This is a genomic window from Ardenticatena maritima (assembly GCF_001306175.1).
Lineage (GTDB): Bacteria > Chloroflexota > Anaerolineae > Ardenticatenales > Ardenticatenaceae > Ardenticatena > Ardenticatena maritima.
Genome location: NZ_LGKN01000005.1, coordinates 115,344 through 173,014, shown reverse-complemented (window position 1 = coordinate 173,014; position 57,671 = coordinate 115,344). Strand labels below are relative to the sequence as shown.

The 57,671-nt window shown below is 58.6% G+C and carries 43 protein-coding genes and 6 tRNA genes (2 of these 49 cut by a window edge); 35 read left to right on the top strand and 14 right to left on the bottom strand.

From position 1 onward, the window contains the following. The 4 genes from SE16_RS08675 to SE16_RS08660 form a co-directional block, all read right to left on the bottom strand. Window positions 1-586, bottom strand: the 5' portion of a protein-coding gene (locus SE16_RS08675; RefSeq protein WP_060687480.1) for a hypothetical protein. It extends 449 nt beyond the left edge of the window; only the first 586 of its 1,035 coding nucleotides appear in the window; the start codon lies at window positions 584-586; its stop codon lies beyond the left edge, outside the window. 146 nt (window positions 587-732) lie between these two features. Continuing rightward, the gene (locus tag SE16_RS08670; RefSeq protein ID WP_054492076.1) at window positions 733-1,665 is read right to left on the bottom strand and encodes a hypothetical protein; all 933 of its coding nucleotides are present in this window, start codon (window positions 1,663-1,665) and stop codon (window positions 733-735) included. 14 nt (window positions 1,666-1,679) lie between these two features. After that, entirely contained in the window at window positions 1,680-2,969 is a 1,290-nt protein-coding gene (locus SE16_RS08665; protein ID WP_054492075.1) for a multiheme c-type cytochrome, read from the bottom strand. A 242-nt stretch (window positions 2,970-3,211) separates the two neighbouring features. After that, on the bottom strand, window positions 3,212-5,320 hold the full coding sequence (locus tag SE16_RS08660) for a 4Fe-4S dicluster domain-containing protein (protein ID WP_054492074.1): 2,109 nt from the start codon (window positions 5,318-5,320) through the stop codon (window positions 3,212-3,214). A 222-nt stretch (window positions 5,321-5,542) separates the two neighbouring features. Here SE16_RS08660 and nirK point away from each other — a divergent pair, with 222 nt between their 5' ends. The 7 genes from nirK to SE16_RS08630 all read left to right on the top strand — a co-directional run bounded on the left by nirK (window position 5,543) and on the right by SE16_RS08630 (window position 13,713). Next, complete coding sequence (nirK, locus tag SE16_RS08655; RefSeq protein ID WP_054492073.1) at window positions 5,543-7,066, top strand: copper-containing nitrite reductase; 1,524 nt, start codon at window positions 5,543-5,545, stop codon at window positions 7,064-7,066. A 160-nt stretch (window positions 7,067-7,226) separates the two neighbouring features. Next, window positions 7,227-7,385, top strand: coding sequence for a hypothetical protein (locus SE16_RS16205; RefSeq protein WP_169787345.1), 159 nt, complete (start codon window positions 7,227-7,229; stop codon window positions 7,383-7,385). 21 nt (window positions 7,386-7,406) lie between these two features. After that, window positions 7,407-7,928 carry a cupredoxin domain-containing protein gene (locus tag SE16_RS08650; protein WP_054492072.1) on the top strand — a complete coding sequence of 174 codons (522 nt, stop codon included), beginning with the start codon at window positions 7,407-7,409 and terminating at the stop codon, window positions 7,926-7,928. A gap of 11 nt (window positions 7,929-7,939) precedes the next feature. Next, entirely contained in the window at window positions 7,940-9,661 is a 1,722-nt protein-coding gene (locus tag SE16_RS08645; RefSeq protein ID WP_054492071.1) for a cytochrome c oxidase subunit I, read from the top strand. Window positions 9,662-9,721: 60 nt separating this feature from the next. Then, entirely contained in the window at window positions 9,722-10,594 is an 873-nt protein-coding gene (locus SE16_RS08640; protein ID WP_054492070.1) for a heme o synthase, read from the top strand. Between the two features lie 3 nt (window positions 10,595-10,597). Next, window positions 10,598-11,308 (top strand): sulfite exporter TauE/SafE family protein, encoded by a 711-nt coding sequence (locus SE16_RS08635; protein WP_060687477.1) that lies wholly within the window; start codon window positions 10,598-10,600, stop codon window positions 11,306-11,308. Then, complete coding sequence (locus SE16_RS08630) at window positions 11,302-13,713, top strand: heavy metal translocating P-type ATPase (RefSeq protein WP_054492068.1); 2,412 nt, start codon at window positions 11,302-11,304, stop codon at window positions 13,711-13,713. The genes SE16_RS08635 and SE16_RS08630 overlap by 7 nt, the downstream gene beginning before the upstream one ends. Here the strand turns inward: SE16_RS08630 and menC are convergent. After that, window positions 13,612-14,748 (bottom strand): o-succinylbenzoate synthase, encoded by a 1,137-nt coding sequence (menC, locus tag SE16_RS15420; protein ID WP_082373985.1) that lies wholly within the window; start codon window positions 14,746-14,748, stop codon window positions 13,612-13,614. The two genes, SE16_RS08630 and menC, sit on opposite strands and share 102 nt — an antisense overlap. A 92-nt stretch (window positions 14,749-14,840) precedes the next feature. Between menC and SE16_RS08615 the strand changes: the two genes are divergently transcribed. Next, complete coding sequence (locus SE16_RS08615; RefSeq protein WP_054492065.1) at window positions 14,841-15,446, top strand: tetratricopeptide repeat protein; 606 nt, start codon at window positions 14,841-14,843, stop codon at window positions 15,444-15,446. A 123-nt stretch (window positions 15,447-15,569) separates the two neighbouring features. Continuing rightward, a complete protein-coding gene (locus SE16_RS08610; RefSeq protein ID WP_054492064.1) occupies window positions 15,570-16,484 on the top strand; it encodes a tetratricopeptide repeat protein in 915 nt (304 codons plus the stop codon). A gap of 87 nt (window positions 16,485-16,571) precedes the next feature. On the opposite strand, the gene purN is transcribed toward SE16_RS08610, so the two are convergent. Further along, window positions 16,572-17,219 carry a phosphoribosylglycinamide formyltransferase gene (gene purN / locus SE16_RS08605; protein WP_054492063.1) on the bottom strand — a complete coding sequence of 216 codons (648 nt, stop codon included), beginning with the start codon at window positions 17,217-17,219 and terminating at the stop codon, window positions 16,572-16,574. A 283-nt stretch (window positions 17,220-17,502) separates the two neighbouring features. Beyond that, window positions 17,503-21,897, bottom strand: a complete 4,395-nt coding sequence (gene gltB / locus SE16_RS08600; protein WP_054492062.1) for a glutamate synthase large subunit — start codon at window positions 21,895-21,897, stop codon at window positions 17,503-17,505. A gap of 334 nt (window positions 21,898-22,231) precedes the next feature. Here gltB and SE16_RS08595 point away from each other — a divergent pair. The 12 genes from SE16_RS08595 to SE16_RS08540 all read left to right on the top strand — a co-directional run bounded on the left by SE16_RS08595 (window position 22,232) and on the right by SE16_RS08540 (window position 29,244). Continuing rightward, a tRNA-Lys gene (locus SE16_RS08595) sits at window positions 22,232-22,304 on the top strand. Window positions 22,305-22,803: 499 nt separating this feature from the next. Then, window positions 22,804-22,876 (top strand) — tRNA-Ala (locus tag SE16_RS08590). 26 nt (window positions 22,877-22,902) lie between these two features. Continuing rightward, window positions 22,903-22,976, top strand: a tRNA-Val gene (locus tag SE16_RS08585). A 22-nt stretch (window positions 22,977-22,998) separates the two neighbouring features. After that, window positions 22,999-23,071, top strand: a tRNA-Ile gene (locus SE16_RS08580). Between the two features lie 25 nt (window positions 23,072-23,096). Continuing rightward, a tRNA-His gene (locus tag SE16_RS08575) sits at window positions 23,097-23,168 on the top strand. A 7-nt stretch (window positions 23,169-23,175) separates the two neighbouring features. After that, a tRNA-Pro gene (locus SE16_RS08570) sits at window positions 23,176-23,252 on the top strand. A 102-nt stretch (window positions 23,253-23,354) separates the two neighbouring features. Next, window positions 23,355-23,909 (top strand): dCTP deaminase, encoded by a 555-nt coding sequence (dcd, locus tag SE16_RS08565; RefSeq protein WP_054492061.1) that lies wholly within the window; start codon window positions 23,355-23,357, stop codon window positions 23,907-23,909. 2 nt (window positions 23,910-23,911) lie between these two features. Then, window positions 23,912-24,391 carry an NUDIX hydrolase gene (locus SE16_RS08560; protein ID WP_082373976.1) on the top strand — a complete coding sequence of 160 codons (480 nt, stop codon included), beginning with the start codon at window positions 23,912-23,914 and terminating at the stop codon, window positions 24,389-24,391. A gap of 32 nt (window positions 24,392-24,423) precedes the next feature. Beyond that, window positions 24,424-25,578: a glycosyltransferase family 4 protein gene (locus tag SE16_RS08555; protein ID WP_160316937.1), complete on the top strand. Its 1,155-nt coding sequence runs from the start codon at window positions 24,424-24,426 to the stop codon at window positions 25,576-25,578. Then, window positions 25,575-27,008 (top strand): undecaprenyl-phosphate glucose phosphotransferase, encoded by a 1,434-nt coding sequence (locus tag SE16_RS08550; RefSeq protein WP_054492058.1) that lies wholly within the window; start codon window positions 25,575-25,577, stop codon window positions 27,006-27,008. Before SE16_RS08555 ends, SE16_RS08550 begins: the two co-directional genes overlap by 4 nt. Before the next feature lie 125 nt (window positions 27,009-27,133). Continuing rightward, on the top strand, window positions 27,134-28,558 hold the full coding sequence (locus SE16_RS08545; protein ID WP_054492057.1) for a sensor histidine kinase: 1,425 nt from the start codon (window positions 27,134-27,136) through the stop codon (window positions 28,556-28,558). Beyond that, window positions 28,555-29,244 (top strand): response regulator, encoded by a 690-nt coding sequence (locus tag SE16_RS08540; protein WP_054492056.1) that lies wholly within the window; start codon window positions 28,555-28,557, stop codon window positions 29,242-29,244. Before SE16_RS08545 ends, SE16_RS08540 begins: the two co-directional genes overlap by 4 nt. Here SE16_RS08540 and SE16_RS08535 read toward each other — a convergent pair. The 4 genes from SE16_RS08535 to SE16_RS08520 all read right to left on the bottom strand — a co-directional run bounded on the left by SE16_RS08535 (window position 29,220) and on the right by SE16_RS08520 (window position 32,324). Then, entirely contained in the window at window positions 29,220-29,558 is a 339-nt protein-coding gene (locus SE16_RS08535) for a hypothetical protein (RefSeq protein ID WP_054492055.1), read from the bottom strand. The two genes, SE16_RS08540 and SE16_RS08535, sit on opposite strands and share 25 nt — an antisense overlap. A 10-nt stretch (window positions 29,559-29,568) precedes the next feature. Continuing rightward, complete coding sequence (locus tag SE16_RS08530) at window positions 29,569-30,108, bottom strand: hypothetical protein (RefSeq protein ID WP_054492054.1); 540 nt, start codon at window positions 30,106-30,108, stop codon at window positions 29,569-29,571. Window positions 30,109-30,177: 69 nt separating this feature from the next. Continuing rightward, window positions 30,178-30,774 (bottom strand): DUF981 family protein, encoded by a 597-nt coding sequence (locus tag SE16_RS08525; RefSeq protein ID WP_054492053.1) that lies wholly within the window; start codon window positions 30,772-30,774, stop codon window positions 30,178-30,180. Window positions 30,775-30,947: 173 nt separating this feature from the next. Further along, window positions 30,948-32,324 carry a hypothetical protein gene (locus SE16_RS08520; RefSeq protein ID WP_054492052.1) on the bottom strand — a complete coding sequence of 459 codons (1,377 nt, stop codon included), beginning with the start codon at window positions 32,322-32,324 and terminating at the stop codon, window positions 30,948-30,950. Between the two features lie 224 nt (window positions 32,325-32,548). On the opposite strand from SE16_RS08520, the gene SE16_RS08515 reads away from it, so the two are divergent. From SE16_RS08515 to SE16_RS08465, 11 genes are all read left to right on the top strand, one after another. Continuing rightward, window positions 32,549-33,571 (top strand): LacI family DNA-binding transcriptional regulator, encoded by a 1,023-nt coding sequence (locus SE16_RS08515; RefSeq protein WP_054492051.1) that lies wholly within the window; start codon window positions 32,549-32,551, stop codon window positions 33,569-33,571. Between the two features lie 187 nt (window positions 33,572-33,758). Further along, window positions 33,759-35,261, top strand: a complete 1,503-nt coding sequence (locus tag SE16_RS08510) for an ABC transporter substrate-binding protein (protein ID WP_054492050.1) — start codon at window positions 33,759-33,761, stop codon at window positions 35,259-35,261. Window positions 35,262-35,367: 106 nt separating this feature from the next. Then, complete coding sequence (locus SE16_RS08505; protein WP_054492049.1) at window positions 35,368-36,354, top strand: carbohydrate ABC transporter permease; 987 nt, start codon at window positions 35,368-35,370, stop codon at window positions 36,352-36,354. A gap of 1 nt (window position 36,355) precedes the next feature. Then, a complete protein-coding gene (locus SE16_RS08500; protein ID WP_200907183.1) occupies window positions 36,356-37,453 on the top strand; it encodes a carbohydrate ABC transporter permease in 1,098 nt (365 codons plus the stop codon). Window positions 37,454-37,463: 10 nt separating this feature from the next. Beyond that, complete coding sequence (locus SE16_RS08495) at window positions 37,464-39,383, top strand: glycoside hydrolase family 3 protein (protein WP_054492048.1); 1,920 nt, start codon at window positions 37,464-37,466, stop codon at window positions 39,381-39,383. Next, window positions 39,383-40,258 carry a glycoside hydrolase family 16 protein gene (locus SE16_RS08490; RefSeq protein WP_082373970.1) on the top strand — a complete coding sequence of 292 codons (876 nt, stop codon included), beginning with the start codon at window positions 39,383-39,385 and terminating at the stop codon, window positions 40,256-40,258. The genes SE16_RS08495 and SE16_RS08490 overlap by 1 nt, the downstream gene beginning before the upstream one ends. 25 nt (window positions 40,259-40,283) lie before the next feature. After that, window positions 40,284-41,255 carry an aldo/keto reductase gene (locus SE16_RS08485; protein WP_054492047.1) on the top strand — a complete coding sequence of 324 codons (972 nt, stop codon included), beginning with the start codon at window positions 40,284-40,286 and terminating at the stop codon, window positions 41,253-41,255. A gap of 97 nt (window positions 41,256-41,352) precedes the next feature. Further along, window positions 41,353-44,535 (top strand): cellobiose phosphorylase, encoded by a 3,183-nt coding sequence (locus SE16_RS08480; RefSeq protein ID WP_161804526.1) that lies wholly within the window; start codon window positions 41,353-41,355, stop codon window positions 44,533-44,535. A 19-nt stretch (window positions 44,536-44,554) separates the two neighbouring features. Beyond that, window positions 44,555-47,272: a GH36-type glycosyl hydrolase domain-containing protein gene (locus SE16_RS08475; RefSeq protein ID WP_054492045.1), complete on the top strand. Its 2,718-nt coding sequence runs from the start codon at window positions 44,555-44,557 to the stop codon at window positions 47,270-47,272. A gap of 11 nt (window positions 47,273-47,283) precedes the next feature. Then, window positions 47,284-49,800 carry a beta-glucosidase H gene (locus tag SE16_RS08470; RefSeq protein WP_054492044.1) on the top strand — a complete coding sequence of 839 codons (2,517 nt, stop codon included), beginning with the start codon at window positions 47,284-47,286 and terminating at the stop codon, window positions 49,798-49,800. Between the two features lie 174 nt (window positions 49,801-49,974). After that, entirely contained in the window at window positions 49,975-51,918 is a 1,944-nt protein-coding gene (locus SE16_RS08465; protein ID WP_054492043.1) for a glycosyltransferase family 39 protein, read from the top strand. Window positions 51,919-51,962: 44 nt separating this feature from the next. Here SE16_RS08465 and SE16_RS08460 read toward each other — a convergent pair whose 3' ends face one another. Beyond that, window positions 51,963-52,745 (bottom strand): hypothetical protein, encoded by a 783-nt coding sequence (locus SE16_RS08460; protein WP_054492042.1) that lies wholly within the window; start codon window positions 52,743-52,745, stop codon window positions 51,963-51,965. A gap of 343 nt (window positions 52,746-53,088) precedes the next feature. On the opposite strand from SE16_RS08460, the gene SE16_RS08455 reads away from it, so the two are divergent. Next, the gene (locus SE16_RS08455) at window positions 53,089-54,087 is read left to right on the top strand and encodes a Gfo/Idh/MocA family protein (protein ID WP_054492041.1); all 999 of its coding nucleotides are present in this window, start codon (window positions 53,089-53,091) and stop codon (window positions 54,085-54,087) included. On the opposite strand, the gene SE16_RS16730 is transcribed toward SE16_RS08455, so the two are convergent. Beyond that, window positions 54,020-54,229 (bottom strand): TetR/AcrR family transcriptional regulator C-terminal domain-containing protein, encoded by a 210-nt coding sequence (locus SE16_RS16730; RefSeq protein WP_161804525.1) that lies wholly within the window; start codon window positions 54,227-54,229, stop codon window positions 54,020-54,022. The two genes, SE16_RS08455 and SE16_RS16730, sit on opposite strands and share 68 nt — an antisense overlap. On the opposite strand from SE16_RS16730, the gene SE16_RS08450 reads away from it, so the two are divergent. Beyond that, complete coding sequence (locus tag SE16_RS08450) at window positions 54,132-54,998, top strand: alpha/beta hydrolase (RefSeq protein WP_082382002.1); 867 nt, start codon at window positions 54,132-54,134, stop codon at window positions 54,996-54,998. The genes SE16_RS16730 and SE16_RS08450 overlap by 98 nt on opposite strands. Window positions 54,999-55,168: 170 nt before the next feature. Further along, complete coding sequence (recA, locus tag SE16_RS08445) at window positions 55,169-56,338, top strand: recombinase RecA (RefSeq protein ID WP_082373734.1); 1,170 nt, start codon at window positions 55,169-55,171, stop codon at window positions 56,336-56,338. Between the two features lie 67 nt (window positions 56,339-56,405). Here recA and SE16_RS08440 read toward each other — a convergent pair whose 3' ends face one another. Continuing rightward, window positions 56,406-57,671, bottom strand: the 3' portion of a protein-coding gene (locus SE16_RS08440; RefSeq protein WP_054491599.1) for a peptidylprolyl isomerase. Its footprint extends 393 nt past the window's final position; the window shows 1,266 of its 1,659 coding nt (coding positions 394-1,659); its start codon lies beyond the right edge, outside the window; its stop codon occupies window positions 56,406-56,408.

The following is a 57,671-nucleotide window of genomic DNA, read 5'->3' as shown; positions in this document are numbered from 1 at the left end:
GCCACTCAGGTTCTTCACGTGGGGGATGCTCATCAGGGTGCAGGAAAAAGAAGCGCGTATGTGTTGTTGTGCCCTTTGCGGCACAGGAAAGTCTTTGGGCATACGAACGTGTGGGCGCGTCGGCGGTGGCGTAGGCGTGCAACAGGGATACAAGCACGTGTGGCCAGGTGGCGCGGCATTGTTCCCACTTCCGGGCGAGCCGGTTGTATGCTTGTCTGACCGCCAGGCGGGGGGCGGCAAGGAACGCGACGGTGCGCCAGTCTGGGGGTGGGGGGCGCTCGCCGGTGGTACGCCAGGTGTGCGCACGTGTCCATTCATCTGCGGGGTGGCGGATTGGAATGGCGGATGTTCGGGGCGGGCGATTGGTGAGCAAGGGTAGCGGCGCCCAAAAGGGCGTGTTGGCAAGGGTTGCAGTGTCGAGTGGGGGGGCAATGGTGATGGTGAACGTGTGCGGTGTGCGATGCAAGACGATGTGATGTGGAGGCGGTGCAACGTGGCACAGCAGGCGTGCTATTCCCCACGCTTCAAGTGCTTCTGACAGTGTGGCGGTGTGGCGGGGAACGTACAACGTTGACAGACTGGTCATGCAGGCCTCCGATGCAGGGCTTCTTGTGTCCATGCTACCGGGGGCTGTTCAGAAACGCATCACCAAACTTGGTGAAGGTTTGAGGAAATTTTGGTGAATGCAAAAAAGCCCCCAATTTGGGGGCTTGGTGGATGAAACAGAGCGGGTCAGTTGGTGGTGTGCGGAACGTTTTCGCGTGGGTCGAGCAGGGCAATGAGCCCCAGAATGCCCATGTTGGAGTAGAGCAAGGGCGCCAGGAACGGCGCGCCGCGAATAAACCGTTCGATAACCACCGTGGATTTGCCCACAAGATTGGCTTGGACGTGGAAGTATGTGCCGATTGGGCCAATGATGATGAGCAACAGCATGGCGACAATGTAGGTGTAGAGGTCGCCGCGCGAGGGTGTTTCCGTGCCACCCATTGCCGCGGCGACCACCATGCCGAAAATGCCGATGGCGGTTCCCACCCAGATGGCGGGGTTTTCAAAGCCGGTACGGGCGTGGTCGAGCACACTGCTCACGAGGGCGGCGAGAATCCCCATGCTGACGATGAAGAAATAGGCGCGCGTTTTGCTGTACGGGAGATGGAGACGCCGATTGCCAAAGAGAACCAGTGTGCCGCTATCCGGTGGGTCTTCCAGCCAGACGGCGCTGATACCCAGTAGCCCTACCAGCGTGAAGGCAAGCGGCCCCATCACCGGCGGCGCCCAAATGAGCAGGTCGAGCGTCAGGCGTTGCCACCAGGGACCGGCGGGCAATGCGGCGCGCACCAGGTGAAAATACGCCCCCAAAACGCCTACCACCATGCTTGCCAGCAACACCACATTGGCGATGATGGTCGCCAGTGGACGGTTGCGGATGGCAATCAGCCCCGCCAGAAGGAGCAGGGCGGAGGCGCTGAATCCGAAGACAATCGGAATCCATTCACGCGGAACGATGGTGCCGCTGATGGCGTGGGAGACATACGTATCCACGCCCAGGAAAAACTCGTTGATGGCAATCATCAAGAGCATCAATTGGTCCCGCGTGAGGGGCAAACGCCGCAACCGCTGCAAAGCGGGCGGGAACAGACGGTCGAGTTCGAGCGTGCCGGTCGTCATAGCCCGCTCCTGTCCTATTTTTCACGTTTCGAGGTGGCGGTTTCGCTCAACCCAGCCTCTTGGAGTTTGTCCTGCACCATTTCTTCAAGTTCGGCAAGGTCGGCCAGGATTTCATACGCCCCGTGCCATTGCACGTAGTCAGCCCCTTGCATCCAGACGCCAAATTTGGCTGTGCGTCCCCAGTGGTGCCACAACTCAAAGTAGGTGAAGTCAATGGGTTCATCGAACGGTTCGCTGGTGAGCAGATTGGCTTCTTTGAGGGGCGCGATGATTTCGTTGCTCTGGCGCACCCATTCATTGACCTGTTCCGTGGCGGCGTCAGCCGCTTCGTAGAACTCGGTGATGAATTCCTGGTTGTGGCATTCGCGGCAGACATTTTGCATGCGGGTGCGGTTGTCTTGCCATGCCGGGCGGCGCTCACTAATCGGCGCGAACAAATACCAGGTGAGACGGTCGCCCACGTCGTGGGTGGTGCCGCTCGCGCCAAAGCCGCTCATGTGGCAGGTGGCGCATGTTGGGGCGGGGAAGTCTTTGGTGGTGAGTGTGCCGGGTTCGGCTTCCCAATTCCACGTGTGGCCGCCCGTCATGTAGGCGATACCATGCGGCGATTCCTGGTAAATTTCCCACTGCGGGTGGTCAGGCCCGATGTGACAGGCGTTGCACGTTTCGGGTTTGCGGGCTTGTTCCAGGCTGAACTCGTGGCGCAGGTGGCACTTGGTGCAATCTCCCACCGAGCCGTCTTGGGCAGGTTTGCCAATATCATGGCATCCCCGGCAGGCAAAGCGCGTCACGGCTTCGCCTTCTTTGGCAAAAAGGGCGTTGCGCATGCGGTCGGGCTTGAAGCCGCCTTCAGGGATGGCCTCGTACATTGCCAGCAACTTTTCGTTGAGGTCTTCTGTGCCGGCGTAGGCGACGTAAGCGGGGAGTGAGTGGCGGCTTTGATAAAATTGCGCGACTTCTTGCGAGTGACACCGCTCACACATGGCGGTTGTCGGTTGGGCGAGCACGTAAGTGCCTTCGTGTTCCTTTGCCCCAGGGTAGTCCGCCTTGACTTCGTGGCAGTCGCGGCATGTGACGTTGGCGGCCGCCATGGTGCTCCGCCCGTATTGTTCGACGATACCGGGGGTGCTATCCGTGTGGCACGCAACGCAGTCATCATTGCTCCCCTCTAACACGTTGACGCGTTCTTGGGTGGGGGCGGGGCTACCGCTTCGGGCGACGGTGAGCACAACCAGGGCAAGCGCCAGTGTAATGATGGTGGCGGTCAACCCGAGGATGAGGGTTTTGGGGAGGGATTGCTTCATTGTGTGCTCCTCCTGTTTTGGTTGCGGGTCAACAGAAGTGAACAGCAGAATAGAGAAGTGCTTGTGTAGGTATTCGTAAACGCACTTTATCCTCTCTTTTGAATTTTGACAACTGTATGGAAACGGTGAAGTGAAAAGAGATAGCGCAGGAATTGTGATATTTGTCACTATTCATGAAAAGGGAAGAAAAAAACGCCCGCGCTGTTGGGTGAAGCGCGGGCGTCTCGAAAGGGGGGTGTTGATTACTGGTGTGGAAGCGTGAACACGAATGCCGCGGCTTCCTCGTCAAACGTGAGCGTTACCACCTGCAACGGTTGAATGTCAATGCGTTTTTCGGCTTCGTAGCGCCATGTTTGCTCATCGTCCATCAGCCAAATGTGGACGGTGTGCGCGCCGGGCGTCAGGGAAAGTTGTTCCACGACGATGACTTCGCCATCTTTGTGAATGCCGCTGGGGGCATAGGTCTTGTCCAGGATGGTTTGCCCGTCAATGTCCAGGCGCAAGCGCACAGGGTGCCGCTCACCCCCCAGAATCTGCTCTGCTGAAACGCCAGCGGGAAGTGTTGCTTGAAGAGGCGCTGTGGTGGTGTTGTTGGCTTTGAGCGGCGGTGTATGTTCCAAAACAAGGCGTAGGGTAGCCGTTTCGGGGGCGACGGCGGTTGTGGGGTGTTCAAACACAAAAGTGAACGCGAGCAGAACGAGCAACATGACCAGCGCGGGCACAAATGAACGGAAAGGCGGCAACCAGAGTTTGTTGCGCGTGGCACGATCCAATACGACGCGGGGCAAGCGTTTTTCGGGCGCGGGGAGCGCCGCTTGTTCTTCGATGATACGTTCCAGCATCTCGGTCAGGGTGTGCGGGCGTCCGGGCGCCGTGGTTGTCCAGTAGATGGGGTTTTCGAGCAGGCGTTTGCGCAAACGCAGGTTTTCGCCAAGCCAGAAGGGCCCTTCGCGATAATTGCAATCGTCGGCGGGGCAACTCAGAATCAAGAGGGCTTGCATCCCCAGGTCAAAAAGTGTTCGTGCCCAATCCGGGTTGAACATGCCGGTGCAGGGCAGGACGCATGTGATGACGCTGACTGTGGTGTTGTTGTGTGTAAAAGGTCTCACCTGAACGGGAGGCGGCAACAGCGTATCTGGTGGTGCCGTCAAAGGGGGACGCCATTCGTGTGGCACTGTTCCCAAAACTGCCTGGCGCTGGCATGTGACCACAACGATAGGCGATTCGTGCGCTTGGATTGCCTCTTGGAGGGCTTGCAACACTGTGCGTGTGGGGAGTGGTTGCAAGTCAACGCCGACCGTGGCACATGTCCCCACGCATAAGCCGCACCCTGTGCAAAGTGATTCGGTTACGACAGCCAGAGCCTTGAACCCACTGGCGTCTCCACTGCGGGGTTCCATGTCAATGGCTTCATAGGGGCATTTGAGCGCGCACAACGCGCATCCTGTGCAGAGGTGCTCGGTAATCACCGCTGGCCCTGTGATACGCCCACGCCATAGCCAAGGAAGGGCAATCAGAAACAGCAGACTCACGAGAGAGAGCCCAATGACCATTGACGGGCTTGTCCGCTGGGCGGCTGGGAGAAAACCGAGATACAGCCAGTCAATCGGAACGTTTGAGACAAGGCGGGAAAAGTCCGCCGGGTTGCCTAGGGGAACGGGGCGCACGAGCGCCAGGATGGTCAAGGAGAGCGTCAAGGCAATGCCGAGCCAGCGGGGTTCCAGGAGCGCCGGGCGTGAGAGGCGGATGACGTGAATGAGCAACCAGCCCAGCAACAGGATGCCCATAAAGACATGCAAAAACAGAATGATGACGAAAAATGCAAAATTTTGTTCCACCGCGCCAGGCTGATAGAACGCCAAAGCGACACGTCCACCAAGCAGGTTAATGCTGAATTCGGTCAACCATTGTGCTGTTTCGTCCCATACGAGCCAATAGCCCATGACACCAATAATGAAAATCAGCACGAGAGAAATCCAGCCGCTCACCCAGGCGAGCCAGCGCGCACCCCAAAAGCGGTCGCCTATGAGCATCTTAAAGGCATGTGCCAGTGTGACGATGACGAGCGCATTTGCCGCATAGCGGTGCAGGCTGCGCATCAGATGTCCGAACCATGACGCATTCAAAGCCGCCACTGTTTCGTAGGCGCGTTCGGCGCCGGGGCGGTAAAAGAGCGTCAGATAGCCTCCCGTGAGCGCCAAGATGATGAGCAACATCACGGCAAGCGTTCCCAAGTGGTAAAGCGGGTTGAACGCCGTCCCCGTCAATCGGCTGGTCAACCCTTCTGCCCGCGCCCACACTTTCTCCAAACCGCGTAGCAGCCTTCGTTCGCTGTACCATGTTCCGCGCATATGTACCTCCAATGAAGAGCGATGCTCTTACTCTAGGTGGTTTCGCGGGGGAATTCTTTGCGCTGGCGCAAGCGAGGATTTACCAGGCATATGACAGGTGTCATGCCATTGCCATGACGAAGTGCACAAGTAATTTTCTATTTGCGCTAGCGCAACTTGTTTTTGACCTCAAAAGCCAAAATGGAATTGTGAAATCCAAATGAAAATGTGAGGGAGGGTAAAATGTACCTCAAAAAACTATTCACGTTGGCCGTTTTTCTCCTCTTTGTTGTTGGGTGCAGTGCCACACAGACGAACCCATGGCCTACTGAAGACCAGGCGCAACATACTTCTCAAGAAACGAACCAGCCAACTGAAGAGCATGCCGGGACGGAGAATGTCGCACATGCTGCGGAGACTGAAACTGGCTCGGCGGAACACCAACACGAGGCCACCCAAGAAGGGCAAGATGTGGATTACATCCCCGATATTACCTTTACACTGCAAACCTCTTTGAGCGAGAAAGGTTTGGGTTTCCTCGGTGTTGGGGGCGATATTGATGGTGAATTCAATCCCACCCTGGTTGTCCCGAAGGGGGCGGTGGTGCAAATTACGCTCGTAAATGGCGATGGTATGGAACACGACATTACCGTTCCAGACTTTGATGCGCATAGCGATCATGTGGTAGAGAAAGGCGCAACCACGACGATCGTTTTCAAGGCTGACAAGGTAGGTGAATTTGCATACTTCTGCAGTATTCCCGGCCACCGCCAGGCAGGCATGGAAGGAAAGATTGTGGTGGTTGAGGAAGGTGCAGAAGCAAGCGCTGGTGCAGAAGATGCTACGGGCGAGGATATCGTCCGCGATCCGACCGACTTGCCGCCGCCTGTTGGCGATCGCGAACCCCAAGTGGTGCGTGTTGACCTGGAAACCAAAGAGATTGTTGGGCAACTTGCCGATGGGACAACATACACCTATTGGACGTTCAATGGCAAAGTCCCCGGCCCTATGATTCGTGTCCGTGTGGGCGATACGGTGGAATTGCATCTGAAGAATGATCCCAACAGCAAAATGACGCACTCCATTGACTTGCACGCTGTGACTGGCCCGGGTGGGGGGGCTGTTTATACGCAAACACCTCCGGGTGAAGAAAACGTTTTCACGTTCAAGGCGCTCAATCCTGGCTTGTATGTGTACCACTGCGCAACACCGATGGTGGCGCACCACATTGCCAACGGGATGTATGGTTTGATTCTGGTTGAGCCTGAAGGTGGTTTGCCGCCGGTTGATCGCGAATTTTACGTGATGCAGGGTGAAATCTACACCCAAGGGAAAACGGGTGAAAAAGGGTTCCAGGAGTTCAGTGTTGAAAAACTTCTGGCGGAAGAACCTGAATATCTCGTCTTCAACGGGGCTGCTGGTGGTCTGACTACTGAAGCGCATGCCATGCATGCAAATGTGGGCGAAACTGTACGCATCTTCTTCGGTGTTGGTGGCCCCAACATGACCAGTAGCTTCCACGTCATCGGCGAAATCTTTGATCGAGTTTACAACCAAGCGTCATTGACGAGCCCGGCATTGACCGATGTGCAAACAACATTGGTGCCGCCCGGCGGTGCGACGATGGTGGAATTCAAACTCCAAGTTCCTGGCCGCTACATTTTGGTGGACCACGCATTGAGCCGTCTGGAAAAAGGCCTGGTTGGCTTCTTGTTCGCCGACGGCCCTGATGCGCCGGAAATCTTCAAGGAAGGTCCCGCCGAGTAAGCCTGGCTACCTCTCGGAAGAGGAGAGGGAATATCCCTCTCCTCTTCCACAATTTGCGTTGGCGCAATGAGTTGGCACTTTCATAGCCATATAATGAGCAAGCCGCATTGAACCGCTGCCCTGCTGTTTCCTCTCAGTGACATGATAAAAGGAGGTATGTATGCAAGACCAACACAACAAATCATCTGACCGTGTTCCGATTGGGCAAGTCGTTTTTGACGAAGTTTTTCTCCTGTTTCTGGCCTCGCTGGTGATTAGTTTTGTGCTGTACAACGTCTGGGGGTTGTTGGAACTCCTCAATGTTCCGTTTTTGAAGTAAGTGCACACAGGAGGAAGCGCGATGATTGCACCGCCTAAAATTTGGTGGAAACCGCTTGGACGCTATGAACGGCGCTGGCTGTTGATTGCTTTCGTGTGGTGTCTGTTCTTGACGGCTATGATGCCGCTTTGGTTCTATCTGGGGCGCCAGAACGTGCCTGTCACAACTTATCGTGTCACGCCGCAAGAGTTTAACGCGCGCGTCATGGAATTCACCGAGCAATATCAAGTGGATACCTTGAATGGCATTCCTGTTGTGGAACCTCCTGCGGGTGGAGATGCTTATATTCAAGCGCGGCAGTGGCAGTGGTATCCTGTGTTGAAACTCAAGAAGGGTGAGACTTACAAACTCCATCTTTCCTCACTCGATGTTCAGCATGGCTTTTCTATTCAGCCGCTGAACATGAATTTCATGGTTCTCCCCGGTTATGACTACGTTTTGACACTTACGCCAACGACCAGTGGTGAATACAGCATTGTGTGCAACGAGTTTTGCGGCATTGGTCACCACGTGATGATTGGCAAAATCCTGGTGAGCGAATAAGGAGGATTCTCATGACGGTTGCTGCCATTCCTCAGTCTGGCGAGCAGGCCGAGTTTCGCACCTGTACAGCCACCGGCCTCAAAGTTGATTTGGCGGCTGAGCGGCTCATCATCGCAAATGCGGTTGCGGCGGTCGTTTTCCTGCTGATTGGCGGGATTGGGGCATTGTTGATTTCCCTCACGCGCTGGCAGGCGATTCACCTGCTCTCACCCGTTTGGTTTTACCGCCTCGTGACCGCCCACGGTTTCGATATGCTTGTCGCCTGGATTGTCTTTTTTGAGGTTGCCGGGCTTTACTTTGGGGGCGCTGTCATGCTGAACGCGCGCCTGATTCAGCCGCGCCTCGCCTGGTTGGCGTACATTCTCATGGTGGCGGGGGCGGTGTTGGTGAACGTGATTGTGCTAGCCGGTAAAGCAGATGTCATGTTCACCGCCTATGTTCCCCTGAAAGCGCACCCGCTTTTCTATCTGGGCGTCATTCTGTTTGCCGTGGGGGCGCTGATCGCATTGGGGGTCTTTTTTGCGACGTTGATTGTTGCGAAGGCGGAAAAACGGTATGAAGGCTCCGTTCCCCTCGTCGTTTATGGGTTGATTACGGCGGCAATTATCGCGACCTACACTTTGCTGTCGGGTGCTTTGGCGTTCGTGCCGGCCCTTTTCTGGTCAATGGGGTTGATTGACTACTACGATCCGGCTTATTTCCGCAACCTCTTCTGGAGTTTCGGCCACCCGGCCCAGCAAATCAACCTGGCGGCGATGGTGGCGATCTGGTATGGCTTGGCGGCGATTACGGTAGGCGCCGTGCCGCTGAATGAAAAACTCTCGCGCTTGGCTTTCATCCTCTACATTTTGTTCATCAACCTCGGTTCAGCGCACCACCTGCTGGTGGACCCCGGTCCGAGTTTCGCCTGGAAAGCCGTCAACACGTCGTATGCGATGTACCTGGCGGTGCTGGGGAGCCTCATTCACGCCTTCTCGATTCCGGCGGCCATTGAAGTGGCGCTCCGCCGACAGGGGCATACACGTGGCTTGTTTGAATGGCTCCGCAAAGCCCCCTGGCGCGAACCCGGTTTTGCCGCCCTCGTCCTCTCAATGTTCATCTTTGGGTGGATCGGCGGTGTGACGGGGGTCACGATTGGGACTGAGCAATTGAACATGTTAGTGCATAACACCTTGCGCGTTCCCGGCCACTTCCATGCGACTGTCGTCGGCGGGACAACGCTCGCTTTCATGGGCTTCACCTACTATGTCATTCCGCTCATCTTCCGCCGCGAACTCAAATTGAAGAAGTGGGCAACGCTGCAACCGTATCTCTATGGGCTGGGAATGACGCTTGTGGCTGTGGGGATGATTGCTGCCGGTATTCAGGGCGTTTCGCGCCGCCACTGGGATATAACGTTTGCGCAGGCGCCGTTCCAAACGCCAATTCCGGGAACGGTGAACCTGGCGCTGGCGGTCTTTGGTATTGGTGCTCTGATTGCTATTGTGGCGGGCGCTATGTTTATCATCATTGTGTTGGCTTCGGTGTTGACCGGTCAGCGTATCGAACCACGCAAAGCCACGCTCGTGATTGATAGCCCGCCCGCTTTTACGCATCTGTCTGAAAAAGAAGAACATGACCCGAAATTGCAACCCCGTGGTGCGTGGGTGCTGGTCATCGCCTTCTTGATGTTCTTTGCCACATACTATCTGAGCAACTGGTGGCTTTTGGGGCGTCTCTGGATTGTCCGGTAATGGTGGGCAATGGGGCAGTCCAACCGTCGGGCTGCCCCGTTGCGGCAAAGGAGAGATGGCATGCGCAGTGAAACACCATCGCTTGTTCTCGACCGTGCAACCTGGAAAGATTGGCTGATTCTGACCAAGCCGGGCGTGACAGCGTTGCTCCTCTTGACTTCACTCACCACGGCGGTGGGCGCGGCGCGTCCCTGGCTTCCCTGGACAACGTTGCTGGCACTCGCTCTTGCCGGCGTCTGTATGGCGGGCGGTGCTGCCGCCGTCAACCATTACTTTGACCGCGATATAGACGCGCTCATGCCGCGTACAGCCAACCGCCCTTTGCCGTCGGGGCGTATTGCTCACCCGGAGCAGGCGCTCTTCTTTGGCGTGGCGTTGATGTGTTTGGGGGTTGCGATAGGCGTGGTCTGGCTTCCGCTTGAAAGCGTGCTCTGTATTGTTCTGGGCGCGATTGTGTACATTCTGATTTACACGCTCTGGCTCAAACGTCGAACCCCTCTGGGCGTGGTGATTGGGGGCGCGGCGGGCTGTTTTCCCGTTCTTGCCGGTTGGGCGGCTGTGCGTGTGGATTGGCCCCTGACGCCCTGGGTCTTGGCGTTGCTTGTCTTCTTCTGGACGCCAGCCCATTTTTGGGCGTATGGATTGTTGCGCCGCGATGATTACACGCTGGCGGCTGTACCTGTTTTGCCGGTGCTGGCCACGCCACGCGAAACGGCGGGGTATGTTTGGGGACACACCTTGCTGACAGTGTTGATGCCGGGGTTGGCGTTTCATGGCTGGCAAGCGTTTGTGGCGTTCGTGCTGGGGGCGTGGTTCTTCGCACTGGCGTTTCGCCTGTGGTTGCGCCCAACGCTTGCCCATGCACGCCGCTTCTATCATGTCTCAAATCTGTATTTGTGCGTCATCTTTGCCTTGGCACTCTTTGGGATATAAGCCATGCATCACATGCTCACGCTCACACCACTGACAGCCTTCACCTTTGGGCTGCTGGGAAGCATCGCCCATTGCGTTGGCATGTGCAGTGGCGTTCTTCTCCTGCTTGGGCGTGCCGGTGTGCAAACGCCGCGCGAGCGCCTTGCCACCCACGCTGGGCGGTTGACAACCTATCTCATGTTGGGCGTTGCAGGTGGTGCATTGGGGCGTACTCTCACCGCCTTGCTGGCAAACCGCACATTGCAAAGCGGCTTGGCGCTGTTTCTTGGTTTTGCCCTGGCGTATACTGCACTCGCATTGTTGGGGATGACGCCGCCGCCTGAAACCGCGTTCCCCGCCCTCTCAGCCCTCTGGCGGCGCGTTGCGCATCGGCGTCTGCACGCTCCACAACGGGGCGTTGTCGCCGCCTGGGGAATAGGGCTTATTTGGGGCATGCTCCCTTGCGGATTTGTCTACAGCATGGTGTTGGCCGCTACGGCAAGTGGAAGCCCGCTGTCGGGTGGGGTGATCGCGCTCGCTTTTGGGCTTGGCACCATTCCCGCCCTGGAAGGGACACGCGCGCTCATGGCACACGGCGTGGGGCGCATGCGTCGTTTCGCACATGTGTTGGCGGCTGCTTTGTTGTTGCTCATCGCGGGGCAACTCATCCTGCGTGGGCTTGCCTGGTGGGGGGTGATTGGACACGGCCATCTTGGGGGGATAATGGTATGGTAACGTGTGAATTGTGCGGCTTGCCGGCGCGTCATCCTTTGCATGATGAACACGGGCGCACATTTTGCTGCCCATCATGCCGCGATGTGGCCGCCCTTCTTGCTGAACCGGTCGACTCTACCGCCTCACCCGCTCCGTCTGCGGAAACGCCGCTGGCAGAAAGCACACTGTACTTGGGTGGGCTTTGGTGCACATCCTGCACCTGGCTGATTGGCGAAACGCTTCGCCGCACCCCCGGCGTGGTCGAGGCCGATATCAGTTTTGCCCGCCGCCAAGCCCGCGTGCGCTTCGACCCGCGCCGGCTCTCGCCTCAATCGCTTGTGAAACGGGTTCGCCGCTTGGGGTATCGCGTGGGGCTGGCGCCCGATGAACTTCGCGATGAAGCCGAAGCCCTTTTGGAGCGTTTGCTGATTGCTGGCGTTTTTGTCATGCATATCATGTTGCTGAGTGGTATGCTCTATGTGCGGGAGATAATGGGCTGGAATGCCCCGGAAACCCGCTGGCTTGAAGACTTTTTCCGCCTGATGATTTTTGTCGCCAGTATTCCCGTTTTGCCCCTGTTGGGGTGGCCTGTCCTGCGTTCCGGGCTTGCCGGCATCCTTTCACGCCAGCCCAATATGCACGCCCTCATTGCCTTGGGAACAAGCGCCGCCTATATCCTTTCGTTGCGCAACCTGATAACCGGCAATCCCCATGTCTATTTCGACACGGCGGCAATGTTGCTTTTCCTGGTCACGATTGGGCGCTGGTTAGAAGTGCGCACGCAAGAAAGCGGGCTTGAAGCCATCGAACACCTGCAACGCCATATGCCTACCCATGCGGCGCATATCACACCCAACGGTGTCCAGGAGATTTCAGTTGACGATATACAACCCGGCATGCGGTTGTTGATTCGCCCCGGTGAGCGTTTTCCCGCTGATGGTATTGTTGCAGAAGGGCAGGGCGCTGTTGATGAAAGCCTGCTCACGGGTGAACCTGTGCCGCGTACACACGCCAGCGGAGATACGGTCTATGCCGGCACGCTCAATTTGGATGGTGTTTTTGAAATCATTGTGACCGCGTCGGGGGGAGCGACGGCTGTGGGGCAAATGTCCCGCCTGATTCACGAAGCCCTTTGGACACGCGCCCCTGTTCAGCGGCTTGCCGACCGTTTTGCCGCGTTGCTTGTTCCATTTGCTGTCTTCTTGTCGGTGGGCACATTCCTCTACTGGACGACGATTGCTTCGTCAGAAGTTGCCCTCATGCATGCCCTTTCTGTGCTTCTGATTGCATGCCCCTGTGCGCTGGGGATTGCAACACCGCTTGCCCTTTGGCGGGGCATCTCCACCGCCGCCGAACATGGTGTCCTCATTCGGGAGACGAGTGTTTTGGAACGCCTGGCGAATGCCGAAGTTGTTTTGTTCGATAAAACTGGCACTTTGACCGAAACAGAGCCTTCCGTTTACGACATGGTGTGCGACCAGGCCGACCCGCACACTGTGCAGGAGCGGTTGGTAGCGCTGGAATCGCGTGCATCGCATCCTTTTGCTCGCGCTATTTGCCGCGCTTTCATTGTCGAAAAGCCCCCGACGGTTGAAGGAATTCAGGTGCTGGCTGGACAAGGGCTTGGTGGTCGCATAAACGACGAGATGGTCTGGGTGGGGAGCGCGGCGTTGATGGCGTCGCAAGGGCTGGCGTATCCGCCTCGCCTGGCTGAATATGCAGCGCGTTGGGCGGATTCATCGCTGGCGCTTGTGTTCATCGGCTGGGGTGGATTGGTGCGGGGGATTGTGGCTTTGACGGAGCAACTACGCCCCGATGTGCCATCAACCTTGCAAGCCTTGCATGCCCTCGGTATTCACATGCAAATTCTCTCCGGCGACCCGCAAGCGCACCAACGCTGGGGTGAAACGCTTGGCGTTCCGCTTCATGCGGGGCTTACACCTGATGAAAAAGTATCCTATCTTCAACAGTACAACGGCGTTGTCATGATTGGGGACGGGGTCAATGATGGTCCCGCCTTAGCCACCGCTGACGTGGGCATAACCTTGGGGCAAGCAACAGACCTGGCGCACGCTACCGCTGATGTGATCTTGCTCAATAACCGCCTCGAAAGCATCGTGCCGCTGCTTCTTCTTGCACGGCAAACCATGCGCATCATTCGCCAAAATTTGGCGTGGGCGTTCTTCTACAACGCGCTCGGTTTAGGGCTCGCCGTCACCGGACGACTTCATCCCCTATGGGCGGCGCTCGCGATGGTTCTGAGCAGCCTGATTGTCACTGGGAACGCCCTGCGCTTGCATTGGCCGCACGCCGCCAACACGCCGTCACGACAAATACCTCTCCCCTTGCGCCGTAAACGTCGCCGTGCGGAACAACGCGCGCTGGATACGGTCTTCTGCTACCACAACACCCAGGCCGATGTCTGACGGGACGGCAATCATCCCCTCGTCGTCGAGTGTGAAAGGCGGCTCTACGACATCTTCGCGAAAATAAAAGGCGTTCGCTGCAATATCACCGGGAATGGTAAAACCGCTCAGCGACGCCAACGCGACGTTGTAGGCGCGTCCGATACCGCTTTCAAGCATGCCGCCGTGCATCAAGGCAATGCCATGTTCGTGTGCAAACGTGTACACATCCAGCATGTTGCGAATGCCCCCAAACCGCCCGGCTTTGAGATTGAGCGCACGGCATGCCCCCATCTCTATCGCCTGCTGGGCTTTTTCCAGTGTGCCCACGGATTCATCCAGCATGATAGGGGTGTTGAGGTGCTGTTGAACGTCAGCATAGACGTTCAGCGGCGTGCCAGGCGCCAGAGGCTCTTCAATCGCCAGCAACTCATATTCATCCAGTAATTGCAAGATGTGGATGTGCTCCGATGTGTAAGCCTGGTTGGCATCCACCAAAAGCCCAATATCCGGGAACGCTTTGCGCACAAGCGAGACAAGTTCCACATCTTGCCCAGGCGTAATTTTGAGTTTGATACGACGATAGCCGGCTTCCACCAATTTTTCGACACGTTTGAGCAACAATTTGGGTTCGGAGACCAGACCCACCACTGCGCCAGCTGGAATACGCTCTTTCTCTCCCCCAATGTAGCGCGCGAGGGGCATACGCGCTTTGACGGCTTCGTACGTCCACAAGGCCATCTCGATGGTGGCTTTTGCCATGGGATGGCCGCGCACGCGCGCCAAACGTGCCATCAATGCTTCACGCGATTCAAAATCTTCTTGTACCGCGAGCGGAAGCAGATACTCCGTCAGAATGTACCAGGCCGTCGTTACCGTTTCGTACCAGTACGTCGGCGACGGCAAGGCAACACATTCGCTCCATACTTCGATGTCCCCAATTTCCAACCGCAACAACAATGTTTCGCGGGTTGCATAGGCGTCAGCCGAGGAGCGGAAGGCTTGGACGAGCGGCAACTGAATGTGATACAATGTCGCGCGATGAATCTTTTCCATCGCTTACTCCTTTGGGCGCAAATTGGAATGGAAATGTAAAGGATTTTGGCATGTCTCATTCTCAGTCTCATCAAAACGCAAATGCCCTTTTTATGCAAGCGCTGGGGTTTGTACAAGCAGGCTTGCACCACCCTGCTGAGCAAGCCTTGCAAAAAGTCATAGCCCTTTACGAAGCGCAACAAGAACCACAAGCCGCCGCATTTGCCCGTATGACATTGGCGCGCGTCTATGCCGATCAGGCAAAGTATGCCGCCGCCCGCGATGTGTTACAGCAAGTTGTGGAAGACGCCGAAGCGCGACAAGACACGGAAACCCTCGTGCGTGCATTGTACGAAGTGGGCGCGGTGGCTGAACGCATGCACGATACAACCACGGCTCGCGAAATCTATACGCGCGTTTTGCAGACCGCCGACAACGCAGGCGATCGTGCGACAGCCGCCCTGCGCCTTGGTGCGCTTGCCGACGCCGCTGGACAACGTGACGAAGCCATCGCATTCTACCGCACAGCATTCGAGATATTCCAGACCATTGAACACGATATCGGGATAGCGCGCGCCGCCTACGAATTGGCGCGTTTACTGGCCGAGGACAACATGACCGAGGCGCGCCAATTTTACGAACAGGCGCACACGCTCGCCGAGATATGGGGCGATGAAACCTTGTTGCAAGCCTTGCGTGATTTACCGTTCCACTCCTGATTGATGCCAAATGTCAGATGCTTTTCGTGGTGATGTGTGCTAGAATGCACCTACCTTAAGGAAGCAAACACACAGCGACGCCCCCAACCGGTTGATTGGTTTTGGTCCCTCTGAGGAGGCTGTATGGAACATGTAACTGATGCGCAAACACTCTTCATCCAGGCGATGGATGCCTTGCAAGATGATGCCTACGAAGAAGCAATGGAATTGCTCTATGCCGCTCTCGATGAGATGCAGAACACGCCCGAGCCTGACCGCACGTTTCTGGCGACATTGCACCTCGTGTTGGGGCAAGTCAATGCCGATGTGGATGAAATCGAACAGGCACGCGAACACTTGACCATTGCCCACGATTTGTACCGCGACCTTGATGACCCCGTTGGGCGTGCCCTGGTGCGTTTGGAACTGGGCGAATTGGCGTTTTGGGAAGAACAATACACCGTTGCCCAAAAACATTACCAACGTGTTCTCGAACTCCTGGACGATGGACAGGAACTCGAAGCGCAAGCCATGGCGCTTATGCGGTTAGGCGCCATTGCGTTTGAAGAAGACGAAATTGAATTGGTGCGTTCCTACTACGAACGCAGTTTGCGCCTTTTTGAGGCGCTTGGGGATATGCTGAGCGCGGCTGGTGTCGTGATTGAATTGGCGAACGCCCTGCAAAATGAAACCCCCGCCGAAGCCGAAGCATTATTCCAGAAAGGCTACACCCTCGCCAAAGAAGCCGGGAGCAACTATCTCGCATCGCTTGCAGCGCACGGGTTAGGCGTTCTGGCTGCTAACCGTGGAGATTGGCAACAAGCCCGAGACTATTACCACCAGGCGCTTGATTTGAAAATCATGAGTGGCGACTATGAGGGGCAAATTTTCACCTATTTGGCATTAGGCGCCGCCGAACGCGAACTGGGCAATGAAACGGAGGCGCGGCGTCTTTGGAAGCGTGCAGTTGAATTGGCGCGCCGCGAAGGGATGGAGGAAATAGAAGACATTGCGCAAGCCCTTATCCGAAGTGAGCCCATTGATTGGGTGGGGCGCTAAACCGCAATCCATGCCCGACAAAAGGAAAAGCCCGATACTCTCCCCCCGCAGAGAGTACCGGACTTTTCCACCCCCACACACGTCAGATCAGGCCTGCTCTGACTGATGGTCTTGTTGTCGCTCCTCAATCATCTGCCGCAAGACATTGACCAGCATCTCACATTTCACACGGTAGAACCGTTCTTCAACGTCCGCCAATGTGTCGAATTCATAAATCGGCACCCGCTCCGCTGCCAGAACCGGCCCTGTTTGCATGGGATCACGCAAAATGTGCGCGGTAACCCCCGTTTCGCGAATCAAGCCGGCGGTAAAGGCGTCGTACACGCGCGAAACTGGGTTGCGCATGTACGGATCGAACACCGGAAATTGCCCCGGCAAGCCTTCATGCAAGTTGATGACACGGTTCGGGAAGCGTTCCAGGAACGTTTCCCCCAGTGGGAGCGCCCACTCTGCCAGCACAACCATATCTGCACCTAACGCCTCAATTTTGTCAGCCAACTCACGCTCAAAGTCGCGCTCCGTGAGCCCCCGAAAGCGATAGTCGGACAAGTCATGGGCGAAGGCAGGCACACCTTCGCGCTCGGCGCGAAGCAGCCCGTAGGCGTAGGGCTCATGCGAGAAGACACCGACGACTTCGGCGTCGAGTTCGCCGCGGCGGCAGGCGTCTAAAATCGCCTGCATGACGCCCCCCGAACCGGAGATGAGAATGGCTAACCGAACTTTTGGTGCAGTCATGGGAGCCTGCTCCCTTCTTTCTGTTGACGATTCACCTGGCCATGGTGTCGGCAACGGTGTTTCGTCATCGTTGTTTCTATCATACTCGTTTTGTATTACGATCTCTATAACCATTTTGGTTCCTCTGCATAGACGTGCCAAAGTCCTGAAACGCTATGACCACATTCCTATTGGTGAGAAAGGGCTCTATCAAACAAAACGTCCCACGCGCCTCAATTAGGGACGCAAAACGGGCGCCCGTGTGAGCGCCCGTTGCTCGCTTCCGCCTGATGGTAAAGAAATGTTAGCGACGAGGAGCCACTTTGACAAATTTGGTGCGCGCTGTCTCCCATTCCGCTAACAGTGCGGCGGCTTTGCGGCTGTGTGTGTAGAAGCGGTGGCATTCGATGAGTGCGCGTACCTGTTGCTCGTCTTCCTCGTTCAATGGTGTGGCTTCTACAAACTCACCGTTGAAATGATCGGCAAAGGTGCCGTCTTCATCGTACACGTAGGCCATGCCGCCCGACATGCCGGCTGCAAAATTGGGACCAACCGTCCCCAGAATGACGACCACGCCGCCGGTCATGTATTCACATCCATGCGCGCCAACCCCCTCGACAACGCCTGTCGCGCCGGAGTTGCGAACGGCAAAGCGGTCGCCGGCGCGCCCGGCAACGTAGAGTTGCCCACCGGTTGCGCCGTAAAGTGCAACGTTGCCAATGAGCGGGGCTTCGGTTTCCCAAGCGGCATTGCGTGGCGGTGCGATGATGATCTTGCCGCCGGCAAGCCCCTTGCCCACATAGTCGTTGGCGACTCCTTCCAGGTGCATGGTTGTGCTGGGAAGGGCAAATGCCCCAAAACTCTGGCCGGCGTAGCCGTCGAACCGCAGGGTGATGGTGTCGCTGGGCAAGCCGGCGTCGCCGTAGCGGGTGGCGAGTTCGCCGGCCAGGCGGGCGCCCACGCTGCGGTTGGTGTTGTGGAGCGTGTAGGCGCGATGGGCGCGTCCATAGAGCCGAATGTCATGCAAGACTTCGCGCGTGATGGTCAGTTCCAGGTCTGATGGGCGGCGGTTGGCGTCCACAATGGCGCCTTCGTAGCGGCGCGTTTGCTGGGGCGGCGCAAGCAGGCATTGCACGTTGATGGGCGCGTCGTAGGTGCGGGCGGGACGCAGAAGGTCGGTGCGCCCGATGATTTCATCCAGGCTACGCGCCCCCAATTGCGCCAACATGCTGCGGATGTCTTCGGCAACGTAGAGGAAGAAAGCCATGATGTGTTCCGGTGTGCCGTCGAATTTTTCGCGCAAGATGCCTTTTTGCGTGGCGATACCCACAGGGCACGTGTTTTTGTGGCAGACGCGCGCCATGATGCAGCCTTCGGCAATCAACGCCGCCGTCCCAAACGAGAATTCATCGGCGCCGAGCAGGGCGGCAACTACCACGTCACGGGCGGTACGCAAGCCGCCGTCAACGCGGAGGCGCACACGGTCGCGCAAGCCATTGGCGACGAGGACTTGTTGCGTTTCAGCCAAGCCCAACTCCCACGAGACCCCCGCATGCTTGATGCTGCTGAGCGGTGATGCCCCGGTGCCGCCGCTGTGCCCGCTGATGAGCACCACGTCCGCGCCGGCTTTCACCACGCCGGCGGCAATCGTGCCGACACCGGCTTGCGCCACCAGTTTGACGCTGATGGTGGCGGTGGGGTTGATGGTGCGCAGGTCGTAAATGAGTTGCGCCAGGTCTTCAATGCTGTAAATGTCGTGGTGCGGCGGCGGTGAGATGAGCGTGGTGCCGGGTTCGGTGTGGCGGATCGCGGCGATTTCCACCGTGACTTTGTGCCCCGGCAGGTGGCCGCCTTCGCCTGGTTTCGAGCCTTGCGCCATCTTGATTTGCAGCTCGCGCGCCGACATGAGATAGGCGGGCGTGACGCCAAAGCGCCCACTTGCCACTTGTTTGCAGGCGCTGTTGCGCTCGGTGCCATACCGGTCAGGGTGTTCGCCCCCTTCGCCGCTGTTGCTCATGCCGCCGAGGCGGTTCATGGCAATGGCCAGTGTTTCATGGGCTTCGGGTGAAAGCGAACCGAATGACATGGCGGCTGTCGAAAAACGGCGCACGATAGAAGTAGCCGGTTCAACTTCATCAATGGGAATGGGCGTACTTTCGACGAATTCGACGAAGTGGCGCAAATCGAAGGGCTTTTCGCCGTCCACCATGGCGGCGTAGCGGCGGTAGATGGCAAAGCCTTCGGCAAAGTGCCCATTGAGCGCCCCAGGGGTGCGCACGGCTTGTTGCAACGTGCGTACCACAATGGGGTTGAAGGCGTGGTATTCGCCGTCTTTCTTGAATTTGTAGAAGCCGGGGCTGGGCAGTTCGGGCACGGCGCGTTCTTCGCCAAACGCGTTGCGGTGCCATGCTAGCACAATTTCGCCCAGCGCTTCATATCCTACACCGCCCACACGCGAGGGGGTGCCGCGGAAGCATTCGTCCACAACCTCATCGGCAAGCCCCAGAATCTCGAAAATTTGCGCGCCGCAATAACTTTCCACCGTGGCAATGCCCATTTTCGCCATGATTTTCAGCAAGCCGTCTTCCAGGGCGTGGATGACACGCGCCACGGCTTCGTCGGCGTCGAGCGTTTCCCCACGGAAGCCGTGCTCCCCAATTGCAACCGCCGTCTCAAAGAGCAACCAGGGGCTGACAGCGTTCGCGCCGTAGCCGATGAGCACAGCCACCTGGTGGGGGTCGCGGGCTTCGCCGCTGAGCACAACCAGGGAACAGCGTGCGCGCAAGCCGACGCGCAAAAGGTGGTGGTGAACAGCGCCGACCGCCAGCGCCGCGGGGAACGGTGCATGTGCCGGTGATACGTGGCGGTCGTCCAGCACGAGAATGCGCGCCCCGTTGCGTACCGCCGCTTCAGCCTGGGCGCAGAGGGTGCGCAGATGGTCGCGCATGCCGCGCGCGCCGTCGGCGGTGGGGAAGGTGGTGTCAAGTACCACGGCGCGGAACGCGGGGTTTGTTTCACCCAACGCCAACACCTGCTCAACATCATGCGGCGTGAGGAAGGGCGATGTCAGCACCAGGCGGCTGCTCAAGTCGGTATGACGTTCCAGAATGGACGGCAGTGCGCCCAGGTGCACGCGCAACGAGAACATGGCGCGTTCGCGCAGGTGGTCAATAGGCGGGTTCGTGACTTCGGCAAAACGCTGGCGGAAGTAGTGGAAGAGCGGGCGCGGCAGGTCGCTCAACACGGCGTGCGGTGTGTCGTCGCCCATTGCGCCGATGGGTTCTTTGGCGTTCCATACCATGGGGGTGATGATGACCTGCACTTCTTCGGACGTATAGCCGAAAACGGCTTGCTGGCGCGTCAGGGTGTCCTGGTCGGGAACGGCGGGCGCGTGATGTGGTGTTTCCTGCACCCGCAGCGTCTGCGCAACCGCTTCTGCGTGCAGGTCGGCGGCAATGCGGCTTTTCAGGGCGTCGTTGCGTTCGATAATGCCCAGTTCGATGTCGGCAGCAATCATCTCACCTGGTCCCAGGCGCCCATGCTCAACAATCTCGGCGGGGTCGAGTTCAGCGGCGCCGGCTTCACTGGCAACAACCAGAAGCCCGTCGCGGGTGATGTCGTAGCGCATGGGGCGCAGCCCGTTGCGGTCGAGCCGTGCGCCGGCAATGCGCCCGTCGGTGAAGCAGACGGCAGCGGGACCGTCCCACGGTTCCATGATGGCGGCGTGGGCGGCGTAGAACGCACGCACAGGTTCGGGCATGTGGGGGCGGTTTTCCCACGCATCGGAGAGCATCATCAACAAGGCTTCGCGGATGTCGCGACCATGGCGCACCAGCAGTTCCGCCACGTTGTCGAGCATCGCCGAATCGCTTCCCGCTTCATCAATGACGGGGGTTTCCTCGGCGGGAATATCCACTTCGCGGGCTTTCATCCAGTTGACGTTGCCCTGCAAGGTGTTGATTTCACCATTGTGGCAGAGCAAGCGCATCGGTTGGGCGCGCGCCCAAGCGGGTTGTGTGTTCGTGCTGAAACGTGTATGCACAACCGCCACTGCGCTCCGACAAAGCGGGTTGCTCAGGTCGAGATAAAACGCCGGCAGGTCTTTCGGCAGAATCATGCCTTTGTACACAATCGTGCGGGACGAAAACGAGGTGATGTAGGCATCGCATCCAGCAGTGCGCCAGCGTTTTTCAGCGGCTTTGCGGGCTCGGTAGCAAGCCATCTCGAACGTTTCGGCGTCCCACCCGTCCGGGCGAGCAACGAACAGTTGGCGCAAGCGGGGACAGGTTGCGCGTGCTAATTCACCCAACGCATCGGGATTGACGGGGGGCTCGCGCCACCCGATGATGACAAGACCCGCGTCGCGCGCGGCTTCTTCCAGCAAGGCGTCGGCGCGCAAGTCATCGTGGGGCAGAAAACAGTTGGCAACAGCGAACGTGCCGGGCACAGCGGCTCTATCGTGCTCGGCGAGCCAGGCAGCAAAGAGGTCGGTGGGCAGTTGCAGCAGAATGCCGGCACCGTCGGCAGTACGGCCATCGGCGTTGACAGCGCCGCGATGGGTCAGATTGTGAAGCGTGCGCAAAGCCCGTTCGACCAACTCGCGAGTGGCGCCACGGCGTGTTTCAGCCAAGACGGCTACGCCACAAGCATCGTGGTCCAAGCGTTGGTCGTAAAGTGGATAGAGGTTTTGGGAAATCACGGCGCACCTCCTCGCGTCCGTTGGTTGGCGTTTGAAGGAACAGAGACCATGGCGGACGCCATTGACCGCGCATTGGGCAGTGTATCTAAAAGAAAGTGGGCTGTCGTCATGCAGATGGACCAACTCGATCGAGGGGAAAAGACCATTTTTACGTGACAAATGGGGCATGTGGTGCATGTCAAGTACCCAAATGGGGTATGATGGGTGAGCATGTATGCGATACAACAGCGTTTGTGTGAAGATGCTTGGAGGCGCTTGACAAAAAAGATACTTTGTTCATAATAAAGCCTTGTCAGGCGGGGGACTCGTCCCCAGCCGTGCACATTGACAATTTGGGTCGCTAACTCAATCGGCAGAGTACCTGCCTTTTAAGCAGGGAGTTCAGGGTTCGAGTCCCTGGCGACCCACTTGCCCGCAGGGGAATCGCCCTCGGAGACAAGCAAGGGGTCCGTCGCTGTCCTGCGCATGCAGGGCAGAGGAACTTCCCGACTCCCCGCCCCGGCCGTCTTGGCTGGGAAGGCCACCCACCGAAACCGTAAGGTGGGGCACCGTCGTGGTAACGCGGCGGTGACGCAAGACGGCAACAGAGAGTAGTCCCGCCGATGGCCGCACATGTGCGGCACAGGTAAGGGGTGAAAGGGTGGGGTAAGAGCCCACCGGCGTCAGCAGTAATGCTGGCGGCCAGGCGACTGCGCTGGCTGATGGGGAGCAAGGCGGGTGGGGCAGGCTCACGTATGTGGGTTTGCTCCCGCCGCAGCGGCGACCGCGAGGGTGGGTAACACCCACCAAGCGAGGAGCCGCCTCCACCAGTCGGTGGAGAGACAGATGACGGACACACCGCTTCGGCGGTGGAACAGAATCGGGAGTACACCTGCTTGTTGTGCAGAGGGCGGTTGGGCATGGCGTGGGCCCGTAGCTCAATTGGGAGAGCACTTGGTTTGCATCCAAGGGGTTGCAGGTTCGAGTCCTGTCGGGTCCACCTGTGAGTGGCTCCTGCTGGAACGCGGGCAAGTAGCTCAATCGGTTAGAGCACTTGGCTTACATCCAAGAGGTTGGGGGTTCGAGTCCCTCCTTGCCCATTGTGCTGGTAAGGGCAGGCGCGGGCCCTTAGCTCAGCGGTTAGAGCGGCCGGCTCATAACCGGTTGGTCGCTGGTTCGAATCCAGCAGGGCCCATTGACAAAGAAAGATGTGTTGCGTGGCGGCCATAGCTCAAAGGCAGAGCACCTGGTTGTGGCCCAGGAGGTTGTGGGTTCGAGCCCCACTGGTCGCCCTTGTGTCGGGGCGTGGCGCAGCCCGGAAGCGCGCTTGCATGGGGTGCAAGAGGTCGGAGGTTCAAATCCTCTCGCCCCGACCACGAAAAGCCCGAGGATTTCCTCGGGCTTTTTGCTTTTGTCGTGCGGGCGTGATGGTGGTACTCTACCGCGCGCAATTCGATTTCGGTCAAAGGAGGAGGCACATGTCCATTCAACCCGATACATGGATTCGCAAGATGGCGCTGGAACATGGCATGATTGAGCCGTTTGTGGATCGCCAGGTGCGTGAAGGGGTCATCAGCTATGGATTGAGTTCGTTTGGATATGATATTCGCATTGCCGATGAGTTTTTGATTTTCACTCCCAACCCGTACAACACGGTGGTGGACCCCAAGGAGATTGACAAGCGCGCCTTTACTCGTTTTCAGGGTGAGGTCTGTGTGATTCCCCCGAATTCCTACGCGCTGGGGCGCTCGGTTGAGTATTTCCGCATTCCCGAAGATGTGATTTGTATTGTGTTGGGGAAATCAACCTACGCCCGCTCGGGGATTATTGTGAATGTGACACCGGGCGAGCCGGGGTGGGAAGGCCACTGGACGATCGAAATCAGCAATGCGACGCCTTTGCCGGCGAAGATTTACGCCAACGAAGGCATTGCGCAGGTTTTGTTTTTGCGCGGCGCGCGCCCTGAAATCACGTATGCCGATAAGCGCGGTAAATACCAAGGGCAACGTGGTATTACGCTTCCCCGGTTGTAGCCATGCATGCGCCTGCAAACCGCTTGTCGCCACGGGTTGCCGTGGGGTTGGTCATTCTCCGCAACAGTTCTCCTCTGCCCGATGTTTTGCTTGTGCGAAGGGGCAAACCGCCTATGCGGGGCTATTGGTCGTTGCCGGGCGGTTCGGTGGAGTTGGGGGAAACGCTTGCTGAGGCGGCCATACGTGAGGCGCGCGAGGAAACCGGCTTGACGGTGCAGGTGGGGCCGGTGCTTACCGCGGTGGACGCTATTGACCGCAACGCGGATGGGGAAGTGCAATACCATTACGTGATTGTAGATATCGTGGCTTTTGTGGATGAGGGTGCGGTGGCGATCCCCAGTGATGATGCCGATGATGTGATGTGGGTGGCGGCCGACCGTGTCGAACATGTGCACCCCTTGACGCCTCAGGTGCCGCGTGTTGTGCAATTGGCGCTGACGTGGATTGAACGGGGGATGCTGATCCCCCCATGGCGTTTGTAAGTTTGCCTGGCTATGTTTATAATCGCCTGCCTATGAGCGAGCAAACGTTGCGGATTGCACTCAATGCACAATTGTTGAATTTAGATTCTTCATATCGAAGCGCCGGAATTTCGCAATACATTTACGGCTTGCTACGCCATTTGCCGGCGCAAAGTAAGCGATTTCAATATTACGTGCATACTGGCGAAGCCAAAGCCGTGCTGGACGGCATGCAACGTTTGCTCACGACGCGGCACACGAAACGCCCGTTGGTGCGCATTGTGTGGGAGCAGGTCGTCTGGCCGTTGGCGCTGCAGCGCCTGCAACCCGACCTGGTTCACGGTCTGGCATATGTGTTGCCGTTGGCGTATCGTGGCAAGGGTCTTGTGACCGTGTACGATTTGACCTTTTTGCGTGTACCCATGGCGTTTCGCGCGCCCAACCGGCTCTATTTGCAGACCATGACACGCCTGGCGGTACGTCGTGCGGCGCATGTGTGTGCTATTTCGGAAAGTACACGGCGCGATATTGTGAAGACGTTGGGCGTGCCTGAATCGTCGGTCAGTGTGGTGTATCCGGGTGTTGATGAGCGGTTTCGTCCGGCGTCGCCGGAGGCGTTGGAGGCGTTTCGCCGACGGCACGGGTTGCCGGAGCGGTATGTGCTCTACCTGGGCACGTTGGAGCCGCGCAAGAATGTGACAACGCTGGTACGCGCGTATGCGCGCCTGGTGGCGCGTGAGCCGCAAACACCGCTCCTGGTGCTTGCCGGCGCGAAGGGGTGGTATTTTGAAGATGTGTTCGCCGAAGTGGAACGGTTAGGATTGCAAGAGCGCGTGATGTTTCCGGGGTATGTACCGGCTGAGGAACAGGCGCTCTGGTATAGTGGCGCTGAGGTTTTTGTCTATCCGAGCCGCTATGAAGGGTTTGGTATGCCGGTGGCGGAAGCGATGGCATGCGGAACACCCGTCATTGCCAGCACAGCGGCGAGTTTGCCGGAAGTGGTGGGGGATGCCGGATTGCTGGTGCCGCCTGATGACGAGGTGGCGCTGGCTGACACACTGGCGCATGTTCTGGCAAACCGTGAGGTGCGCGAGGCGCTGAGCGCCGCGGGACGCCGGCAAGCCGCCAAATTTTCATGGCAGGCAGCGGCGCAAGCACAGGTGCGCATTTATGAGCAATGTGCGGGAGCCAAGGAGGGGGCTTTATGAGCAGGAAACCAACCATCAATCCCTGGCTGGTACGCTTGGGAATGATGGCGTTGGATGCGATTTTGATCAATGTGGCGTTTTTTGCCGCCTACTACATGCGGTACGTCCTGGAATGGGGACGTCCCGTTGACCCTGCCTTCCAGGTGCCATACCGCCAGTATCTGGCGGTGGCCTTGGTGTATACGCTCCTGGCATTGCTGACATTTGCCGTCGAAGGGTTGTATCACCGTCGCCGTACAGCGTCGTTGCTCGAAGAGTTGTATGCCATTTTCAATGGTACGACTACCGCTGTGGTGTTGATGATTGCCGTTTTCTTCTTCTATCGCCCCCAATTCTACTCGCGCTTAATTTTTGTGTATGCCGCTCTGCTCACTATGGCGCTTTTAGGTGCGGCGCGCATTGTGGAGCGCATTGTGCTCTACCAATTGCGCAAGCGCGGGATTGGTGTTGCGCGGTTGCTGATTGTCGGTGGGGGTGAGACCGGGCGCACGCTGATGCGCCATGTCATGGCGCACCCCGAGTTGGGGTACGAGATTGTGGGCTTTGTGGATGACGACCCGCAACGTTTGCAGCATATCGGGCGGTTCAAGCCTTTGGGCACCACAGATGAATTGCCGCGGCTGGTTGAAGAATTGCAGGTGGATGAGGTCATTATTACGTTGCCGTGGCAGTATCACCGCAAAATTATGCGCATTTTGGCGCAGTGTGAGCGCCAGAACGTGCGTAGCCGTATCGTGCCCGATATGTTCCAATTGAGCTTGAGCCATGTGGACTTTGATGATATCAAGGGCATTCCCATTATTGGTATCAAAGAGCCTGCGTTACATGGGTGGCGCTTTACCGTCAAGCGGTTGATGGATGTGGTGTTGGCTTCGGTGTTGCTGGTGATTGCAGCCCCGTTGATGGCGCTGATAGCTCTGCTCATCAAACTCGATTCGCCGGGGCCGGTGCTCTTCAAACAGACGCGGGTGGGGCGCTTTGGCAAACCGTTCACGATGTACAAGTTCCGCACGATGTACGTCAATGCCGAAGAGATGCTGGAAAAGCTCAAGCAGTATAACGAAGCCGACGGCCCACTGTTCAAAATGCGCAATGACCCGCGTCGTACGCGTGTGGGGCGCTGGCTTCGCAAATTCAGCCTGGATGAGTTGCCGCAGTTGTGGAACGTGCTCAAAGGCGATATGAGTTTGGTGGGGCCGCGGCCTGGGTTGCCGAGCGAAGTGGAGCAATACGAACCCTGGCACCGCAAGCGGCTGGAAGTGCCCCCTGGGTTGACCGGCTTGTGGCAAACCAGTGGGCGCAGTGATGTCTCGTTCGATGAGATGTGTTTGCTGGATATTTACTACGCTGAACACTGGTCGCCTTTGCTGGATGCGATTATTTGCCTCAAAACGATTCCGGCTGTGCTCACGGGGCGCGGGGCGTATTGATAAAAACGAGCGGGAATATGAGACCAAGCGGTACGCTGAGCGTGCCGCTTTTTCTTTTTTTGCAAAAGACGATTTGGGGGCATACTCTATCTTAGCCAGGCGAAATATCGCAAAGAGGTTCGGATATGCGTGAAGCGTTGGCGCTCTTCTTCACCACTAACCAGGTGTTGATGCATTTTATCACCGGGCAGGTCTTTTTTGTGTTGGGGCTTTTGCTGGCGATTCAATCGCGCCGACACAGTCGCCTGGCATTGGCGCGTGTGTTGGGATGGTTGGCGGGGTTTGGTGTGCTGTTGAGTTTGCACGAGTGGGGTTTTGTGTTCTTGCCGGTTCAATCGGCTTATTTGCCGCAACCATTTCTTGATTTGTTGAAAGTTGTGCATGTGGGGGTGTTGGGCGTTGCTTTTGGCTTGCTGTTTCAGTTTGGCGTTGAAAGTTTGCGCCCGCTGGCACGCCCATGGCTTTGGCTGCGTTTTCTGCCCGCCTTCGTCGTCATCGTCTGGGGAGTGGTTGTGTTTCTGCCCGGTTTGGCGGCGGCGGCTACTTTTGATGCCTGGTTTGCCACGAGCGAAACGAGCGCACGGCTTTTCATAGGCGTTCCAGGTGCGCTGCTGGCGGCGTATGGCTTGCGGCGGCAGGCGATGCTTATTCCGCCTTCATTAGATGTGCGGCGAATTTCCGCGATGTTGCGCATTGCCGGCTTGGCGTTTGTGGCGTTGGCGGTGTTTGGTGGGGTGGTGGCGCCACGCACGCCTTTCTTCAATGAAGAGCAATTGTGGGCGTGGACTGCGATTCCTATTGAGGCGTATCGTGCGCTGGTGGGATTGGTGCTCCTGGTCAGCATGTATCGCGTGGTGGAAGTGTTCAACATTGAACTTGACCGCCGGCTGACCAGCATGGAAGAAGAGCAGTTGCTGTTGGCTGAACGCGAGCGCTTGGGGCGTGAGTTGCACGACCGCACGTTGCAATCCATTTATGCGGCGGGGTTGCTCTTGCGTTCTGTTTTGCAACGTGTGCACGATGATGCCTCGCTTGCGGCATTGGTGGAGCAGAGTTTGACCTTGTTGAATGACGCTGTGACTGATATTCGCAACCATATCGGCTTGCTGAAGCCACAGCCTACCGGTGGCAACCTGGTGGCGGCGCTGCGTGAGGCGGTACGCCAGTCTCCCGTGCATTCGTTGGCGGATGTCGAAACCATTTTTGATGTTGCGCCCGATGCTGTGTTGGAAAGCGGGGCATTGGGACATTTGCTGATGATTGTGAATGAGGCGTTGAGCAATGTCGCACGCCATGCCGAGGCGCGCCATGTGTGTGTACAGGTGCGCCAACAAGATGGAACGGTGCTTGTTGAAATTGCCGATGACGGTCAGGGGTTCCCGGCGGATGTGGTTCCTGGATACGGATTGCGCACCATGCAGGAGCGGGCTCGCCTGCTGGGCGGCCATTTGGAGATTGAGACAGCCCCCCAACGTGGCACGACTGTGCGGCTGACCGTGCCGTTGTGCCATGAGCAGACCAAATCCTGGCAACACGAGGTGGCCTCATGAGCAAGACGATTCGCATTCTCTTGGTGGATGACCATGCGGTCGTGCGCGTGGGGTTGCGGGCGTTGCTGGACGCCCAGCCCGATATGGAAGTGGTCGGTGAAGCCGCGACAGCCGCGGATGCCGTGCGGCAATGTGCCATGTTGCGCCCCGATGTGGTGCTCATGGATATTCGCCTGCCTGACCGAACGGGGATTGACGCGTGCGCAGAGATTCGGCGCATGGGGATGCCCTGCCAGGTGCTCATGCTAACCTCGTATGCCGACGATGCTTTGGTGTTGGACGCGCTCAAAGCCGGGGCGGCGGGGTATGTGCTGAAACATCTCGACACCGACGATCTGGTGCGGGCGATTCGTGCTGTTGCCGAAGGTGATGCCGTGCTCGACCCCAAGGTGACGGCGGCGGTGGTGGCGCAGGTGCAGAAAGCCGAAGAAGAGCAGCGGCGTGCCGCGTTTCGTGATTTGAGCGACCGCGAACTTGAAGTGCTGGCGTTGGTGGCGCAGGGGAAAAGTAACGCCGAGATTGCCGAGATATTGACGCTCAGCCCGGTAACGGTGCGCAACCATGTGAGCACCATTTTGCAAAAATTGGGGCTTTCCAATCGTATTGAAGCCGCTACATATGCCGTGCGGCATGGCATTGATGTACTGGTGCCTTCACCCGGTCAGCCGCCTGATGAGAGGAAATGAAGGAGCGGCGGGAACGTCAGTGCCAGCGCCCCAGCCAGGAGAGCGGCAATTGTCCACACAATCGGTCGCCACGCCACGGTGCGTTGCCGCCAGCGCCAATGCAGAAGCCCCCATGCTGTGAGCCACACCAGAAGCATGCTGATGTGCTTGCCGCCAAATGCGCCGATACGCCAGTTCAGCCACGCACGCCAGGATGCGGCGGAAACGCTCATCAGCAGAGTGAGCACGCCGAATGTGCAGACGGCGAGCGCAGCCGCTACCAGTGCTGCGGCAGCCCCGCCGTTGGTGTAGCGTGAAGATGGTTCTGACGGCATAGCGCCCTCCTTATTTCAACGGTGCGATTTTCGCCACCAAAACTCCGAGCATGGCGGCAATACCCGTCAGCAGAAATGCCAGCGTGAACAAGCCTATCGTCACACGTCGCAATATGCGGTCGTGCGTCAGATGGCGACCGTAGGCAAACGCGATGAAAGCCACGCTGGTGGTCAGCACAGGGGTGAGCCAGGAAATGTTGACTTTCCATTCCATGCCGAAGGTGTGCCAGGCGCGTAGTTCGGGCGAGGAAAGCAGATAAGCGCGGGGATAGTCCGTAAGATCAGCGCCGGGCGGCGGCGCCGCGTAATACCATGGTCCCAAAATGCCCGATCCCGTCAGGACAATCACCCATGAAAGCAACGCCGTGATCCAGATACCATGGCGTAAACGGTGCAGGAAGCGGTGCAGGTCTTTGTGCAGCCAGGTTGTATCCCATCCGTAGGAGACCAGCCCTAACAAGCCCGCTGAAAAAGCCAGTAGGAACGCGCTCCCCAGCACGATACCATGGACAATGAGCCAGAGCGTCCGTTCGCTGATGAGTGTTGCCATGGCGGCCTCCCTTTCAGCAGAGAAAGGGGGCGGTGGGAAAGCCGCCCCCATAGATGTACGCCTTCTCGTTTAATGTCCGGCGACCACTTCTTCAATGTGCCCGTAGAAGCCGAGCACACCTGTCAGGGCGGCAGCCGCAGCCATGACGACCAGCACGATCACACCCAGCCACGCCAGTTTGCGGCGGTTTTCTTCGTTGGCGTAAGCGTATGGCAGCATGCCGATACTGGCAAGACCAGCCGCCAGCCAGAGGATAAAGGTCACCGTGGGACGGCGCGTCAGGTCGAAATCGAGGACGGCGCGCGCCCCTTGCAGCAGGTAGAGACCAATGACGGCGGACGGCCAGGCAAGCGCGGTCAGGGACATGTTGTTGTAGAGCAAGAAGCCGGCGATGATGAGCATGAACGAGAACAAGCCGGTCGTCACGCCGAACAGTTCAGAATAGTGCCCGGCTGGAAAACCCGCCCAGTCAGTCAGAATCAATTGGGCGAAACCGCCAAGCGAGAACAGCCCTGTGATGAAGAAAATCGCGCCGAATTGCTTGCGAATTTCGGGCGTTTCTTTGCCCATCGCCACGTATGCCAGATAGGCTGCGCCGGCTGCACCGGCGGCGGTGACGAGCGCCAGAATGAGAATCAGCGGGTTGTGTGAACTTAACGTAGACATGGCACCCTCCTCGTGTCGAGTCGTGTGTGTTTGCTTTCTCACATCCGCCTCTACCATACCAGGTGGACGCCCTGTTGTGCAGGTGCACCTGACCCAATTTCACTAGTGCACCTGACCCATTGCACACAAAAACGCCACCCGTAGCGGGTGGCGCGAGAAGGGCGAGTGTACTCTTAGAGCCCCAGCCAGCGGCGAAGGCGCTTACGCCAATTCCCGAACGTGCGCGGTGTTTGCCCGCAGACGCGCCCATTTTGCCCGTTGACCACCACCATAAAGGGTGTCGTGTGCGTGCGCAGGGTGTAGCGCGAAAGCCAGAACGGGACAAGCACCAGTTTGAAGGCTTCCACGTACATGCGGCTTGAATCAACGTGGAAGCCTTCGATAGCGCTCAGCGTATTGGAAACTTTCACCTGGCGTTCAAGGCGCTGGCGTTCATGTGTGAGTGTGGCGCTGCGTGCGACAATTGAGGCGTCAGCGGGTGGAATCGCATACGTTTCAGCCGGCCAACCCGCCAGATATTCGGATGCGAACGGTTGCACGCCGCGAAAATCGAATGTGCGGACACAGGGGGCGAGGTCGGCGGGGAGAGAATGGGTCGCAAGGACGGGAATGTCATCCGCCAGAACAGGCCATTCGCTGCGCACAATTTCTTCTGTAGGGCCACCCAATCCTGAATTCCAGAAGCCTATCTCGTCATCGTTGCGCGTGCGCACGATGCGGTAGGTGTAAATGAGCACGCCGCCGATGTCGAACGTCCACACTGGCAGATAAACGCCATGTGGCGGTTCTACGTGTGCGACGCTTTTCATCTTTTGCGCGGTCAGCCAGGCGCGAATGGCGTGCTCGGCCTCGTTGGCTGAAAGATGCATGGGGATAACGCCTTCGGGCGGCACAATATCGCGCGTTTCTTCCTGTTCCGCAACGTATGCCGAATGGCAGTACGGGCATGTGAAGGCGAGCGAGAGTGTTTCGGAGAGGTAGGTGGCGCCGCATGTGTGGCAGGTAAAGGTGCGGGCGCGTGTGGCGGATGTGTGTCCGCGTCGGGTGACAAGGTCAACAAAAAAGTCGCGCTCTTCAACGGCGGCGCCTTCATCCAGGGCTTGGAGCAATGAGACCGTATGACCGCAGTGGGCGCAATGCAATTTGGTGCCTTGGGGCAAGAACGCCAGTTGCCCGCCGCATTGGATACAGACGAACCGCCGCGCTTCCGAAGGGTGGGCGGCGGGCGCTGCGTTTTCCGCGGAAGTGGGCTGGTTCGGGTCAATGATATCGTCAGGGTCGAGCCGCCCTTCCAGTTGGGCTAATGCACGCCGTGCTTCGGGGTGCCAGGGGTCAAGCGCAAGCGCCTCGTGCAGATAGCGACGTTTGTGTGCGGGGTCGGCTTGAATGGTGGCAAGGAGATAGAGCGTTTGGACGCGTTGCTCGCGGGTGATATCGCGCATGAGCAGCCATTCCAGCAGGAATTGGGCTTCTTCGTGGTCGCCTGCTTTCACGGCGCCAATAGCGCGTTGCAACAACACACGATTTGATTCTTCGGAGATGTTTTTCATCGCGCCCTCCCTGGTGAATTGTACTTCACGGGAGAGCGAGGGCGCAAATGGAGGCAAACCGTCTTCCTTTCACACACCCGTGGTGAAAGCGCTTTCGCAAAAACAGCCCCAAAATGGAGATTTTTCTGAAAATTGGGGCAAAAACCTCTTGACAAGCGCATGTGAATTTTGTATACTGGCTGCGCCTGCTGAAAACGCTTTCACAAATAAAGGGAAACGCTTTCATGAGCAAGCGTCCACTCCGCATTGCGGATATCGCAAAAAAGGCTGGCGTCTCACCTGCAACCGTCTCGCGCGTCTTGAACAACCACCCCTATGTGCGCGACGAGATTCGCCAGCGTGTGCTGAAAATCATCGAGGAAACGGGCTATCAGCCCAACCTTGCCGCGCGTTCGCTGGCAACCCAGCGCACCGGTATCTTGGGGTTTGTGATTCCGCGCACGGTGCACACCTTCTTCTCGGATCCCTATTTCGCCCGTGTGACCGAAGGCATTGCGCAGGCATGCAACGCCCACGACTACACCCTCTCGTTGTTCCTCTTTTACACCGTGGAAGATGAACGCCGCATGATTCCGCGCCTGACACGCAAAGGCCTAGTGGACGGCATTATCGTGCAATCCACCCACTTGCAAGATGAAGTGTTGATGCGGGTTATGGATGGCGAAGTGCCTTTTTTGCTGGCGGGGCGACCGGTTGCCCCCTTGAATGTGAGCTACATTGACGTGGATAACGTCGCAGGGGGGTATCAAGCGACGGTGCATTTGCTTCAGTTAGGGCGTAAACGTGTCGCGACCATTGCAGGGCCTTTGACCACCTCGGCGGGGATTGACCGCCTGGAAGGGTATCGCAAAGCCTTGCGTGAGCGGGGCTTGCCGGTTGACGAGCAGTTGATTGTGGAAGGCGATTTCACCGAAATGGGGGGCTACTACGCGATGCGCCGACTGCTTCCCCTCGAACCGGACGCCGTTTTCGTCGCCTCGGATGGTATGGCGGTTGGCGCTTTGCGCGCGATTCGTGAAGTGGGCAAACAGGTGCCGCGTGATATCGCCATTGTTGGTTACGACGATTTGCCGATTGCGCAATCTACAACACCGCCGCTGACAACCATTCGCCAGCCGATTTTGCGGTTTGGCGCGCGGGCGGTTGAGGTCCTGCTTGACATCATCGAAAATGGCTCCTCGCCGCCGCGACGTGTTGTGTTAGGAACAGAATTGGTTGTCCGTGCCTCATGTGGGGCAACAATTTAGGGGAAAGAGAAGTTAGTGGAAGAAGAGGGAAAGTTTTTTTGTGGTCATAGTGAAACCGATTTCATCTTTTCATGAAAGGGGGTGAGAACGGGAACGCAAAAAGTGTTGAAGCATGCTTGTTGGAAAGATTTCGTTGTTGAATCGTTGTCTGCTGGCAACTTGCAAAGTAAGAAGGGGGATTGTTCTTATGAAGAAAAAACTGTTACTCACATTGACGCTCTTTGTGATGCTCTTCTGGGTAGCGGCGTGTGGCGGTGGTGAGGAATCCACCCCGGCGACGGAAGAGCCGGCCGCTGAAGCCCCGGCGCAGGAAGAACAGGCGCAAGAAGAGCCAACTGCTGAACCGGCGGAAGAACCGGCGCAGGAAGAATCCAGCGGTGGCGAACGCGTGAAAGTGCGCTGGTTCGTGGGTCTGGGCGCCGGCACGGACGAAGGCGCTATTCCGCCGCAAGAGGAATTTGTCAAGCGCTTCAACGAAAGCCAGGACAAAATCGAGCTGGTGCTCGAAATCGTGGACAACGCTGCCGCATATGACGCGCTGGCCACGCAGATTGCCGCGGGGAACGCGCCCTGTATCGTCGGTCCCGTCGGGATTCGCGGGCGTGACTCGTTCAAAGGCGCCTGGTTGGACTTGCAGCCGCTCATTGAGAAGTACAACTACGACATGAGCGACTTCGACCCGGCGATGATCGAGTTCTACCAGGTGAAGGAAGAAGGGCAGTTGGGTATTCCCTTCGCCATTTACCCCTCGTTTGTCATCTATAACAAAGACCTCTTCGATGAAGCCGGTTTGCCCTATCCGCCGGCGCACCATGGCGAACCCTACATTGACGAAAACGGCGAAGAACACGAATGGAACATTGAAACGCTCACCGAACTGGCCAAGAAATTGACGGTGGATGTGAATGGTGAAGACGCGACGTCGGAAGCCTTTGACCCCGACAACATTGTCCAGTTTGGGTGGATGAACCAGTGGACCGACGCCCGCGGTATCGGGACCTTCTTTGGCGCGGGTTCGTTGGTGGATGAAAACGGCAACGCCCAGGTGCCGGAACATTGGCGTGAAGCCTGGAAGTGGTACTACGGCGGTATGTGGAAAGAATGGTTCATCCCCAACGGTCCTTACGGCGGCGCCGACTTCCTGCAAGGTCCTGGTGGTCCCTTCTCGTCGGGCAACATGGGGATGATTCACATTCACCTCTGGTATGTGGCGCCGTGGGCGTTGGGTGAAGCCGACTTCGACTGGAACCTGGCGGCAACGCCGGCTTACAACGGCAAGATTACGGCGAAGATGCACGCCGACACCTTCGGTATCTTGAAGGGCTGCCCGACGCCGGACGAAGCCTTTGAAGTGCTCACCTACATGCTCAGCAAGGAACACGCGCCGGAACTGCTCAACATCTACGGTGGTATGCCCGCGCGCCTCTCGTTGCAGGATTCGTTCTTCCAGCAGTACCAGGAAGCCAACTTCCCCGACAAGACCGACATCAACTGGGACGTGGTGCGTGAAGCCGTGGCTTACGCCGACAACCCGAACCACGAAAGTTGGGTGCCGGGCTATCAGGAAACATCGGACCGCTTGAACCAGTTCTGGGATAAGCTGTCCAACACGCCCGACCTGGACGTTGACGCTGAAATTGATGCCCTGGTCCAGGACTTGCAGAAGATTTTCGACGCGAATCGCGAGTGAGCAGGCGGGGTACACTCTTTTCCTCCTGGTGGGCTTGTGTCACCCATACGTGGGTGGCACAAGCCCCACCCACAGGCAGGGGCAATGTTGAAAAGGAGTTCCACCTATGGCAATGGTAGAAGATATTCGATCGGCTTTCACGTCATTGCGGCAGGCGCGCAGACGGCCTATGTCTCGCCTGGAACGGCGAGAAATGATATGGGGGCTTTTCTTCCTGAGCCCATGGATGATTGGGTTTTTGCTCTTTTATTTGTTTCCGATGATTGCCTCGTTTGGCTTCTCTTTGTATGACTTCAATCCGGCTGTCCCCGACCAAGCCAAATTTATTGGTCTTGAAAACTGGCGGCGGGCTTTGTTCGAGGATCGCGAAGTTTGGCTTTCGTTTTGGCGGACAATTCAATTTGCCTTGATTTCTTTGCCGGTACACCTTGGTTCAGCGCTCTTTATTGCCATTTTGCTGAATTCCAAGCATGTCATTGGGAAGAGTATTTACCGTACGCTCTTCTACATGCCCACAATGATTCCCCTCGTCGCTACTGTCTTGATTTGGAGCGGCGTCCTCAACGAACAAACCGGTTGGATCAATGTCATCATCGAAAAACTGACCGGCTTTGACGCAACCGGACGAAATGGATTGCGCTGGCTTGCCGACCCCAATCTGGTTTACATTGCGTACACGATGTTTGGCTTATGGGGGATTGGCAACGCCATGATTGTCTTCCTGGCGGGGTTGCAGGGTGTGCCCACTGAACTCTATGAGGCGGCTGAAATTGACGGCGCCAATTGGTGGCAGAAACTGCGCAAAATTACCATTCCCATGATTACCCCCGTCGTTTTCTACCAGTTGGTGTTGGGGGTCATTGGCGCACTGCAATACTTCCTCGCACCTTTCGTCTTGAACGGCGGTTCCGGTTTTCCCGAAGGAAAAACACGCTTTTACATGATTTACTTCTACAAACAGGCTTTCGCCTTCTTCAACATGGGATATGCGGCAACGTTGGCGTGGCTGATGTTTATTGTGGCCTTGATTGTGACCATCATTCTCTTCGGAACGGCGCGCTACTGGGTCTATTATGCGGCAGAGGAGCGATAAAATGGCGGCAGAACCTGGCACGTACACACAGACGCAAGAACGCTCGCCGATGTATGCGAAAACGCTATTGCCAAAGCGTGTTCGCGAATGGGTGTTGAACGTCACGCTTACTGGGCTGACAATTTTGCTCCTGGTGGCGTTTCTCATCCCCATGGCGTATGGCGTGACCACGGCTTTGAAAACCAACAATCAATTTTCAGAACCGGGGGCGCCGTGGTGGCCTGCACGGGCGCGTACTTTCGAGTATGAAGGCGAAGAATATGAAGTGTATCTGGTGCCCATTGATGGCGAAATCAAGCATATGGCGCTTTACAAGAAAGGGCGCAAAACAAGTTTGTTGATTGATATCGAGCACCCTGAGCAGGGACCGATTGAATGGGAAGGAAACTGGCGCCAGTTGGAACGTGACTGGGAGTTTGCCCCCCAGTGGCAAAACTTCAAACGCGCCTGGGATACCATTGATTTCCCGCTCTTGCTCCGCAACACGCTGATGTATGCTGGGATTACGACGTTTGGCGCGGTGATGTCAGCGGCGGTGGTGGCGTATGGGTTTGCGCGTTTCCGCATTCCGGGCAAGCAAATTCTCTTCATGCTGATGCTTTCGACGGTGATTTTGCCCGGTGCGGTGACACTGATTCCCACGTACTACGTTTTCTTGAAAATTGGCTGGGTGGGAACCTGGTTGCCGCTCATCGTACCGGCTTTCTTCTCATGGGGAACCAACGTCTTCTTGCTGCGTCAGTTTTTCTTGACGATCCCGCGTGATTTGGATGAGGCCGCCATGATTGACGGCGCGAACCCGTTGCGCATTTTCCTCTCGATCCTCTTACCGATGTCCAAACCGGCATTGACGGCTGTCGCGCTGTTCCACTTCTTCTGGGCGTGGAACGACTTCTTTGGCCCGTTGATTTACCTGGCCGGTCATCCTGAAAAGTTCCCCATTACGGTGGGTTTGACGCAGTTCAACAATCTGTATTCGCAATCAACCAACCTGATTCAAGCGGCGTCGCTCATTTCGGCGGTGATTCCGTTGTTGGTCTTCTTCTTTGCGCAACGCATCTTCATGCAAGGTGTGGTGATTACCGGTGTTGAAAAATAGAGGAGGGGGGATGACGCTTCGGCGCACACTCTTCATTCTGCTTGTGGCGTTGGGCGTCGGTGCATGTGGGGGGCAAGCAAGCCCCCCACAACAGTCTCTCGCCACGGAGACGCTTGCCTCGCCCACGGCGTCGCCAACGGAGATGCCGCCGACACCTGCACCGCCGCTCTACACACAGCCAGATGCCGATATTGATGCGCGGGTGGACGATCTGCTCTCGCGGATGACGCTGGCTGAGAAAATCGGGCAGATGACGTTGATTGAAAAGAACAGTATCTCGCCGGACGAGGTGCGCGAACTCGCCATTGGTGGTGTGCTCAGCGGTGGCGGCGGGTATCCCAAAGATGAAAATTCCCCCGAAGCGTGGGCGCGCATGGTGGAAGCGTACCAGCAAGCCGCCCTGGAAACGCGCTTGGGTATCCCCATTCTCTACGGGGTAGATGCTGTGCATGGGCATAACAACGTCTATGGCGCCACCATTTTCCCCCACAACGTGGGGCTGGGCGCGGCAAACGACGCCGAGTTGGTGGCGCGCATTGGACGGGCGACCGCGGTCGAGATGGCGGCCACGGGCATTTACTGGAACTACGCGCCCGGTGTGATGGTTCCGCAAGATATTCGCTGGGGGCGCACGTATGAAGGCTATGCCGAACGCCCCGAACATGTGGCGGCGCTGGCAAGCGCCTTTGTGCGCGGTTTGCAGTCGCCCGATATTGCCCCGCCCAATCTGGTCATGAGCACCCCCAAGCACTACCTGGGCGATGGCGGGACGGCGTGGGGCACCGGCGATAGCGGCTACCAGATTGACCAGGGCGATACGCAGGTGGATGAGGCCACGATGCGCGCCCTGCACCTGCCGCCCTATCAGGCCGCTATTGAGGCTGGCGCGAAGGTCATCATGGCGTCGTATTCCAGTTGGAATGGTGAAAAACTGCACGCCAGCCTCTATTGGCTCACCGACGTTCTCAAAGGCGAACTCGGCTTTGATGGCTTCGTGGTCTCTGATTGGGGCGCTATTGACCAGATTTCCCCCGACTATTACGAGGCTGTGGTGACGGCGATCAACGCGGGCATTGACATGAACATGGTGCCCTACGACGCGCGCCGCTTCATCACAACGTTGACGCAAGCCGTGGAAGCCGGCGATGTGCCCGAAGCGCGCATTGACGATGCTGTGCGGCGCATTTTGCGCGTCAAGTTCCACATGGGCTTGTTCGAGCACCCAATGGCGCATGCTGAATTGCTCTCCGAGGTTGGCAGTGCGGCGCACCATGCACTGGCGCGCGAGGCTGCCGCCAAATCGGCGGTTCTGCTCAAAAACGAGGGGAACGTGCTCCCGCTGTCCAAGGATGTTGGGCATCTGTTTGTTGGGGGCTTGGCCGCTGACAACATGGGGATTCAAGCCGGCGGCTGGACGATTGAATGGCAGGGCAAAACGGGCGACATCATCCCTGGGACAACCATTTTGGAAGGCATTCAAGCCGCTGTTTCGCCCCAAACCGTGGTCGAATACAACAAGTTCGGCAACTTCCAGGGCGACCCCTCAGCCGACGATGCGGTTTGTATCGCCGTGGTGGGCGAATCGCCCTATGCGGAAGGGCGCGGGGATAGCGCCGACTTGCGCTTGCCCACCAAGGAAATACGCACGCTGAACCGCATGGAAGAGGCATGCGCTCGCTTGGTGGTGGTGCTGGTTTCAGGGCGTCCCTTGATTGTGACGGATCACATTGACGCCTGGGATGCCTTTGTGGCGGCGTGGCTCCCTGGAAGCGAGGGCGCGGGAGTGGCTGATGTGCTCTTTGGCGAACGCCCCTTCGTGGGACGTTTGCCCTACACGTGGCCGCGCAGTGTCGAACAGGTGCCGTTGGGGCGCTCTGACGAGCCGCCCTTGTTCCCTTATGGCTTTGGGTTGACCACTGAGGGAGAATGATGGGCAAGAGACAGCGCTTTCTCGCCGCCCTGGGGGCGTATCTGGTGGGGGGAATGGTGTTCGGTGTGCTGGTGGGGTGTGCAGTTGGAGGTGCCCCTGAACCATCACCCACCGCGACCACGCCGCCCCCCACGCCTACCCCTGAACGGTGGGTGCTGGAATGGGAAGATGATTTCTCGCAGGATATTCGCGAATCGAACAACTGGCTGTTCGATAAAGGCGCCAGCGGTTGGGGGAATCGCGAATGGCAATACTACACCGACCGACCGGAGAATGCCCGTGTTGAGGACGGGGTTTTGATTCTGGAAGCACGCAACGAGGAATACAGCGCCTGGTCGTACACGTCCGCCCGCATCAAAACGCAGTATATGCATGCGTGGACGTATGGGCGCGTTGAAGCCCGTATCAAACTGCCGCCGGGCGGCAAAGGCATTTGGCCCGCTTTTTGGATGCTGGGCGAAGATATCGCCACCAAAGGATGGCCCGAATGTGGCGAAATTGACATCATGGAGAACATCGGCAACCCGCGCGAAGTGTATGGCACCGTGCATGGTCCCGGCTATTCAGGCGCGGGGGGCATTGATGGACGCTTTGTCAGCGATGTGTCGCTGGCGGAAGATTTTCACATCTACGCTATTGAATGGACGCCTGACGACATTCGCTGGTATGTGGATGAGACGCAATATCACCAGGTGTTCCGCGAGCATGTGCCCGGCGAGTGGGTCTTCGACCATCCGTTCTTCATTTTGCTGAATGTGGCCGTAGGTGGTGAATGGCCTGGCTATCCCGATGAGACAACGCCGTTTCCTCAGCAAATGCTGGTGGATTATGTGCGTGTCTATCGCGATACAACGTTGACGCTTCCTTCACCATAGGAACACGCAACGGAGGGAAGAAACAATGAAAACACGCATCTTGGGCAAAAGCGGTATCGAAGTCTCCGAAATTGGGTTTGGCCTCTGGGCGGCTGGTGGCGACATGTGGGGGCCCACCGACGACAAGGCCATCCTTGACGCCATTGATTACGCCCTTGATCACGGTGTCAACTTCTTCGACACCGCCGATGTGTACGGTTGGGGGCACAGCGAGGAACTGCTCGGCAAAGCGATGAAGGGACGCCGCGACCGCTTTGTGGTCGCCACCAAAATTGGCTGGTGGGGGTTCGACGGCGAGGCCGGGCGTTCCGCTTACACCACCGTCGAGAAACTGATTGAAGGCGTCGAAAGCAACCTGCGCCGCTTGCAAACCGATTACATCGACGTCATCCAGAGCCACATCAACTTCCGCGACCCGACCATGGAGATTTTCCTGGAAGGCTTCCAGCGTTTGCAGCGCGACGGCAAGGTGCGCGCCTACGGCGTCAGCACCAGCGATTTCGAGTATCTGAAAGCCTTCAACCACGACGGCAACTGCGCCACTTTGCAGATTGATTACAGCATTCTCAACCGCACGCCCGAAGCCGAAATTTTCCCCTACTGTTTGGAAAACAACATCGGTGTGATTGTGCGCGGGGCGCTGGCGATGGGCATTCTCACCGGCAAATTCACGCCCGAAACCCGCTTCCCCGAAAACGACTGGCGCAAACGCTGGCACGAGAACGAAGACGAGTACCAGATTTTCCTGAACGACCTGCAAATTGTCGAGAAACTGCGCCCATTGGCGGAAGCCAAAGGCATCACCCTGGCGCAACTGGCGCTGCAATTTGTGCTGGCGCATCCCGCGGTCAGCACGGTGATTCCCGGCATCAAGAATGTGCGCCAGGTGGAAGCCAACATTCATGCGGGCGAACTGCCCCCGCTGGACGAAGAAACGTTGAAAGCCATTGACGCCATCGTCCCGCCGGGGGGTGGCCGCAAAATCTGGCCGGCGTGACCCAACGGCGCGCGTCAGCCTGTGTCCCACGTGGCGCAGGCTGACGCATTCACTTCTCATTTCGGCGGGCGCAACAACCTGCCGACAAACGGGGTGTATGATGAACCAAGCCGTCTCCTACACGATGACAACCTACGACCGCCGACCGCCGTTCAGCAGTTTCCTGCCCGGTGTGGCCGGGGTGCATGGCGTGCCCATGTGGGTCTTCTACGTCAACCGCGGGCAAGCCATTGCCAGTTTTGGCGTGGTGAACAAAGACCGCGCCATGCTCGAATTTCAGCCCGCCAACAAGGCGTACCGCCTGACGCCGCTGGTGGGGTTTCGCACGTTCCTCAAACTGCACAACGGCGAACAAACCCGCTGCTACGAACCTTTCGCCCCCTGGTCGCGTGGGGCGGAAGCGCGTACCATGCACATTGGCTTGAACAGCCTGCGGCTGGAAGAACACCACCCCGCTTTGGGGCTGCGCATTCGCGTGGACTACACCACGCTTACCAACCTGCCCCTGGCGGGGCTGGTGCGCCGTATCACCCTGCACAACACCGGCAACCGTCCGCTCACCATCGAATGGCTGGACGGCTTGCCGCAAGTGGTTCCCTTTGGCGCGGATAACGGCGCGTTGAAGTTCATCAGCCGCACCATCGAAGCCTGGATGCAGGTGGAAGACCACGCCGACGGCGTGCCCTTCTACCGCTTGCGAGCGTCTGCCGAAGATGTGGCGGAAGTGCGCGAAATCGTCGCCGGGCACTTTGCGCTTGCCACCCGTTTCGACGCCGACGGCGCGCACCCCTTGCCCGTGCTGGTGGACCCGGAGCGCGTCTTTGCCTGGGACGACACCTTGCAGCAGCCCATCGCCTTTTGGGAGCAACCGCTGGATACCCTGCTGGCGAGCGAACAAGCCACCGTCGGCAAGACGCCCGCGGCGCTCTTTGCCACCCACTGCACCCTGCCGCCGGGAGAACAGACCACGCTGGTCGCTGTTTTCGGGCATAGCGACGACCGCCAGGCGCTGGCCGGCTTTGTGCCGCAGTTGCGCGACGCCGCCTTCCTGGACGCGCAAGCCCGCGCCGCGCACGACCTGGGCGACGCACTCACCGCGCCCATCGCCACGCAGAGCGGCGACGCCCGCTTCGACGGCTACGTCCGCCAGACGTTCCTCGACAATCTGCTCCGCGGGGGCTGGCCGCTGGTGCTGCCCGGCGGGCACGTCTATCACGTCTATTCGCGCAAACATGGCGACCTGGAACGCGATTACAACGACTTCGTGGTTGCTGCTGAATACTACTCGCAGGGCAACGGCAACTTCCGCGATGTGGCGCAAAACCGCCGCATGGATGTCTGGTTCGAGCCGCGCGTGGATGACTTCAACCTGCGGCTCTTCCTCAGCCTGATTCAGACCGACGGCTACAACCCGCTGGTCATTCAGGGGCTGACCTTCCACCTTGCCGAAGACGCCATCGCGCGCTTGCTGGCGCACACCACCGCGCCCGATCGGTTGCGCCCCTTGCTGGCGGAACCCTTCACGCCGGGGCGTCTCTTGCGGGCGCTGGAACTGCACGCCGTGCCGCTGGATATGCCCCCCCACGACTTCATGCTGCTGGCGGTCTCGCAAGCCGAAGCGCAAACGCAAGCCGCCTTTGGCGAAGGCTTTTGGGTTGACCACTGGACCTACCTGCTCGACCTGGTCGAATCGTTTGCCGCCATCTATCCCGACCGCCTGACTGAAACGCTGTTTGCGCGCGAGGTGCCTTTCTACAACAGCCCGGCGCTGGTGCGCCCACGTCGCGACCGCTATGTGCTGACCGAGAAAGGCGTGCGCCAGTATCACGCTGTCGCGCACAACGACGCCGAAAAAGCGCGTTTGCTGGCGGAACATGGTTCCTGGGTGCGCACGCAACAGGGGCGGGGTGACCTCTTCACCCTGCGCGTGGTGGAAAAACTGCTCTTGCTCGCCCTGCTCAAATTCAACAGCCGCGACCCGCTGGGCATGGGCGTCGAAATGGAAGCCGGCAAACCTGGCTGGTACGACGCGCTGAACGGCTTGCCGGGCTTGCTCGGTTCATCCATGCCCGAAACCTACGAACTTTTGCGGCTGGTGCGCTTCTTGCAGAACGCCCTGGCAGAGACCGACGCCGACCTGCGCCTGCCCGAAGAAGCCGACGCCTTGCTCACCGCGACGCTGGCGGCGCTCGACACCCCGCCCGACGCAGGGCTGGCGCGTTGGGACGCCTGCAACACCGCCCGCGAAACCTACCGCGAGCGCACGCGCCTGGGCGTGTCGGGGCGTCTGGTGGCGCGTTCCGCCGCCGAATGGCGCGCCATTCTCGACCGCTGGGCGACCGACCTGGAAGCCGGCATTGCCCGCGCCCAACAGTGGGGCGGCGACCTGCCGGTGACCTACTTCGCGTGGGATGTGACCGATTACGACGTGCAAACCGACGCCGACGGCGCGCCCCGTCGCGACGAGCAGGGGCGCCCCTACGTCTGGCCGCGCGCCATGCGCCCCCATCCCCTGCCCCCCTTCCTGGAAGGGGCGGTGCGCGCCATGAAAGTGCTCTCGCCGGATGACGCCCGCGCCTTGCACGCGCGCATGCTGGGCGGTCCGCTCTGGGATGCGCCGCTGGGCATGTTCAAGGTCAACGCCAGCCTGCAAAACGAATCCTACGAAATCGGGCGGGCGCGCGCCTTCCCGCCGGGCTGGCTCGAAAACGAGAGCATCTGGCTGCACATGCACTACAAGTACCTGCTGGAACTGCTCAAACAGGGGCTGTACGCAGAATTTTTTGCCATCGCCCGCACCGGCTTGATTCCCTTCCGCGACCCGGCGCAATATGGGCGCAGCCCCTTTGAAAACAGTTCCTTTTTGGTGAGCACGGCGCACCCCGACCGCACCTTGCACGGGCGCGGCTTCGTCGCCCGCCTGAGCGGCGCGACCGCCGAATTTCTGCACATGTGGACGCTGATGACCGCCGGTCCGCAGCCCTTCGTGATGACCGACGACGGCTTGACCCTGCGCCTGCGTCCGGCGCTGCCCGGCTGGCTTTTCACCGACGATGGGCGCTTCGAGTTCACCTTCCTGGGGCGCATTCCGGTTGTGCTGCACAACCCCGCCCGCCGCGACCTCTTCCCCGGCGTGCCGCGGCGTATCGTCTTGCACCCGCGGGCGCAGGAAGGAACGGACACAGCGCGCCCCATCGTCATCGAAGCGGAAGATGTCCCCCCGCCTTGGGCGGAGCGGGTGCGCCAGGGCGAAATCGCCCGCATTGAATGTGTATTCTGAGAGAGGAGCATAGCACTCGATGACGTGGCACTTTGTGGATACAAACGGCACATTTCGGCTCGAAAACGCTGACCAAACGAGCTATCTCTACTTTCCGCTGGTCAACGAGGCGGGCATGATGTCGGCCATCACGCCGACCCTGCACGGTGATAGCAAAATTGACCAGCACCATTTTCTCACCCTGCCCGTTTCCGTGGAAGACTTGCACAACACGCGCTCGCCGCGCGATGTCTGGTTTTTCGTTGAAGGGCATGGACCCTGGTCGGTGGCGGGGAACAGCGCCCGCCAGATTGCCGACCGCTGGACGGCGCACGCCGACCGCGTCACTGTTGAAGCCGGCTTGCTCTGGCACAAGGTGGTGCGTGAAAGCGGGCGGCTCCCGTTGCGCGCCGAAATTCTCAACTTCGTCCCCGCCGGCGATGACCGCGTTGAACTGATGCGCGTCTCGCTGACCAACAGCGGCGAAACGCCCATGCGGCTGACGCCCACCGGCGCGGTGCCCATTTTTGGGCGTTCCGCCGACAACCTGCGCGACCATCGCCATGTGACGGCTTTGCTCCACCGTGTGGTGTGCGACCGCTACGGCGTGGTGGTGCGCCCCACCATGTCCTTTGATGAGCGCGGGCATACGCCCAACACAACCACCTATGCCGTGCTGGGCGTTGATGAAAACGGCGCGCCGCCGCAAGGCTTCTTCCCCCGGTTGAGCGATTTCATCGGCGAAGGCGGCACGCTCGATTGGCCGCAGGCGGTGGTGCAAAACCTGCCGCCGACGCACACCGTGGGCGACACTGACGAAGGCAACGAAGCCATTGGCGCGCTGCGTTTTGCGCCGGTGGTGCTTGCGCCGGGTGAAACGCGCACCTGGGTGTTCATTTTGGCGGTCTGGGATGATGAAACCACCACGCCGCAGGCGCTTATCGAACGGTTTGGTCGCCCGCAACTGGTTGCCGAGTGCTTGGAACGCACGCGCGCCTATTGGTCGGCGCGTGTGGACGCCCTGCGCCTGCATACCCCTGAGGAACGGTTCAACCTTTGGGTGCGCTGGGTGGCGGTTCAGCCCACATTGCGGCGGCTTTTCGGCAACAGTTTTCTGCCCTATCACGACTATGGGCGCGGCGGGCGCGGCTGGCGCGACCTCTGGCAAGATGTGCTGACGCTCCTCTTGCTGGAAGGGGAAGAAGTGGCCGACGACTTGCTGGCGCACTTTGCCGGTGTGCGCCTCGACGGCTCGAATGCCACGATTATTGGGCATCGGCCGGGCGAATTCAAAGCCGACCGCAATAACATTCCGCGCGTCTGGATGGACCACGGCGCATGGCCTTTGTTGACCGTGCGGCTCTACATTGACCAGAGCGGCGACCTCGATTTTCTCCTGCGCGAACAAGTCTATTTCAAAGATGCGTTCACCCATCGTGCGCGCCGTCTGGATGAAACGTGGCAACCGGAGCAGGGCACCCTGCAACGCGATGCGGCGGGCAATGTGGTGCGTGGTTCGGTGCTGGAACATTTGCTCGTCCAGCATTTGACGGCGTGGCATCACGTCGGCGAGCATGGCATGATTCTGCTGGAAGGCGCAGACTGGAACGATGGGCTGGATATGGCGCGTGAACGGGGCGAAAGCGTTGCCTTTTCGGCGATGTATGCCTGGAACCTGCGCCAATTGGCGGAACTGGTGGACGCCCTGGCGGCGCGCGGGCATACGCATTTCGACCTGCTGGAAGAACTGTTGCCGCTCCTGCAACCCCTGGACGATGAGTCCCCGGCCGCCAAACGGGCGCGCCTGACCGCCTATTTTGACCGCGTGAGCCGCACCGTCAGCGGGCGCAAAATCGCTGTTGCGGCGGAAGACCTGGCGGCGCGTTTGCGCGCCATGAGTGCGGCGCTGGCGGAGCGTATTCGCACGCAGGAGTGGATAGCGGATGGCGATGGCTGGTTCAACGGCTACTACGACGACCACGGTCGGCGCGTCGAAGGGCGTTGGCCAGACCACGTGCGCATGACGTTGACCGGGCAAGTCTTCACGCTCATGGGGGGCGTGGCGGATGAGGCGCAGGTGGATGGCGCGCTGGCGTCCGCCGACCGCTACTTATGGGATGAAGCGGTGGGGGGCTATCGGCTCAACACCAACTTCCACGAAGTCAAACTCGATTTGGGGCGTGCTTTTGGCTTTGCATTTGGGCACAAGGAAAACGGCGCCATGTTCAGCCATATGGCGGTGATGTTCGCCAACGCCCTCTATCGGCGGCGGCGTGCGGCGGCGGCGTGGCGTGTCCTCGAACGCCTGTACCGCCACGCGCAGGCTTTCCCCGTCAGCCGCATGTACCCCGGCATACCGGAGTATGTGGACCCGCGTGGGCGGGGCATGTATCCGTGGCTCACGGGGTCTGCCAGTTGGTACGTGATGACGCTCATCCAGTGGGCGTATGGTGTGCGGGGCGTGTGGGGGGATTTGCTGTTCGACCCGCAATTGCTTCCCGAACAGTTTGATGAGCAGGGGAACGCGGAAATCGAAACACGCTTTTCGCAGTGGCGGTTGCGCGTGCGGTATCACAACCCGCAACGTCTGCCGCCGGAGCGGTATCGCGTGCAGTCGGTCATGCTCAACGGGAAGCCGCTTTCCCATGAGCAGGGGCGTATCTCACGAGCCATTTTGCACATGCTTCCCACGGAGCAGGTGCATCTGTTTGATGTGGTGTTGGAAGACGTGGGCAACACAGCCAAAATGACTTCTTGAAGGGGGCGCGTATGCAAGACCGAGTTGAAACCTTGTTGCAATCACTCACACTCGATGAAAAAATCAAACTGTTGGCCGGGGCGGATACCTGGCACACCCACGCCATTCCTCGCCTGGGCATTCCCGCCCTCAAAGTGACCGATGGTCCGAATGGCGTGCGCGGCACGCAAAAAGACACCCGCAGCCAAACGTCGGCCAGTTTCCCCGTGGGAACAGCCATGGGCGCCACCTGGAACCCCGACCTTGTGCGTGAAATTGGTGAAGCCCTGGCCGAAGAAGTCAAGACAAAGGGCGCCCACGTCTTGCTTGGTCCGACGGTCAACATGCACCGCCACCCGCTGGCGGGGCGCAATTTTGAATGCTTTGCCGAAGACCCCTACTTGATGGCGCGCATGGCGGTGGCGTACATTCAGGGCGTGCAGAGCCAGGGGGTTGGGGCGTGTATCAAGCACTATGTGTGCAACGACCAGGAATTTGAGCGCTTTTCGATCAGTGCGGAAGTTGATGAGCGCACGTTGCGAGAAATCTACCTGCCGCCTTTCAAAGCCGCGGTGCAGGAAGCCGGTGTCTGGACGTTGATGACGGCGTACAACCGCGTCAACGGGGTATATGCGAGCGAAAACAGCCACCTCTTTGACATTCTCAAAGACGAATGGGGGTTTGACGGTCTCGCGCTTTCCGACTGGTATGGCACATACAGCGACCGGGTTCCCTTGGAGCGGCTCGATTTGGAGATGCCGGGACCTGGGCGCTGGATGGCGCCTGAAAAGGTGCGCGCCGCCCTGGAGCGGGGCGAAATCACCGAAGCGGATATTGACGACAAAGTGCGCCGGCTGTTGCGCACACTGGAGCGTGTGGGCGCGTTTGAAGACTCCGCGCCGAAGGAAGAGCGTTCGGTGGACAACCCACGCCACCATGAGATTATCCGCCGCGCCGGACGCGAAGCCATTGTGCTGTTGAAGAACGAGGACAACGTGCTCCCGCTGGATGCGTCGCGCTTCCCGCGCCTGGCGGTGATTGGTCGCCCGGCGACTGAGGTGTCGTTCCAGGGGGGCGGGAGTTCCGAAGTGAACCCTCATTATGTGGTGCAACCGCTCGATGCCATGCGCGAACGGTATGGCGAGGCGTTCCAGATGACGTATGCTCTGGGACCGGCGTTCTACCGCAATTTCCCCTTGCTCGACACGCGCGGGTTGCGTGCTGAGGACGGCACGCCGGGCAAGGTGACGGTGCGCCAGTATGATAACACCGAATTGGAAGGCGAACCGTCCAAAGTGTTCCTCGCCGAAGGGACGCAACTGGCTTGGTTTGGCGAACAAATTTCCGAATTCGATTTGCGTTCTTTCTCGCTCACCATGAGCGGCACATGGACGCCGCCGGTGAGTGGGACGTACACGTTCTCCATGGCAACGGTCGGGCGTGGTCGGTTCGAGTTCGACGGCAAAACGCTTTTGGATTGGTGGGAGTACATTCCCGAAGAGCAACCGCAAAACTTCGACGGCATGGTGAGCGTGCCCTGGCGGCAGGAAGAAGTCACGCTGGAATTGGAAGCGGGGCGGGAATACCCCTTCCGCGTGGATTTTGCAGTGGTGCCGGGTGGGCGCTGGCGCACCATTCGCCTGGGCGTGTTGCCGCCGCAACCCGCCGACCCCATTGGCGAAGCCGTCGCCCTTGCGCGTGAAGCCGACGCCGCCGTTGTGTTTGTGGGCTTGACGCCCGAATGGGAGAGTGAGGGCAGCGACCGCGAGAGCATGGATTTGCCGGGCGAACAAAACGAACTCGTGGCGCGGGTTGCCGAAGCGAACCCGAACACCATTGTCATTGTCAATGCGGGGTCGCCGGTGCACATGCCCTGGCTGGACAAGGTGAAAGCCGTCTTGCAGGTCTGGTATCTGGGGCAAGAGATGGGGAACGCGATTACCGACGTGCTCTTTGGCGAAGCCGACCCAGGCGGGCGCTTGCCGACAACTTTCCCCAAACGCTTGCAAGATTCGCCCGCGTATATCAACTACCCCGGCGAGAATGGGCGCGTCTACTACGGCGAACGGCTCTACGTGGGCTACCGCTACTATGACAAGAAAGAAATCGAGCCGCTTTTCCCGTTTGGGCATGGGCTTTCGTACACCACATTCTCGTATGACGCGCTGGAATTGGCGGCCGACCAGGTGCGCGTGGGTGAAGGAGTGGATGTGCATGTCACCATCACGAACCAAGGGGCGCGCCGTGGGCAAGAGGTGGTGCAGGTGTACCTGCACGATGTCGAGTCCAGCCTGCCGCGCCCGCCCAAAGAGTTGAAGGGCTTTGCCAAAGTGACGCTGGAACCGGGTGAAACGCGCACCGTGACCATTCACCTGCGCCCGGATGCGTTTGCGTTTTACGATGACAAGCGCGGAGCGTGGGTTGTGGAGCCTGGCGCGTTTGAGGTGCTGGTGGGGCGCTCGGCGGCGGATATTCGCTTGCGCGCCCGTTTGGATATCGTGGACAAGACCACCGAGGCGTTGGAGGCGGGCAACGTCTTGGCAGGCTAGCCAGCCGGAAGCGGCATACTTCTCCTCCTTTCCTTCCTTCTGGGAAACGGTCTCCTGCAAAGGAGGCCGTTTTGCTTTGCATGGGAGTTTCATTGTTTCTGCACATGTTCTGCACATTTATGAAGTACAACAGGAATGAAAACCAGACAACAAGGAGAGGAAAAGGTACACGCTATGCAGCAGGTGAAGGCGCATACAGAACTGAAGCGCGGTTGGCGCTATGAGGGTCTCGTTTCGATACCATGGGCGCACCTGGCGTTGATTGCCATCATGGGGGCGGCGCTTTTTTTGCATCTGGCAAACCTGCAAGCCATTGGCGATGCAAACCGCTACTACACAGCCGCTGTCAAAAGTATGTTGCAATCGTGGCATAATTTTTTCTTTGTCGCGGCTGAACCTGGCGCCTCTGTGACGGTAGATAAACCCCCACTTGGCTTGTGGATTGAAGCCGCGTTTGCGTGGATATTGGGCGTGCATGGCTGGGTTGTGGTCTTACCCAACATTTTGGCTGGTGTGTTGAGCGTGCCGTTACTCTATGCGCTTGTCAAACGCTCTTTCGGGGAAGGCGCAGGGCTTGTGGCCGCGCTGACATTGACCCTCACGCCCATCTTCGTCGCGACGAACCGCAACAACACGATGGATGGCATGCTCACGTTCACGCTGTTGCTGGCAGCGTGGGCGTTTTTGAAAGCGACCGAAAGCGGGCGTTTGCGTTGGGTGGTGTTGGGTGGTGTGCTGGTTGGGCTGGGGTTTGAAATCAAAATGTTGCAGGCGTTTTTGCCGCTTCCCGCCTTTTACGCGCTTTATGCATTGGGGTCTCGTGAAGCGTGGCGCACCAAAATCAAGCACTTAGGTATCGCCACCATTGTCATTATGCTGATTGGGCTTGCGTGGCCGCTGGCGGTTGATATGACGCCGCCCGAAAACCGCCCCTATGTGGGAAGTAGCACGAACAACACTGTGATGGAACTCATTATCGGGCATAATGGGTTAGCGCGCCTTTTGAATCCGCGTCAGGTGAGTACGGGAGACGCCGCGAATAGCGCGCCGCCTGCGGGCGCGCGCCCGCAGGCGCCTCGCCCCGGTGCGCCACCAGACGCCCGCGTGAATGATGGCGTCCCGCCTGGCGGTCAACCTGATGGGCAACCAGGTGGAACACCCTTTGCCAACGAAACAGGCTCGCCGGGTGTTGAGCGATTCTTTGTTCAGCCGCTGGCAAAGCAGATGTCGTGGTTGTTGCCGTTTGCGTTGCTGGGAGTGGTGCTGTTGGGGGCTTCGCGCTGGCATGTGCCTTTGCAGGCGACACACCGCGCTTTGGTGTTATGGGGGGGGTGGTTGCTCACGTGTTGGGTCTTTTTCAGTCGTATTGAAGGCATTTTTCACGCGTATTACACGATAATGCTGACGCCGCCGCTTGCGGCGCTTGTGGGGGCTACCTTTGCATGGTTTTGGCGGCGTCTGGAGCACGTTGGGGCACGTGTGGGGCTTTTGCTGGCGGGGAGTGGTGTGGTGGCGTTTCATCTTTTCATTGCTCGCCAGGAGGGCATGCAGGCGGGGTGGTTGTATGTGCCTGTGCTGTTGCTTATCATGGCGGCTGGGCTTGGCTGGTGGCATCAAGGGCGTGCAAGTGCCGTGCTGACGCTCCTTGCCATGCTCTGGGTGCCCGCCGTGTGGACGGGGTTGACGACCTTTGACCCGACGCCCAACACAGCGTTACCAACCGCCTATTCCCCTATTGATGAAATGAGACCGGGAGGCGATCCCACCCAAGAAGGTGCAGCCGACATACTGCTGGACTTTTTACAGGCGAACCCGCCAGGTACGTCATACCTGATTGCTGTGTCGGATGCACAGATTGGAGCGCCGCTTGTGCTGTCCACAGGGCAACCGGTGCTCTATATGGGAGGCTTCAACGGCGGCGACCCCGTGGTGGATGCGGAGGATATCGCGCAGATGGTGGCGTGCGGCGATTTGCGGTATGTAGTGGTGAGTGGGCGCACGCGTGCTGATATTGCAACCTGGCTCGATACAACGTGCCGACCGGTTGAGGGGGGCATTGCAAGTCCAGGTAATCGCCCACCCGGTCGTGTGCAGCTCTACGATTGTATGCCTGAGTAGGCGCAACGCCCCCCCCGTTGGTGCGCGAGGGGGGCGTTTTGTTTTTATTGAAGCGGCTCTACCGTTTGCAGGAAGTACATTTGCTGTTGCCACAATTCATCGCTTGCGACGTTGCCGTATGTCAAATCACCAATACTCACCAGAACAACAAGATGACCTTTGACAAGCATTACTGTATGAACGGGTTGATTCCAATCGAACCACAAGGGTTCCCACAGCAAGTACCAAGCGTAATCCCACTGCTTAAATTTAAGCGGTTTAACAACACGCATGCGACCACCAACATGTTCTGAAAATGATGAGGATTGTAGCCAATCAAATACTGCTTGTGGTGTTTCCATATGTTGCGAAACGTGTTTATCGCGTATCAATGACAAGCTGACGAAATATTCTTCGCTTGGCACGCCGTCCGGACGTTGTTGTTTGCGGAAAATATCCAAAAGGACTTCATCCTTCTGAGTTTGAATGCGAATTTCTGGATAGTCGGGTGGATATTGGAAGCGAATGCCCAACTCGCGATTTTCATAGGAGAGCCACTCTTGTGTGGCTGAATTGAATGTTTGCGGCAGGTCAAGCAGTAAAGGGCGTGGGGTCGCCATAGGCGGTGGCGTTTCAGTTGGGGGGATCGTGGGTGTCGGAAGAGGTGTTGTTGGTGGTGCAGCCTGGGCAAGTTGTTGTTCAGGCAACACCGGTGGAGGATAGGCTTCTTGGGACAGGGGTGTTTGCGTTGGTGGGGCATCTGAACGGGAGGAAGATGTTTCAGTGGTGCGGCATGCCGTGGTGAGCATGATGAGTAGGCTCAGGAAGATGAAGACGCGATTGCGCATGGGGATTCCTCCTTATGACGTTACAGGTTGTGTGGTATCTGTTGGAATGGGGCCATATTCGCCCGGATGGTTGTTCAGCGGAGTGTACTCGTGTGCCGACCGCCTTGTTATTCCAGATGTCTGGCACACAACAGTTTACAAAAAAGAATCTTGCTTGCATAGGTACGCGCGTACTCACTTTATGAGTACATTTGCACTCGGTTTTATTTTAGAATTAAAACCATATAAAATGAAACTCAATTTTCTGGCGCGATGTTCTTTTTGCGTTGTTTGCTTCGTGGCCTTATTTGCTGATAGACTGCGCACAGTGCAGTCACCAATTGAGAACTGAAAGGACAAGCAGATGCCAACCGCATTTCGTTGGGGCATTCTTGCCACAGGGCGCATTGCCGCGACGATGGCGGCTGATTTGTGTGCCGCGGAGGACGCCGAATTGGTCGCGGTGGCTTCCCGCTCACAGGAAGCCGCCGACCGATTTGGGGAACGTTGGGGCATCCCGCGCCGGTATGGTCGCTACGAAGACCTTGTCGCCGACCCAGATGTGGAGATTGTGTACATTGCCACGCCGCATAGCCTGCACGCCGACAACATTCGCCTCTGCCTCGAAGCGGGCAAACATGTGTTGTGTGAAAAACCGTTGACGCTGAACGCCCGACAAGCGGCGGACTGTATTGCGCTCGCACGTGAAAAGGGGCTCTTCCTGATGGAAGCGGTCTGGATGCGCTTCTTCCCGGCGATTCAGCAAGCGCACGACTGGGTGCGTTCGGGGGTGTTGGGCACGGTGCGGCTCATCCAGGCGGATTTTTGTTTTCATGCCCCATTCGACCCCCACAGCCGGCTTTACAACCCCGCGCTTGGCGGCGGCGCGTTATTGGATGTGGGCATTTATCCGTTGTCGCTGGCGACGATGCTGTTGGGGTTTCCCGATGAGGTGCAGGGCAACGCTTTGCTGGCGCCAACAGGCGTTGACGCGACCAATGCGCTCATGCTCATCTATCCTGAATCGCTGGCGCTGTTGAGCAGTAGTGTGGCGGTGGAAAAACCGCAAGAGGCGTGGATTGTGGGCGATGAAGGGCGTATCCACCTGCATGCGCCGTTTTTTCACCCCGAACAGGTGACGCTTGAACGCTACGGCGAGCCGCCGCTCACCTGCACGTTCCCCCACCCCGACCATGGCTACGGGTACGAGATTGCCGAAGTGCACGCATGTTTGCGCGCCGGCTTGACCGAAAGCCCACGTATGCCGCTTGACGAGAGCCAGCGCCTGCTGGCGCTCATGGATACGCTGCGCGCCCGTTGGGGCGTGCGGTATCCGGGCGAAGATGAAGACACCCTGACCTGAGCGAGGCGGCGATGAATTGGCTCACGCGCGTTTTGTTGCGGCTGATGACGCGCTCCATGGTGCGCGAAGATATTGCCGCCATTCGTCGGCGGGAAGCGCGACAAACACGGTGGAACCGCCCCCCGCGTGGCGTGCGTATCACGCCGGCGGTGGATGCGCCTTTGCCCGGCGAGTGGGTAGAACCGCCGACGCCCCGCGAGGGGGTGATGCTCTACGTGCATGGCGGGGGCTACGTGGTGGGAAGCCCCCGCACGCACCGCGTGCTGACGGGCGGGCTGGCGCAAACGGTGCGCATGCGCCTGTTCGCGCTGGATTACCGCCTGGCGCCCGAACACCCCTTCCCCGCGGCGCTGGACGACACCGTGGCGGCGTTGCAGTGGCTGGCGGCGCAGGGGGCGCGTCCGCTCTGGCTGGCGGGGGATTCCGCCGGGGGCGGGTTGGTGGTGGCGGCGCTGGTGCGTGCGCGTGATGAAGGCGCGGCGCCCGTCGCCGGCGCGGTGCTGTTTTCGCCCTGGGTGGATGCAACGTTGTCGGGGGCGTCTCTGCGCGAGCGCGCCCACCGCGACCCCATTCTCACGCCCGCTTTTTTGGAGCGGTGTGCGCGCGCCTATGCCGGCGATACGCCGCGTGACCATCCGCTCATTTCACCCCTCTTTGCAGACCTGGGCGGATTGCCGCCGCTGCTCATTCATGTCGGCACGGAAGAAATTTTGTTTGACGATGCGGCGCGCCTGGCGCAAAAGGTTCAGCAAGCGGGGGGAACCGCCTGCCTGCGCGTCTGGCAAGGCATGCCGCATGTCTTCCCGCTTTTTCCCTTCTTTACCGAGAGCCGGCTGGCATTGGTGGAAAGTGCGCGGTTTGTGGAAGATGGAACATGCCCCCCCACGCTCTTCCTAGAAACCACCTTTTGATAAAGTTCCCCTTCTCCGCGCCTCACATCTGTCGCACCTATGCTGTACACTTACAAATGTGAAGCCGCTTTGCGGCAGGTTTGCCCGCCGCCAACATCTGTGATAGAATGCCTGCAACACTGCGGCTTACAATTGTGAAGACAAGTTTGAGCGACAAAAGGAGTGAACGCATGGCGAAGAAACCGGAAGGCCGCGAACAAGCCCTCGAAGCCACGCTGGCGCAACTCAAAAAGCGCTTTGGCGATGGCGCTATCATGAAATTGGGGGAAGCCCCCGACATGGAAATCGAAGCGATTCCCACCGGCTCAATTGCGCTTGACCTCGCACTGGGCATTGGTGGAGTGCCTCGCGGGCGAATTACCGAAATTTACGGTCCCGAATCCAGCGGGAAGACGACGCTCTGTCAGCACATCATCGCCGAAGCCCAGAAGATGGGGGGCGTGGCCGCCTTCATTGACGTGGAGCACGCCCTCGACCCCGCCTACGCCGCCAAGTGTGGCGTGGATGTCGCCAATCTCTACATCGCCCAGCCGGATACGGGCGAGCAGGCGCTCGAAATTGCCGAAGCCCTGGTGCGCAGTGGCGCGGTGGATGTCATCGTCATTGACTCGGTGGCGGCGTTGGTGCCGCGCGCCGAAATCGAAGGCGACATGGGCGATAGCCATGTGGGGTTGCAAGCCCGTTTGATGAGCCAGGCGCTGCGCAAACTGGCGGGGGCTATCAAGAAGTCCAACACGGCGGTCATCTTCACCAACCAGATTCGCATGAAAATTGGCGTGCTTTTTGGCAACCCTGAAACGACAACGGGCGGGAACGCGCTCAAATTCTACGCCTCGGTGCGCATGGATATTCGCCGCAAAGAAGCCATCAAGCAGGGGGGCGAGATTATCGGCAACCGCACCAAGGTCAAAATCAAGAAGAACAAGGTTGCCCCGCCCTTCCGCGAAGCCGAATTCGATATTCTCTACAATGAAGGCATCAGCGTGGAAGGCGATGTGCTGGATGTGGCGACCGAGCTGGACATTGTGACCAAGCGGGGCGCGTATTACAGCTACGGCGATATCCGCCTGGGGCAAGGGCGCGAAAACGCCAAACAATTCTTGCGCGAAAACCCCGAAATCCTGGCGGAAATTGATTCGCGCATTCGCATCGAAACCGGGTTGCCGCCCAAGCCCGGCGCGCTGACGCCTGAACAGCTGGCGTTGCTTGCCGAAGCCGATGAAAAACCCAAGCAACCGAAACGCCCCAAGAAGGTTGTCTCATCGTCGGACGATGACGACCTCGACGTAGTGGATATTGACCTCGACGAGGATGTGGTCAGTGACCTGGACCTCGATTGAGGCTGGACGTGGCGCAACAAAAGAGGGTAGCCATGGCGGCTACCCTCTTTGTTTTCCTCAATGCCCATTAGGGGGCTGGTGTCGGCGTCGCTTCTGATTGTTGTTGCTGCTGTGCCTGTTGCAAGGCTTGCTGCAAGTTCTGGAAGTTCTGCAAAATGAGCGCGATGTCATCGGCGAAGGGATCATCCGGTACTTTGCTTTCGTCCCAGTTGCGGTCAATCTCGGCTTCGCCTTTCACTTTCGCCAGCCAAGTTTCAAACGCGTTTTGCTGGCGCTGGCGCAACACATCTTCGGGCAGTTCGCGCACTTCGGGACCCTCAACCACGTAGAGGATGACGTAGCGCCCATCGCCCAGCGGCAATGGTTCGCTGTATTCACCCGCCGACAACTCAAACGCGGCTTTGAGAATATCCTCAGGAATGCCTTCCTGATCGCGTACAATCCACCCCAGGTTAATGGGGCGGATACCTTCCAGCGAGCCGGCATCTTGCGATACTTCGCGCGCCACGTCGGCGAAGTTTTCACCGTTCAACAGGCGTTCGCGCACTTGTTGGGCTTCTTCTTCGGTTTCCACAAGAATGTGGCGCACATGCACGCGGTCGTTTTCTTCATCGCGTTCCAGCACTTCGATAATGTGCCAGCCAAAATCTGTTTGCACCGGTTCGCTGATTTCGCCCGGTTCCAGTGAGAACGCCGCTTCTTCAAATTCGGGCACGGTTTGCCCGCGGCTCACCCACCCCAAATCGCCGGCAAAGGTGGCAGACAATTCGTTGGCGACGGCTTCCATTTCTTTGCCTGCGCGTAATTCTTCCAAGGCTTGCTTGGCGGTCTCTTCATCCGGCAGAAGCAGGGCGCGCACATTGACCTGCTCTTCTTCGGTGGGCACATCGGCAATCACCGCTTCGCGCACCTTCTCGCGCAGGACTTCGTTGTACACCACCTCACGCAGGTCGGCTTCCGTGAAGTCGAAGAAGGCGTTCGTGTTCTTCAAGTAGGTTTCCAGCCCCGTGCGGTACGCCTCTTCGGTCAAAATGTTCGGCGTCGGGGTGGGGAACGGCGTTGCCGTTGGTGTGATGGGCGCGGTAGTGGTGATACTTTCGGTTTCGGTGATGGTCTCGGTCGGCGTGGGTGTGGCGGCGGCGGCTTCGGCGGTTTGCGTGGCGGCGCGTTGTGCCACGGCTGTTGCCGTCGCGTCGGCATCCGCCTGCGTGATGGCGTTGAGTTGGGTGGCGATGATTTGGCGCAAGCGCGTTTCAACTTCTTCATCGCTGACGGTTACGCCCAGCTCCGCCGCTTTCTCACGCATCAACGTCTCTTCGATCATCGTTTCGAG

Bases quoted from the DNA above. Each gene is read 5' to 3' on its own strand.
- SE16_RS08670 (WP_054492076.1), bottom strand. From the start codon at position 1,665: ATGACGACCGGCACGCTCGAACTCGACCGTCTGTTCCCGCCCGCTTTG.
- SE16_RS08665 (WP_054492075.1), bottom strand. From the start codon at position 2,969: ATGAAGCAATCCCTCCCCAAAACCCTCATCCTCGGGTTGACCGCCACC.
- SE16_RS08660 (WP_054492074.1), bottom strand. From the start codon at position 5,320: ATGCGCGGAACATGGTACAGCGAACGAAGGCTGCTACGCGGTTTGGAG.
- nirK (WP_054492073.1), top strand. From the start codon at position 5,543: ATGTACCTCAAAAAACTATTCACGTTGGCCGTTTTTCTCCTCTTTGTT.
- SE16_RS16205 (WP_169787345.1), top strand. From the start codon at position 7,227: ATGCAAGACCAACACAACAAATCATCTGACCGTGTTCCGATTGGGCAA.
- SE16_RS08650 (WP_054492072.1), top strand. From the start codon at position 7,407: ATGATTGCACCGCCTAAAATTTGGTGGAAACCGCTTGGACGCTATGAA.
- SE16_RS08645 (WP_054492071.1), top strand. From the start codon at position 7,940: ATGACGGTTGCTGCCATTCCTCAGTCTGGCGAGCAGGCCGAGTTTCGC.
- SE16_RS08640 (WP_054492070.1), top strand. From the start codon at position 9,722: ATGCGCAGTGAAACACCATCGCTTGTTCTCGACCGTGCAACCTGGAAA.
- SE16_RS08635 (WP_060687477.1), top strand. From the start codon at position 10,598: ATGCATCACATGCTCACGCTCACACCACTGACAGCCTTCACCTTTGGG.
- SE16_RS08630 (WP_054492068.1), top strand. From the start codon at position 11,302: ATGGTAACGTGTGAATTGTGCGGCTTGCCGGCGCGTCATCCTTTGCAT.
- menC (WP_082373985.1), bottom strand. From the start codon at position 14,748: ATGGAAAAGATTCATCGCGCGACATTGTATCACATTCAGTTGCCGCTC.
- SE16_RS08615 (WP_054492065.1), top strand. From the start codon at position 14,841: ATGCAAGCGCTGGGGTTTGTACAAGCAGGCTTGCACCACCCTGCTGAG.
- SE16_RS08610 (WP_054492064.1), top strand. From the start codon at position 15,570: ATGGAACATGTAACTGATGCGCAAACACTCTTCATCCAGGCGATGGAT.
- purN (WP_054492063.1), bottom strand. From the start codon at position 17,219: ATGACTGCACCAAAAGTTCGGTTAGCCATTCTCATCTCCGGTTCGGGG.
- dcd (WP_054492061.1), top strand. From the start codon at position 23,355: ATGTCCATTCAACCCGATACATGGATTCGCAAGATGGCGCTGGAACAT.
- SE16_RS08560 (WP_082373976.1), top strand. From the start codon at position 23,912: ATGCATGCGCCTGCAAACCGCTTGTCGCCACGGGTTGCCGTGGGGTTG.
- SE16_RS08555 (WP_160316937.1), top strand. From the start codon at position 24,424: ATGAGCGAGCAAACGTTGCGGATTGCACTCAATGCACAATTGTTGAAT.
- SE16_RS08550 (WP_054492058.1), top strand. From the start codon at position 25,575: ATGAGCAGGAAACCAACCATCAATCCCTGGCTGGTACGCTTGGGAATG.
- SE16_RS08545 (WP_054492057.1), top strand. From the start codon at position 27,134: ATGCGTGAAGCGTTGGCGCTCTTCTTCACCACTAACCAGGTGTTGATG.
- SE16_RS08540 (WP_054492056.1), top strand. From the start codon at position 28,555: ATGAGCAAGACGATTCGCATTCTCTTGGTGGATGACCATGCGGTCGTG.
- SE16_RS08535 (WP_054492055.1), bottom strand. From the start codon at position 29,558: ATGCCGTCAGAACCATCTTCACGCTACACCAACGGCGGGGCTGCCGCA.
- SE16_RS08530 (WP_054492054.1), bottom strand. From the start codon at position 30,108: ATGGCAACACTCATCAGCGAACGGACGCTCTGGCTCATTGTCCATGGT.
- SE16_RS08525 (WP_054492053.1), bottom strand. From the start codon at position 30,774: ATGTCTACGTTAAGTTCACACAACCCGCTGATTCTCATTCTGGCGCTC.
- SE16_RS08520 (WP_054492052.1), bottom strand. From the start codon at position 32,324: ATGAAAAACATCTCCGAAGAATCAAATCGTGTGTTGTTGCAACGCGCT.
- SE16_RS08515 (WP_054492051.1), top strand. From the start codon at position 32,549: ATGAGCAAGCGTCCACTCCGCATTGCGGATATCGCAAAAAAGGCTGGC.
- SE16_RS08510 (WP_054492050.1), top strand. From the start codon at position 33,759: ATGAAGAAAAAACTGTTACTCACATTGACGCTCTTTGTGATGCTCTTC.
- SE16_RS08505 (WP_054492049.1), top strand. From the start codon at position 35,368: ATGGCAATGGTAGAAGATATTCGATCGGCTTTCACGTCATTGCGGCAG.
- SE16_RS08500 (WP_200907183.1), top strand. From the start codon at position 36,356: ATGGCGGCAGAACCTGGCACGTACACACAGACGCAAGAACGCTCGCCG.
- SE16_RS08495 (WP_054492048.1), top strand. From the start codon at position 37,464: ATGACGCTTCGGCGCACACTCTTCATTCTGCTTGTGGCGTTGGGCGTC.
- SE16_RS08490 (WP_082373970.1), top strand. From the start codon at position 39,383: ATGGGCAAGAGACAGCGCTTTCTCGCCGCCCTGGGGGCGTATCTGGTG.
- SE16_RS08485 (WP_054492047.1), top strand. From the start codon at position 40,284: ATGAAAACACGCATCTTGGGCAAAAGCGGTATCGAAGTCTCCGAAATT.
- SE16_RS08480 (WP_161804526.1), top strand. From the start codon at position 41,353: ATGATGAACCAAGCCGTCTCCTACACGATGACAACCTACGACCGCCGA.
- SE16_RS08475 (WP_054492045.1), top strand. From the start codon at position 44,555: ATGACGTGGCACTTTGTGGATACAAACGGCACATTTCGGCTCGAAAAC.
- SE16_RS08470 (WP_054492044.1), top strand. From the start codon at position 47,284: ATGCAAGACCGAGTTGAAACCTTGTTGCAATCACTCACACTCGATGAA.
- SE16_RS08465 (WP_054492043.1), top strand. From the start codon at position 49,975: ATGCAGCAGGTGAAGGCGCATACAGAACTGAAGCGCGGTTGGCGCTAT.
- SE16_RS08460 (WP_054492042.1), bottom strand. From the start codon at position 52,745: ATGCGCAATCGCGTCTTCATCTTCCTGAGCCTACTCATCATGCTCACC.
- SE16_RS08455 (WP_054492041.1), top strand. From the start codon at position 53,089: ATGCCAACCGCATTTCGTTGGGGCATTCTTGCCACAGGGCGCATTGCC.
- SE16_RS08450 (WP_082382002.1), top strand. From the start codon at position 54,132: ATGACGCGCTCCATGGTGCGCGAAGATATTGCCGCCATTCGTCGGCGG.
- recA (WP_082373734.1), top strand. From the start codon at position 55,169: ATGGCGAAGAAACCGGAAGGCCGCGAACAAGCCCTCGAAGCCACGCTG.